This window comes from Pseudomonas sp. NPDC087804 (assembly GCF_044742965.1).
GTDB classification, from domain to species: Bacteria; Pseudomonadota; Gammaproteobacteria; order Pseudomonadales; family Pseudomonadaceae; genus Aquipseudomonas; species Aquipseudomonas rustica.
The window spans coordinates 1-55,332 of record NZ_JBIUVN010000033.1 but is presented as its reverse complement, the minus strand read 5'-3'; the positions used below and the strand labels follow the sequence as shown (position 1 = coordinate 55,332).

49 protein-coding genes, 2 tRNA genes and 1 pseudogene are annotated in these 55,332 nt (G+C 60.1%); 19 read left to right on the top strand and 33 right to left on the bottom strand.

Annotated features, from left to right (window positions below; translation table 11 throughout):
- A partial coding sequence (locus tag ACIOMO_RS25225) for a ribonuclease E (RefSeq protein WP_401244184.1) occupies positions 1–2,130 on the top strand: 2,130 nt, incomplete at its 5' end.
- Positions 2,131–2,289: 159 nt separating this feature from the next.
- On the opposite strand, the gene ACIOMO_RS25220 is transcribed toward ACIOMO_RS25225, so the two are convergent.
- From ACIOMO_RS25220 to ACIOMO_RS25165, 12 genes are all read right to left on the bottom strand, one after another.
- Positions 2,290–2,880: a nucleotidyltransferase family protein gene (locus ACIOMO_RS25220; protein WP_400650833.1), complete on the bottom strand. Its 591-nt coding sequence runs from the start codon at positions 2,878–2,880 to the stop codon at positions 2,290–2,292.
- On the bottom strand, positions 2,877–3,857 hold the full coding sequence (locus tag ACIOMO_RS25215; protein ID WP_401244182.1) for an XdhC family protein: 981 nt from the start codon (positions 3,855–3,857) through the stop codon (positions 2,877–2,879). Before ACIOMO_RS25215 ends, ACIOMO_RS25220 begins: the two co-directional genes overlap by 4 nt.
- Positions 3,857–6,178, bottom strand: a complete 2,322-nt coding sequence (locus ACIOMO_RS25210; RefSeq protein WP_401244180.1) for a molybdopterin cofactor-binding domain-containing protein — start codon at positions 6,176–6,178, stop codon at positions 3,857–3,859. The genes ACIOMO_RS25215 and ACIOMO_RS25210 overlap by 1 nt, the downstream gene beginning before the upstream one ends.
- The gene (locus ACIOMO_RS25205) at positions 6,175–6,645 is read right to left on the bottom strand and encodes a (2Fe-2S)-binding protein (RefSeq protein WP_053122632.1); all 471 of its coding nucleotides are present in this window, start codon (positions 6,643–6,645) and stop codon (positions 6,175–6,177) included. The genes ACIOMO_RS25210 and ACIOMO_RS25205 overlap by 4 nt, the downstream gene beginning before the upstream one ends.
- Before the next feature lie 312 nt (positions 6,646–6,957).
- Entirely contained in the window at positions 6,958–7,977 is a 1,020-nt protein-coding gene (murB, locus tag ACIOMO_RS25200) for a UDP-N-acetylmuramate dehydrogenase (protein WP_053122636.1), read from the bottom strand.
- Positions 7,974–8,438, bottom strand: coding sequence for a low molecular weight protein-tyrosine-phosphatase (locus tag ACIOMO_RS25195; RefSeq protein ID WP_053122639.1), 465 nt, complete (start codon positions 8,436–8,438; stop codon positions 7,974–7,976). The genes murB and ACIOMO_RS25195 overlap by 4 nt, the downstream gene beginning before the upstream one ends.
- A complete protein-coding gene (gene kdsB / locus ACIOMO_RS25190) occupies positions 8,438–9,202 on the bottom strand; it encodes a 3-deoxy-manno-octulosonate cytidylyltransferase (RefSeq protein ID WP_053122642.1) in 765 nt (254 codons plus the stop codon). The genes ACIOMO_RS25195 and kdsB overlap by 1 nt, the downstream gene beginning before the upstream one ends.
- A complete protein-coding gene (locus ACIOMO_RS25185) occupies positions 9,199–9,384 on the bottom strand; it encodes a Trm112 family protein (protein ID WP_003174668.1) in 186 nt (61 codons plus the stop codon). Before ACIOMO_RS25185 ends, kdsB begins: the two co-directional genes overlap by 4 nt.
- A 21-nt stretch (positions 9,385–9,405) precedes the next feature.
- Positions 9,406–10,416 carry a tetraacyldisaccharide 4'-kinase gene (gene lpxK, locus ACIOMO_RS25180; RefSeq protein ID WP_401244177.1) on the bottom strand — a complete coding sequence of 337 codons (1,011 nt, stop codon included), beginning with the start codon at positions 10,414–10,416 and terminating at the stop codon, positions 9,406–9,408.
- Entirely contained in the window at positions 10,416–10,844 is a 429-nt protein-coding gene (locus ACIOMO_RS25175; RefSeq protein WP_053122649.1) for a biopolymer transporter ExbD, read from the bottom strand. Before ACIOMO_RS25175 ends, lpxK begins: the two co-directional genes overlap by 1 nt.
- Complete coding sequence (locus tag ACIOMO_RS25170) at positions 10,841–11,476, bottom strand: MotA/TolQ/ExbB proton channel family protein (protein ID WP_007908216.1); 636 nt, start codon at positions 11,474–11,476, stop codon at positions 10,841–10,843. The genes ACIOMO_RS25175 and ACIOMO_RS25170 overlap by 4 nt, the downstream gene beginning before the upstream one ends.
- 101 nt (positions 11,477–11,577) lie before the next feature.
- On the bottom strand, positions 11,578–13,812 hold the full coding sequence (locus ACIOMO_RS25165) for a DNA internalization-related competence protein ComEC/Rec2 (RefSeq protein WP_401244175.1): 2,235 nt from the start codon (positions 13,810–13,812) through the stop codon (positions 11,578–11,580).
- A 136-nt stretch (positions 13,813–13,948) separates the two neighbouring features.
- Here ACIOMO_RS25165 and ACIOMO_RS25160 point away from each other — a divergent pair, with 136 nt between their 5' ends.
- Positions 13,949–14,464 carry a DUF2062 domain-containing protein gene (locus ACIOMO_RS25160; protein WP_401244173.1) on the top strand — a complete coding sequence of 172 codons (516 nt, stop codon included), beginning with the start codon at positions 13,949–13,951 and terminating at the stop codon, positions 14,462–14,464.
- Positions 14,465–14,671: 207 nt separating this feature from the next.
- A complete protein-coding gene (locus ACIOMO_RS25155; protein ID WP_401244171.1) occupies positions 14,672–15,073 on the top strand; it encodes a hypothetical protein in 402 nt (133 codons plus the stop codon).
- Positions 15,074–15,288: 215 nt separating this feature from the next.
- Here the strand turns inward: ACIOMO_RS25155 and ACIOMO_RS25150 are convergent, their stop codons facing one another.
- The 4 genes from ACIOMO_RS25150 to ACIOMO_RS25135 form a co-directional block, all read right to left on the bottom strand.
- Entirely contained in the window at positions 15,289–16,068 is a 780-nt protein-coding gene (locus tag ACIOMO_RS25150; RefSeq protein WP_053122664.1) for an ABC transporter permease, read from the bottom strand.
- Positions 16,065–16,997, bottom strand: a complete 933-nt coding sequence (locus ACIOMO_RS25145) for an ABC transporter ATP-binding protein (RefSeq protein ID WP_053122667.1) — start codon at positions 16,995–16,997, stop codon at positions 16,065–16,067. The genes ACIOMO_RS25150 and ACIOMO_RS25145 overlap by 4 nt, the downstream gene beginning before the upstream one ends.
- A gap of 123 nt (positions 16,998–17,120) precedes the next feature.
- On the bottom strand, positions 17,121–17,744 hold the full coding sequence (locus ACIOMO_RS25140; protein WP_401244168.1) for a glutathione S-transferase family protein: 624 nt from the start codon (positions 17,742–17,744) through the stop codon (positions 17,121–17,123).
- A 43-nt stretch (positions 17,745–17,787) separates the two neighbouring features.
- Positions 17,788–18,447, bottom strand: a complete 660-nt coding sequence (locus ACIOMO_RS25135) for a transglutaminase family protein (protein ID WP_401244166.1) — start codon at positions 18,445–18,447, stop codon at positions 17,788–17,790.
- Positions 18,448–18,696: 249 nt separating this feature from the next.
- Between ACIOMO_RS25135 and ACIOMO_RS25130 the strand changes: the two genes are divergently transcribed.
- Entirely contained in the window at positions 18,697–21,144 is a 2,448-nt protein-coding gene (locus tag ACIOMO_RS25130; protein WP_401244164.1) for an acyl-CoA dehydrogenase, read from the top strand.
- Between the two features lie 74 nt (positions 21,145–21,218).
- Positions 21,219–21,626 carry a PA2817 family protein gene (locus tag ACIOMO_RS25125; RefSeq protein ID WP_053122680.1) on the top strand — a complete coding sequence of 136 codons (408 nt, stop codon included), beginning with the start codon at positions 21,219–21,221 and terminating at the stop codon, positions 21,624–21,626.
- 88 nt (positions 21,627–21,714) lie between these two features.
- Here the strand turns inward: ACIOMO_RS25125 and ACIOMO_RS25120 are convergent, their stop codons facing one another.
- Positions 21,715–22,713 (bottom strand): LysR family transcriptional regulator, encoded by a 999-nt coding sequence (locus ACIOMO_RS25120; protein ID WP_053122682.1) that lies wholly within the window; start codon positions 22,711–22,713, stop codon positions 21,715–21,717.
- A gap of 88 nt (positions 22,714–22,801) precedes the next feature.
- Here ACIOMO_RS25120 and ACIOMO_RS25115 point away from each other — a divergent pair, with 88 nt between their 5' ends.
- From ACIOMO_RS25115 to ACIOMO_RS25100, 4 genes are all read left to right on the top strand, one after another.
- On the top strand, positions 22,802–23,428 hold the full coding sequence (locus tag ACIOMO_RS25115; RefSeq protein ID WP_401244162.1) for an alanyl-tRNA editing protein: 627 nt from the start codon (positions 22,802–22,804) through the stop codon (positions 23,426–23,428).
- Between the two features lie 91 nt (positions 23,429–23,519).
- Positions 23,520–24,290 carry a 2OG-Fe(II) oxygenase gene (locus ACIOMO_RS25110; RefSeq protein ID WP_401244160.1) on the top strand — a complete coding sequence of 257 codons (771 nt, stop codon included), beginning with the start codon at positions 23,520–23,522 and terminating at the stop codon, positions 24,288–24,290.
- Position 24,291: 1 nt separating this feature from the next.
- Positions 24,292–24,930 (top strand): LysE family translocator, encoded by a 639-nt coding sequence (locus tag ACIOMO_RS25105; protein ID WP_400650804.1) that lies wholly within the window; start codon positions 24,292–24,294, stop codon positions 24,928–24,930.
- Between the two features lie 184 nt (positions 24,931–25,114).
- Positions 25,115–26,854, top strand: a complete 1,740-nt coding sequence (locus tag ACIOMO_RS25100) for a dipeptidase (RefSeq protein WP_053122694.1) — start codon at positions 25,115–25,117, stop codon at positions 26,852–26,854.
- A gap of 102 nt (positions 26,855–26,956) precedes the next feature.
- Here the strand turns inward: ACIOMO_RS25100 and ACIOMO_RS25095 are convergent.
- Positions 26,957–27,032, bottom strand: a tRNA-Gly gene (locus tag ACIOMO_RS25095).
- Positions 27,033–27,034: 2 nt separating this feature from the next.
- A tRNA-Glu gene (locus ACIOMO_RS25090) sits at positions 27,035–27,110 on the bottom strand.
- 383 nt (positions 27,111–27,493) lie between these two features.
- Here ACIOMO_RS25090 and ACIOMO_RS25085 point away from each other — a divergent pair.
- A complete protein-coding gene (locus tag ACIOMO_RS25085; protein WP_053122697.1) occupies positions 27,494–28,252 on the top strand; it encodes a hypothetical protein in 759 nt (252 codons plus the stop codon).
- A gap of 726 nt (positions 28,253–28,978) precedes the next feature.
- Here the strand turns inward: ACIOMO_RS25085 and ACIOMO_RS25080 are convergent.
- From ACIOMO_RS25080 to ACIOMO_RS25065, 4 genes and pseudogenes are all read right to left on the bottom strand, one after another.
- A complete protein-coding gene (locus ACIOMO_RS25080) occupies positions 28,979–29,842 on the bottom strand; it encodes a methyl-accepting chemotaxis protein (protein WP_371925884.1) in 864 nt (287 codons plus the stop codon).
- Positions 29,840–30,064 (bottom strand): annotated as a pseudogene (locus tag ACIOMO_RS25075) (HAMP domain-containing protein); the annotation flags it as partial. The pseudogene ACIOMO_RS25075 and the gene ACIOMO_RS25080, both read right to left, overlap by 3 nt.
- Before the next feature lie 990 nt (positions 30,065–31,054).
- On the bottom strand, positions 31,055–32,431 hold the full coding sequence (locus ACIOMO_RS25070; protein WP_401244157.1) for a PLP-dependent aminotransferase family protein: 1,377 nt from the start codon (positions 32,429–32,431) through the stop codon (positions 31,055–31,057).
- A gap of 130 nt (positions 32,432–32,561) precedes the next feature.
- On the bottom strand, positions 32,562–33,323 hold the full coding sequence (locus tag ACIOMO_RS25065; protein ID WP_401244155.1) for an SDR family oxidoreductase: 762 nt from the start codon (positions 33,321–33,323) through the stop codon (positions 32,562–32,564).
- A 105-nt stretch (positions 33,324–33,428) separates the two neighbouring features.
- Between ACIOMO_RS25065 and ACIOMO_RS25060 the strand changes: the two genes are divergently transcribed.
- Both ACIOMO_RS25060 and ACIOMO_RS25055 read left to right on the top strand, forming a co-directional pair.
- On the top strand, positions 33,429–33,566 hold the full coding sequence (locus tag ACIOMO_RS25060) for a hypothetical protein (RefSeq protein WP_156316174.1): 138 nt from the start codon (positions 33,429–33,431) through the stop codon (positions 33,564–33,566).
- Positions 33,563–34,567 (top strand): NADP-dependent oxidoreductase, encoded by a 1,005-nt coding sequence (locus ACIOMO_RS25055; protein ID WP_401244153.1) that lies wholly within the window; start codon positions 33,563–33,565, stop codon positions 34,565–34,567. Before ACIOMO_RS25060 ends, ACIOMO_RS25055 begins: the two co-directional genes overlap by 4 nt.
- Positions 34,568–34,652: 85 nt before the next feature.
- On the opposite strand, the gene pyrF is transcribed toward ACIOMO_RS25055, so the two are convergent.
- Entirely contained in the window at positions 34,653–35,351 is a 699-nt protein-coding gene (pyrF, locus tag ACIOMO_RS25050) for an orotidine-5'-phosphate decarboxylase (RefSeq protein WP_172680142.1), read from the bottom strand.
- A gap of 296 nt (positions 35,352–35,647) precedes the next feature.
- Here pyrF and ACIOMO_RS25045 point away from each other — a divergent pair, with 296 nt between their 5' ends.
- From ACIOMO_RS25045 to xopAW, 3 genes are all read left to right on the top strand, one after another.
- Complete coding sequence (locus ACIOMO_RS25045) at positions 35,648–36,397, top strand: response regulator (protein WP_053122719.1); 750 nt, start codon at positions 35,648–35,650, stop codon at positions 36,395–36,397.
- Positions 36,397–37,446 carry a sensor histidine kinase gene (locus tag ACIOMO_RS25040; protein WP_401244150.1) on the top strand — a complete coding sequence of 350 codons (1,050 nt, stop codon included), beginning with the start codon at positions 36,397–36,399 and terminating at the stop codon, positions 37,444–37,446. The genes ACIOMO_RS25045 and ACIOMO_RS25040 overlap by 1 nt, the downstream gene beginning before the upstream one ends.
- Positions 37,447–37,679: 233 nt before the next feature.
- Positions 37,680–38,300: a XopAW family type III secretion system calcium-binding effector gene (gene xopAW / locus ACIOMO_RS25035; RefSeq protein ID WP_401244148.1), complete on the top strand. Its 621-nt coding sequence runs from the start codon at positions 37,680–37,682 to the stop codon at positions 38,298–38,300.
- A gap of 659 nt (positions 38,301–38,959) precedes the next feature.
- Here xopAW and ACIOMO_RS25030 read toward each other — a convergent pair.
- From ACIOMO_RS25030 to ACIOMO_RS25015, 4 genes are all read right to left on the bottom strand, one after another.
- The gene (locus ACIOMO_RS25030; protein ID WP_053122726.1) at positions 38,960–40,012 is read right to left on the bottom strand and encodes an AI-2E family transporter; all 1,053 of its coding nucleotides are present in this window, start codon (positions 40,010–40,012) and stop codon (positions 38,960–38,962) included.
- A 69-nt stretch (positions 40,013–40,081) separates the two neighbouring features.
- Positions 40,082–40,888: a DUF4892 domain-containing protein gene (locus tag ACIOMO_RS25025; RefSeq protein ID WP_159814973.1), complete on the bottom strand. Its 807-nt coding sequence runs from the start codon at positions 40,886–40,888 to the stop codon at positions 40,082–40,084.
- A 115-nt stretch (positions 40,889–41,003) separates the two neighbouring features.
- Positions 41,004–41,858 (bottom strand): alpha/beta hydrolase, encoded by an 855-nt coding sequence (locus ACIOMO_RS25020; protein ID WP_282356152.1) that lies wholly within the window; start codon positions 41,856–41,858, stop codon positions 41,004–41,006.
- Entirely contained in the window at positions 41,855–42,661 is an 807-nt protein-coding gene (locus ACIOMO_RS25015; RefSeq protein ID WP_053122732.1) for an alpha/beta fold hydrolase, read from the bottom strand. The genes ACIOMO_RS25020 and ACIOMO_RS25015 overlap by 4 nt, the downstream gene beginning before the upstream one ends.
- 210 nt (positions 42,662–42,871) lie before the next feature.
- Between ACIOMO_RS25015 and ACIOMO_RS25010 the strand changes: the two genes are divergently transcribed.
- Positions 42,872–45,880, top strand: a complete 3,009-nt coding sequence (locus ACIOMO_RS25010; protein WP_401244145.1) for an RHS repeat-associated core domain-containing protein — start codon at positions 42,872–42,874, stop codon at positions 45,878–45,880.
- A 1-nt stretch (position 45,881) separates the two neighbouring features.
- Here the strand turns inward: ACIOMO_RS25010 and ACIOMO_RS25005 are convergent, their stop codons facing one another.
- From ACIOMO_RS25005 to ACIOMO_RS24985, 5 genes are all read right to left on the bottom strand, one after another.
- Positions 45,882–46,325: a hotdog fold thioesterase gene (locus ACIOMO_RS25005; protein ID WP_053122736.1), complete on the bottom strand. Its 444-nt coding sequence runs from the start codon at positions 46,323–46,325 to the stop codon at positions 45,882–45,884.
- Positions 46,326–46,356: 31 nt separating this feature from the next.
- Complete coding sequence (locus ACIOMO_RS25000; RefSeq protein ID WP_401244143.1) at positions 46,357–48,012, bottom strand: AMP-binding protein; 1,656 nt, start codon at positions 48,010–48,012, stop codon at positions 46,357–46,359.
- Positions 48,013–48,179: 167 nt separating this feature from the next.
- Complete coding sequence (gene sixA / locus ACIOMO_RS24995) at positions 48,180–48,632, bottom strand: phosphohistidine phosphatase SixA (protein ID WP_400652011.1); 453 nt, start codon at positions 48,630–48,632, stop codon at positions 48,180–48,182.
- A complete protein-coding gene (locus ACIOMO_RS24990) occupies positions 48,629–48,976 on the bottom strand; it encodes a DUF4389 domain-containing protein (RefSeq protein WP_008087808.1) in 348 nt (115 codons plus the stop codon). The genes sixA and ACIOMO_RS24990 overlap by 4 nt, the downstream gene beginning before the upstream one ends.
- 21 nt (positions 48,977–48,997) lie before the next feature.
- Positions 48,998–50,023: an NAD(P)H-dependent glycerol-3-phosphate dehydrogenase gene (locus tag ACIOMO_RS24985; RefSeq protein ID WP_159814978.1), complete on the bottom strand. Its 1,026-nt coding sequence runs from the start codon at positions 50,021–50,023 to the stop codon at positions 48,998–49,000.
- A gap of 196 nt (positions 50,024–50,219) precedes the next feature.
- Between ACIOMO_RS24985 and ACIOMO_RS24980 the strand changes: the two genes are divergently transcribed.
- From ACIOMO_RS24980 to ACIOMO_RS24970, 3 genes are read left to right on the top strand one after another with little or no spacing between them, the layout of a single operon-like run.
- Positions 50,220–52,343: a TonB-dependent receptor plug domain-containing protein gene (locus ACIOMO_RS24980; protein WP_401244140.1), complete on the top strand. Its 2,124-nt coding sequence runs from the start codon at positions 50,220–50,222 to the stop codon at positions 52,341–52,343.
- A 1-nt stretch (position 52,344) separates the two neighbouring features.
- On the top strand, positions 52,345–53,274 hold the full coding sequence (locus ACIOMO_RS24975) for an ABC transporter substrate-binding protein (RefSeq protein WP_401244138.1): 930 nt from the start codon (positions 52,345–52,347) through the stop codon (positions 53,272–53,274).
- The gene (locus ACIOMO_RS24970) at positions 53,274–55,178 is read left to right on the top strand and encodes a response regulator (protein WP_053122748.1); all 1,905 of its coding nucleotides are present in this window, start codon (positions 53,274–53,276) and stop codon (positions 55,176–55,178) included. Before ACIOMO_RS24975 ends, ACIOMO_RS24970 begins: the two co-directional genes overlap by 1 nt.
- Positions 55,179–55,332: the final 154 nt, after the last annotated feature.

Sequence of the window (55,332 nt, the reverse complement as noted above, 5' to 3'; positions counted from 1 at the left end):
GACCGCGCTCGCGTGCAGATCGGCCGCATCTCGCGCTTCGGCCTGCTGGAAATGTCGCGTCAGCGCCTGCGTCCATCGCTGGGCGAAAGCAGCGGCATCGTCTGCCCGCGTTGCAACGGCACCGGCATCATTCGTGACGTTGAATCGCTGTCGCTGGCGATCCTGCGCCTGATCGAAGAAGAAGCCCTGAAAGACCGCACCGCCGAAGTTCGCGCACAAGTGCCGATCCCGGTGGCCGCGTTCCTGCTCAACGAAAAACGCAACTCGATCACCAAGATCGAATTGCGCACCCGTGCTCGCATCGTCATTCTGCCGAACGATCACCTCGAAACGCCGCACTTCGAAGTTCAGCGCCTGCGTGACGACAGCCCGGAAGCCGCGACCAACCAGTCCAGCTACGAAATCGCTGCCGCCGCTGCTGAAGTTGAAGAAGTTCAGCCAGCCGCCGCGACCCGCACCCTGGTTCGCCAGGAAGCCGCGGTCAAAACTGCACCGGCTCGCGCCAACGCTCCGGTGCCGACCGAAGTGGCCGCACCTGCTGCTGCTGCCGCGCCGGCTCCGGCTGCCGCGCCAGAACCAAGCCTGTTCAAAGGTCTGGTGAAGTCGCTGGTCAGCCTGTTCGCTACCAAAGAAGAGCCAGTTGCTCCAGCCGTGGTTGAAAAACCGGCTGCCGAGCGTCCAGCCCGTAACGAAGAGCGTCGCAACGGTCGTCAACAGAGCCGCAACCGTAATGGTCGCCGCGATGAAGAACGCAAACCGCGCGAAGAGCGTGCACCGCGTGAAGAACGCGCCCCACGCGAGCCGCGTGAAGAGCGTCAGCCTCGTGAAGCCCGTGAAGTTCGCGAGCCGCGTGAAGCCCGTACCGAAGCAGCGCCAGCCGCTCGTGAAGAACGCGCGCCACGTGCGCCGCGTGAAGAACGTGCACCGCGCGCTCCGCGTGAAGATCGCAAGCCACGTGGCGAGCGTGAGGAACGTGTACGTGAACTGCGCGAGCCACTCGACGCCGCTCCTGCCGTGACCACCGAGGTGGCTGCTGAAGAGCGTCCGGTTCGTCAGCCACGCGAAGAGCGCGCACCGCGTCCGCCGCGTGAAGAGCGTCAACCGCGCGCCGAACAGGCCGCCGCTGCCGTCGCTGAAGAAGAAGTGAACACCAACGAAGAGCAACTGCCGGAAGACGGTTCGGAGAGCGCCGAAGGCGATCGCCCACGTCGTCGTTCGCGCGGTCAGCGTCGTCGCAGCAACCGTCGTGAGCGTCAGCGTGATGCCAACGGCAACGTGATCGAAGGTTCGGAAGAATCCGAAGCCGGCGAAAACGCTGAAGAGCCAAGCACTGCCGATCTGGCCGCCGGCCTGGCTGTTACCGCAGCCGTTGCCAGCAGCGTGATAAGCGCTCCGGCCGAAGCTCAGGCCTTTGAGCAAGCCGAACGCGCCACCGCTGCTGTTCATGAAACCGCTCCAGTGGAAGCGCCGGTTGTTGAAGCGACCACTCCAGTAGAAGTGGTTGCTGCTCCGGAAGTCGAAGTGGCTCCGGTTCAAGAAACGCTGCCTCAGGTAGAGCCGGCTCCAGTTGTGGTTGCTGAGCCGGTGGTTGAAACCGTCGCTGAAACCGTGACCGAAACCGTGCGTGAAGTTCGCGAAGAGCAGACCGCTTTCAACTGGGTAGCCGAGCCGGTTGTCGCTGAAACACCAGCGCCAGTGGTTGAAGCGCCGGTTGTTGAGACGCCAGTGTTCGAAGCACCAGCGTACGAAGCGCCTGTTGCCGAAGCTCCAGTGGTTGAAGAGACCAAAGCTGCCGAGCCAGTGGTTGCTGCTGAGCCAGCTCCAGTCGTCGAAGCGCCGGAAGTTGTCGAAGCTCGTGCTCCGGTGGCTGAAGTGGCTCCGGTCAGCGCTCTGGCTGCTAACGGTCGCGCACCGAACGATCCTCGTGAAGTGCGTCGTCGCAAGCGTGAAGAAGAGCGCCTGCAGAAGGAAGCCGAACAGGCTGCCGCTGCTGCTCCGGTGGCTGAAGTCGTCGCTGAACAAGCGGTAGTTGAAGCGGTCATCGCTGAAGCGCCTCGCTCCGTTCAAGACGCAGCAGAGCACCACGAAGAAGCCCAGGAAAAAGAACACGAGCCTAAACCCCTCGTCTGATTCCTGAAGCTGTAAAAAAGCCCCGCCCGGTGAAAGCCTGGCGGGGCTTTTTTTATGCCATTTAAAAGATCAAGAGATCGCAGCCTTCGGCAGCTCCTACAATTTGTAATGCGTTCCCCTGTAGGAGCTGCCGAAGGCTGCGATCTTTTGATCTTGCTGTTATTTAAAAACCAAAGCCTCCGGCACATCGATATCCCACAACACCCCGGGATCATCCACCGCCACCTCAACCACCCTGCCCTGCTTGAACAAAGGCCGAGCCCCACGATCACCGCTCAACGCCAGCAACCCCGCACCAAACGACCGGCCAAACCCCACCGGATGCCCAAACTCACCGTCCTGCACCGGCACGCTCACCGCATCATCAGCCATCGCCGCAACAACCCGCTCAATACTCGACGGTAAGATAAACGGCATATCCCCCAGCACAATCAGCCAGCCATCCGCTTGCGGGCACGTCGCGATGCCCGCCGCAATGCTGTCGCCCATGCCGGTCGTGCCAATCGTCACAACTTCACAGCCATACGCCTGAGCCATACGCATCGCTTGCGGTCGTTCTTCCGTCGTGACCAGTACACGCTTGTCGAGGCTCGCCGGCAGATTCACCAGCACCTGCTCGATCACCGAGCGCACCGCGCCATCGCGACCGGTGCAATCGGCGAGCAACTTATCCTTGTCCGCACCCGCCACTTTGCGAAAGCGACTGCCCTCGCCTGCGGCCAACACAATCACGCCAATGGTTCGGCTCATGCGCCCTCCACGGGTTTCTTCTGCTTCAACTCAACGCCGTTTTTGATCGCAACAATCTCTGCGAGCAAAGACAAGGCAATCTCCGCCGGCGAATGACTGCCGATGTGCAGACCGATCGGCCCATGCAATCGAGCAATCGCCTCTACCGACAAGCCTAGCTGAGCCAGATTCTCCCGGCGCTTCAAACTATTGACCCGCGAGCCGAGTGCGCCGACATAAAACGCCGGCGAATCCAGCGCGGTCAGCAATGCCATGTCATCCAGACGCGGATCGTGGGTCAACGCGACAATCGCCGTGCGCTCATCGGTCTGAATGTTCAACACCGCCTCGTCCGGCATACCCTTAACGAAGCGACCGTGCTGCTCTTCCCAGCCATAAACGAACTCAGTGCGCGGATCGCAGATCAGCACTTCGAAATCCAGCAATCGCGCCATGTCCGCCACGTAGCGTGACAATTGCCCGGCACCGATCAACAGCAAGCGCCAGCGCGGGCCGTAAATCGCGCGCAGAAGCTTGCCGTCGAACTCCAGAGCATCGGTTTTGCTCGCCGCTGTCAAAACCACTTCACCGGTTTCGATATTCAGTTCGCGGGCGACGATTTCGTGGGCTTCACAACGCGCGAGCAGGTCGGCGACCCACTGCGGATCGCCAACCCGCTCTTCGGTCAGGCGCAGCGTACCTCCGCAGGGCAAGCCAAACCGCGCCGCCTCCTCCCGGGTCACGCCGTAGGTGATCAGTTGCACCGGCGGCCCATCACTGGCAATCCGCCCGTCGTGCAGGCGGGCGATCAAGTCATCCTCGACGCAACCGCCCGACACCGAACCGATCACCACGCCATCCTCGCGCAAGGCGAGCATCGCACCGGGCGCCCGAGGCGCGGTGCCCCAGGTTTGCACGACGCTGAACAACACCACCCGCTGCCCGGCGCGGCGCCATTCGAGCACGCTGCGCAGAACGTTGAGGTCGACACTGTCCATCAGGCGTCCGCCTTCTGCCAATCCTGCAGTTGATAACGCACGGGCAAGTTACGAATGCGCTTGCCCGTGGCAGCAAAAATCGCATTGCACAGTGCCGGCGCAATCGGCGGCACACCCGGTTCGCCGACACCGCCCAACGGCACATCGCCCGGCGGCGTCACCAGATGCACTGCGACCTCCTTCGGCGCCAGCGACATGCGCGCCACTTCGTACATATGGAAGTTGTCCTGCTGAACCTTGCCGTCCTTGAAGCTGATTTCACCCAGCACCGCGTTACCCAGGCCCATCACGCAGGCGCCTTCGAACTGCGAGCGAATCCGCTCAGGGTTGATCTGCGGCCCGCAATCCACGGCGATGTCAGCTTTGTGCACGATCAGCGTGCCATCGTCTTTAACCTCGACTTCGATCACCGCCGCCACATAGGTGACGAAGCTGTAATGCACCGCCAGCCCCAAGCCACGGCCCTTGGGTAATTTACGCCCCCAACCGGCGGCTTTGGCAGCGGTTTCCAGCACGGTGCGCATGCGCCCGGTATCGATCGGATAACGCTCGGGGGATTCGCCGTAATTCCACTCTTCGCTCAAGGTGCGCGGGTCAATCTGGCGATCAGGCCCAAGCAGTTTGATCTGGTACTTGAGTGGATCCTCACCGGCCTTGTGCGCCAGCTCATCGACGAAACTCTGGATGGCGAAACCATGAGGAATGTTCGACACCGAGCGATACCAGCCGACCCGCGTGTGCACGGTGGCCTCGGGGTTTTCCAGGCGTACGTTGGGAATGGCGTAGGCCATGTTGGTGAAACCCATGCCCAGCTCGAACGCCGCTTCGTGATTCATGCCCGGCGCGAACAGCGCGGTGATGCTCGGCGCCACGGTGCGATGCAACCAGCCGGACGGCATGCCGTCCTTGCCGACGCTTGCTTTCAAATATTCGGCGGACACGGTGTGGAAATACGAATTGTGGATGTCATCTTCACGCGTCCACTGCACCCGCACCGCTTTGCCGGGAAATTCTTTGGCGAGGATCGCCGCTTCAACGACGAAGTCCGGTTTCGACTTGCGCCCGAAACCGCCGCCAAGCAGCGTGACATTAAAGGTGACGTTGTCGAACGGCAGTCCGAGACGCTCGGCAATACGCTCGCGGGTGACCTGCGGCGCCTGACTCGGTGCCCAGGCCTCACAGACACCGTCCTTGTAACGAGCGATGGCGACCATTGGTTCCATCGGCGCCTGCGCCAGATGCGGCAAATAATACGAAGCTTCGAGGGTGCTGGCAGCGCCGCTCAATGCTTTGTCGATATCGCCGGTATTGCGTACCACTTTGCCGGGTTTCAGCGAGGCGGCTTCCAGCTCCTTGCGATAGGCGATCGAGTCGTAACTGGCGTTGGGGCCGTCATCCCATTCGATTTTGAGCGCCTCGCGGCCCTTGATTGCAGCCCAAGTATTGCTGGCCACCACCGCCACGCCACCCAGTGGTTGAAATTCCGAAGGCAGTGGACGGCCTTCAATCTGAATCACTTTAAGCACACCGGGGACTTTCAGTGCAGCGCTGTCATCCAGCGATTTGACCTTGCCGCCATACACCGCCGGACGGGCGATGGTCGCGTAAACCATGCCGTCGAAATGCACGTCGGCACCGTACACCGCGCGGCCGTTGACGATGTCGTCGCCATCGATGGCTTTGGTGCCTTCCTTGCCGATGTAGCGAAATTCCGATGGTTGCTTGAGTCGCAGGCTGTCACGCGCTGGCACGGCCAACGCACTCGCGGCGGCGGCCAGTTCGCCATAACCCAGCTCACGGCCAGACGGCTTGTGAATGACTTTGTGCAGTTGCGCGTGGCATTCGCCGACCGGTACTTTCCACTGCGTGGCCGCCGCTTGTTCAAGCATCGTCCGCGCTGCAGCACCGCAACGCCGCATCGGTTCGTACCAGTGACGCATGCTGCGCGAACCGTCGGTGTCCTGATTACCGAAGCGCACTTCATCGCCTGGCGCCTGCTGCACTTTGACCCTGGCCCAATCGGCGTCCAGTTCATCGGCAACCACCATGGTCAGACTGGTGCGCACGCCCTGCCCCATCTCCGAACGGTTGCAGACCACGGTGACCGTGCCGTCAGCGGCAATGCTCACGTAGACTTTCGGGTCATCGATCCAGCCGTTGGGCATGCCGTCAGCGCCGAATTTCTTTTCTTTCTCGTCGGCCAGCGCATCCTGCCAACCCCAACTCGCGGCCAGCACCAACGCGCCCGTCGCGCCGACGCCTTTGAGGAAACCGCGGCGACTGAGATTGCTCAGGGCGAAATCATTCGGAAGGCGACTCATGCTTTCGCCTCCTTCAAATGCGTGGAGGCTTGGCGGATCGCGGTTTTGATCCGGTTATAAGTGCCGCAGCGGCAGATGTTGCCGACCATGGCTTCTTCGATCTGCTCGTCGCTCGGGTTTGGATTGGTTTTGAGCAACGCGGTGGCCGACATGATTTGCCCGCCCTGACAGAAACCGCACTGCGCGACCGCCGTGTCGAGCCAGGCTTGCTGGACGACTTGCCCGACCGGGTCGGCATGCAGATTGTCGATGGTGGTGACGTTCTGCCCGATCACCGAGCCGATCGGCGTGATGCAACTGCGCGCCGGCAAGCCATCGATATGAATGGTGCACGCGCCACACAGGCCCATGCCGCAGCCGAACTTGGTGCCGTTGTAACCGGCAACGTCGCGGATCGCCCAAAGCAGCGGCATGTCCTCCGTGACGTCGAGAGAATGATCCTGGCCATTGAGTTTCAGGGTAATCATGGGCACGCCCGCATATTTTTGGTGGTTATGGGGTCGAGCAATCTGCCGCCGTTGCATCGGCGGTGGTTCACGCAGATCGACTCAGGCTAATGAGGCTCTCTTGTGTCGACAGGAATGTCTGCACCGGGCCTTTGGTGGAGCAAATGACGGTTATCGTTAGCTCGCTAAGTTAACCCAACATTAACGAAAAAGCCCTGCTGATACAGGGCTTTTCAGTGGCGAGCTTTTAGCTGCAAGCTGCAAGTAAGAGCAGTTGCTGGCTCACGCTCAAGATTGTAGCTTGCCGCTAGAAGCTTGAAGCTCGCAGCTGCTTCAATACCGATTGGGCTCCATTTCCAGGTCGACATTGAAACGTTCGGCAATGTCTTTCTGGATACGTTGCGCCAGATCGAGCAATTGCAGGCCGGTCGCCGCGCCGTAATTGACCAGCACCAGCGCCTGCAATTTATGCACGCCGGCATCGGCTTCACGGAAACCTTTCCAACCGGCGCGTTCGATCAGCCAACCCGCCGCCAGCTTCATCTGCCCATCCGGCTGCGCATAAGCCACCACATCCGGATGCTGCGCTTTGATCTGCGCGACGATGGCCGCCGACACCAGCGGGTTCTTGAAGAAGCTGCCGGCATTGCCGAGCACCGCCGGATCCGGCAGTTTTTCGCTGCGGATGCTGCAAATCGCGCGGCTGACGTCGGTCGGCGTCGGTTGTTCGATGCCCTGCTCGGTCAGGCGCTGACGCACCGGGCCGTATTCCAGATGCAGATGGGCGACGCGATCCAGTTTGAAACGCACCCGCAGAATCAACCAACGCCCCGGCTGCTGTTTGAACAGGCTGTCGCGGTAGGCAAAGTTGCACTCTTCGAGGCTGAAGTCGCGCAGCTCGCCGGTCTGGCGATCCAACGCGGTAAGCCCGGCGAACACATCTTTAATCTCGACGCCGTAAGCGCCAATGTTCTGCATTGGCGCAGCGCCAACGGTGCCAGGAATCAGGCTGAGGTTTTCCAGTCCGGAAAATCCTAGCGCCAGCGTGTGCTGCACGAACGGATGCCACGGTTCGCCCGCTTCCGCCTCGATCACCACACGGTTGCCGTCATCGCTGATCACACGAATCCCGCGTGTAGCCATGCGCAGCACCAGCGCCGGAATATCTGCCGTGAGCAGCAAATTGCTGCCACCGCCGATCACCAGCAGCGGCACATCATGAGCAACGGCATAGGCCAGCGCTTCACGAACATCGCCATCGCTATGGGCTTCGGCGAACAGTTGCGCGCGAACGTCGACGCCAAAACTGTTGAACGGTTTCAGGGAAACCTGCGGTTGCACCTGCAAACTCATAACCGGCCCTTCACTTCGATCAACAATTGGTCACAAGCCGCTTCAATCAGATCCAGCACCTGCTCGAACCCTTGATCGCCGTCGTAATACGGATCCGGCACCTCATCGACGAGCCCGGCATAACGGCGCAGGAACAGATCCAGTTCGGCGCGGCCGGTGGACGGTTGCAGGGCCTTGAGGTTGCGCAGGTTGCTGTTGTCCATCGCCAGAATCAGATCGTAACTGGCGAAATCGGCGCGGCTGACTTGCTGCGCGCGTTGCGCCGACAAGTCATAACCGCGCACTTTGGCAGCGGCCTGGCTACGTTTGTCCGGCGGATTGCCGACGTGCCAGTCACCGGTGCCGGCGGAGGCCACTTCAACCTGATCCGCCAGCCCTGCGGCGCGCAACTTGTGGCGTAACACGCCTTCAGCCGTGGGCGACCGGCAAATGTTGCCCAGGCACACAAACAGAACGCGCATCAGGCCCCCAGCAGGCGACGAACGCGCTCGAGGTCTTCGACGGTGTCGACGCCAGTCGGCGGCGCGATCAACGCGTCAGCAACATGAATACGCACGCCGTGCCACAGCGCACGCAGTTGCTCGAGGGATTCAGTGTTTTCCAGCCAGCACGGGCCCCAGCTCACGAAGTCCTGAAGGAACCCGGCGCGGTAGGCATAAATGCCGATATGGCGACGGTACGGCACACCTTCCGGCAGTTGCTCGCGGCTTTTGGCGAAGGCATCGCGTGCCCATGGCAAAGTCGCGCGGCTGAAGGTCAGCGCCAGACCGTTGATGTCGCTGACGACCTTGACCACGTTCGGATTGAACAGGGTTTCCACGTCTTCGATCGGCTCGGCCAGGGTGGCCATGCGCGCTTCGGTGTGTGCGGCCAGGTTGGCAGCGACCTGATCGATCACGCTCGGCGGAATCAGCGGCTCGTCGCCCTGCACGTTGACCACGATCGCGTCAGGCTCAAGGCCCAGTTTCGCCGCGACTTCAGCCAGACGATCGGTGCCGGAATTGTGATCTTCACGGGTCAGCACCACTTCGGCGCCAAAGCCTTTGCAGGCCTCGACGATGCGCGGATCGTCAGTCGCAACGACCACGCGGCTCGCGCTGCTTTTGCTCGCCTGTTCCCAGACGTGCTGGATCATCGGCTTGCCGGCAATGTCCAGCAGCGGTTTGCCGGGCAGACGGGTCGAGGCGTAACGCGACGGGATGACAACGGTGAAGGCGGTGGTCATTTATCCAGACGCTCGTCGGTGGTCAGGGTGCGGGCTTCGCTTTCGAGCATCACCGGGATGCCATCGCGGATCGGGTACGCCAGGCCGGCACCCTTGCTGATCAGTTCGGTCTTGTCGGCGCTGAGCTTGAGCGGGCCTTTGCAGATCGGGCACGCGAGGATGTCGAGCAATTTGGTGTCCATGAACTTTCCCTGATAAATGAGTTAAGGCAAAAGCCGATCGGGCAGCAGGCGCATCAGCTGTGTGTCGAACCAGGCCACGAAGGCCGGCGACGGCACGGCATCGACCGCCAGATACCACCAGTCGGCAGCAGCGAAGGCACGGCACTTCACCGCGTCCTTTTCGGTCATCACCAACGGCAATGACGGTGTGAAATTCAAGGCCTGCACGCTGTATTCAGCGTGGTCGGCAAATGCATGCGGGACTGCGCGCCAGTCTAGCGCTTCGAGGGTGTTGAAGAAACGTTGCGGATTGCCGATCCCGGCGACTGCGTGGACGCTCTGCCCCGGCGCAAAATGCTCGAGCGACTTGCGCTCGCCACTGCGCAGATTAACCAGCGCGGTCGGTTGCAGATGGAAAGCGAAACCGTCGTCGCGATCTTCGGTGGCACCGTTGAACAATACGCCGTCGACGCTTTGCAGACGTTCGATCGGCTCACGCAACGGCCCCGCCGGCAGGCAGCGTTTATTGCCGAGACCGCGAGCGGCATCAATCAACACCAGCTCCAGGTCTCGCGCCAGACGGTAATGCTGCATGCCGTCGTCGGAGAGAATCAGATCCAGCGGTTCACTCGCGAGCAAGGCTTTGACGGCGGCGCTGCGATCGGGATCGATCATCAATGGCACGCCGGTGCGCTGGACGATCAGCAGTGGCTCGTCGCCCGCGATGTCAGCGGTTTGATCCGCGTCAACGCGCCATGGCAATTGCGGCGGTTTGGCGCCGTAACCACGGCTGACCACGCCGACGCGCAAACCACTGCGCCGACAGTGTTCGATCAACCAGAGGATCATCGGCGTTTTGCCGGTGCCGCCCACGGTGATGTTGCCGACCACGATCAACGGCACCGGCGGCTGATAAATTTCGCCTTGGCCATCGAGAAAACGCTGACGCTTGTTGACCACCACGCGGCGATACAACATTTCCAGCGGCCGCAGCAGCGTCAGGGCCGGGTGCCCCTGATACCACGCGGCGAGCAAGCGATCGGACAGGCTCATCAGGATTTGGGCGCCGCCTCGACCGTGGTCATGCGCAGATGACTGAAACCGAGCTTGCCGGCCGCGTCCATGGCGGTGATCACGGATTGATGCTGAGTCTTGCCGTCAGCACTGATCGACAACGGCATATTGGTGTCACCGTTGGATTCTTTCTGCATCGCGTCCATCAATGTCGCCAGATCGTTTTTCGGCAGAATCTTGTTGTTCACCGAAAACACGCCTTCAGCGCTGATGGCCACGTCGATCTGCTTGAGCTGCTGATCTTCGGCGGGCGAGCCGCTGACGGCTTCCGGCAGATCAACGCGCAACTGGGTTTCGCGGGTAAACGTGGTGGTCACGACGAAAAACAGCAGCAGGATAAACACCACGTCGATCAGCGACGCGAGGTTGATGTCGATCGTTTCCCGTGGTTTGCGACGGAATTTCACGCGCGGCCCTCGGCCAGATCGACGTCACGGTCGCCCTGCACCACTTCAACCAGTTTGATCGCTTCCTGCTCCATGCCGACCACCAACTCGTCGATACGGCGTTGCAGGAACCGATGGAAGAACACCGCCGGAATACCGACCATCAGGCCAGCCGCCGTGGTGATCAACGCTTTCGAGATACCACCGGCCAATACCGAGGCGTTGGTGGTCATGCCGGAACCGGTGAAGGCACTGAAAATGTCGATCATGCCCAGCACCGTACCCAACAGGCCGAGCAACGGCGACATCGCAGCGATGGTGCCCAGCGCGTTGACGTAGCGTTCGAGCTCGTGGATGACGCGGGCGGCGGCCTCTTCGATGCACTCTTTCATGATCTCGCGACCATGCTTGGAGTTGGCCAGACCGGCGGCGAGGATTTCCCCCAGCGGCGAGTTGGCACGCAGTTCCTTGAGTTTTTCTTTGTTGAGCTGTTTGTCCTTGATCCAGACCCAGACCTGGCCCAACAAATGCTCGGGGGTGACGCGACTGGCGCGCAGGGTCCACAGGCGCTCGGCGACAATCGCCATGGCCGCGATGGAACTCAGAATGATCGGCAACATCATCCAGCCGCCGGATTTGACCAATTCCCACACAGTGACAGTCCCCTCGAAAAAGTGCGCCACTTTACCATACCGATCCGCGATTAAGACCCGCCGCTCCGACGACCGTGATGTGCCATCCATGCTGGCACCGATCAACGGGCGAGCGCAGGCGGATCGCGCCAGAAACGCCGCTGTTGACGCATCGTCCACGGCGCTTGAAAGCGGCCCAGTTGCAGATGAATGGCGCCCTGCTCGGCGCTGTCGTAGATGCGCAGGCCTTGCTTGCGATAGCGCGCCAGCACGGTCGGGTGCGGATGGCCGAAGGCGTTGCCGTGGCCTCGGGAGATCAGCACGGCGTCGGGCTTCAGCGCGTTGAGCAGGGCCATGGATGACGAGCTACGACTGCCATGGTGCGGGGATTGCAGCCATTGCGTTGGCACCGCCAACGGACTGTCGAGCAGAACGCGCTCAGCATGGACATCGATATCGCCGGTCAGCAGCAAACGCTCGCCGTTGGCTTCGATCTGCAATACACAGGAGCGCTGGTTGCTGTCGCGGGCGTCCGACCACATCCACAGTTGAAAACGCACACCGTCCCACTGCCATTGCTCGCCACTTTCGCAGGCTTCAGCGCTCAATTCGGCAGGCAGGCCCGGCGGATCGCCGCTCAATACACGGAGGACTTTCATGCCCCGCGCAATCGCCAGCGCACCGCCGGCATGATCGGCGTCGGCGTGACTGAGCAGCATCACATCGAGATTGTCCACGCTGAGCTTGCGCAGGGCTGGCAGCACCACGCGTTCACCGAGATCGAAATCGCCGAAGCGCGGGCCGGCGTCGTAGAGCAGCGTGTGATGGCGGGTTCGGATCAGGATCGCCAGGCCTTGGCCGACATCGAGCTGCCAGACATCGGCCAATCCCTCGTCCAGTCGCTCGCGCGGCGGCACCAGCAGAATCAGCAGCAACGGCCAGCCCAGCGGTCGCAGCGGCACCCCGCGTGGCAATAGCAACAGCACGGCACCGAGACTGCCGAGAATCCACACCCAGAACGGTAACGACGGCGCAATCCACGCAGGCCATTGCCCGGCAATCAGTGCCAGTGCGCGAAACAGCCAATCGATCAAGCCACCGGCCAGCCACAGCAGCCCTTCGCCGACATAAGGAACCGGCAACAACACAGTGCCGAGCAGCGCCGGCGGCAACACCACCAGACTGATCCACGGCACCGCGAGCAAATTCGCCAGCGGCCCGCTCAGACTGATCGGCAGATTCAGCGCCAGCAGCACCGGGCATAAACCGATGGCAATCAACCATTGCGCCCGCGTCCACGTTTGCCACCAACGCCACGCGCCCAAGCGGCCGCCAAAGGTGAAAATCAACACCGCCACCGCCGCGAACGACAGCCACAAACCCGGACGCAAACTGGCAAGCGGTTCCAGCAACAGCACGCCGTTGAACGCCAGCAGCAGCGGCCACCATGCGCCCAGATGACGAAAGCGCAGGCGCCACAACAACACCAATCCGACCATCACGCAGGCGCGCTGCACCGGCACGTCGAAACCAGCGAGCAAGGCGTAACCCAGCGCCGCTGCGAACGCCAATCCGCAGGCCCACGGCAACCATGGCCAGCGCAATGGCCACAGTCCAAAACGCGCGAGCCCGGCGACCAGCAGGTACATCACCGCCGCCAGCAAACCGATGTGCTGCCCGGAAATCACCAGCAAATGCACAGTGCCAGTGTCCTGCAAAATCTGCCAATCCTCACGGCTGAGCCCCGAACCGTCGCCCAGCACCAGCGCTGCCAATGCTCCGGCGCGACCTTGCGCGTCCACTGCCAACAAGCGCTGACGAATGCTGTCGCGCCAGGCCCAGCGTGCTTCACTCAGGCGCTGGCCATCCTTGATTGTGCCGGTCGCGCCGACACGTTGCGCGAGCAGCCACGCCTCGTGATCGAACGCATCCGGATTGAGCAAACCAACGGGACGCTTGAGTTTGACCGCCAATCGCCAACGCTCGCCGCTGTTGACCGGCGGCCCGGCGTACCAGGCCAGACGCAACAGCGACGGCAGTTTTTCGTGACGCGAGTGCGCATCGGCCAGTTCGAAACGCACCACGCCGTCCGCATTTTGCGGCAAGCCGACCACCTGCCCTTCGAGCCAACGGGTTTCACCGTCGAGATGCGCGGGCAGTCGATCATTCAGCGCCCATTGCGCGCTGACACAAGCCCAGGTGAAGCCAAACAATAAAAATGCCAAGGGATAGCTGCGAAACGGCAGCAGCATCAAACCCACCACCGGCAACACCAGCATCAACCCGACCGGCGGTAATGCCGGTAAAAACATCGGGGCCAGCAGACCGACTGCCAGCGCCATCATCCCTGTGCGCATAAGCCCGTCCTTGAGAGTCCCGTTCTTAGGCATAGCGGGTGTTGCGCACTTGCGCCGTCAACAATTGTCACAAAGTCTGAATGGGCGGTTCATCGAATCCAGACATACTTGCCGCCTTAACCGACCGAGAAGCCTTATGCCCCGGCGCTTATTCAAACGTTACATGCCCGACCCGACGAGCATCAGGGAACACAAATCCTTACGCTTTCTCGGTAAGTTGCTGCATGACCCGAACCTCTGGCACCTCAATCGCCACTCGGTCGCGCGGGCGATGGCGGTCGGATTGTTTGCCGCTTTCCTGCCGATTCCGGCGCAGATGCTGGTGGCAGCTGCGCTTGCCGTCATGGTGCGCGGCAATATGCCGATTGCGGTGAGCCTGGTCTGGCTGACCAATCCGATCACTATGCCGGCGGTGTTTTTCTGCACCTATCAGGCCGGGGCGTGGCTGATGGATGTGCCCGCGCGGCATCTGCCCGATGAGCTGACCTGGGAATGGATCAGCGGTGAGTTGTCGACGTTGTGGCAGCCGTTTTTGCTGGGGTCGGTGGTGGTGGGACTGGTGCTCGGTGCCCTCGCTTATTTTATGGTGATGATGTATTGGCGTTGGTGGGTGGCGCGGCAGTGGGCACGGAGAAAAAGAAAGCGAATGTAAAACGCGGAAGCGGCATCTGAGGATGCCGTTTTTTTTGTCTCGCGAATTATCCCGAATAACAACCGCACGTCGGAATCAGGCTCAACCTGTAATTTCTGACAGTAGCCATATGTTCTCAATCCGCCCGAAAGTATCTCTCCCAAATGCACAGCTTCACCCTTCGAGAAAGCGAAGTTCGCAATCTCAAATAAGACAAAGGGATTGAATATGCACGAGCAGATACCGACAGATACCAACGTAATAAAAGACAGCAAATTTTCCAACGGTGGAGAACACTGGATTCATCACGGCGTCGATTTCACAACGCGGGGAGCGACGCTGACAAATAATGAGGCAACACTCTCACAACGAATAACAGATCTTGATTTAAAAAAAGGCGATGTCATTAGCCTGGAAGTTTGGGCAATGACATATGGCGAACATGGCTCGACTGTGAAAATTGACGAAACCTCCTTCAGCTACAGTTTCACCACCGACAGCGAGATTGGCAACGCATTCAGGTTCGACGTTCATATCAAGGAAGACTTACAACAACTGACCGTCGCGTTTACAACAAAACACAAGGTTTTAATAAGTCACGTGTACTTGGTTATCCCAAATACGGCCTAAACCCGATCTGGAGAAAAGCGCGCACAACCGAGATATAGCACCGGGTTGGCCAACGACACATCCTCAATGCAAAACGGCCTCCGCGATGGCAGGCCGTTTTTTGTTTTGTGTTGTCTGCATTCGCGAGCAGGCTCGCTCCCACATTGGATCTACGTTGCGCTGAAGATCTCTTGTGGGAGCGAGCCTGCTCGCGAAGTAGCCGACGCGGTTCTGGATCAGGTACGCATCCCGCGCCCACTCACCAGCAACCGCGCACAACCGAGGTACAGCACCACCGTCGCCACCAGCATGAAGGTGATGGCGATGCCGATCTTTATGTCGGACACACCGAGAATGCCGTACCGGAAGGCGTTGACCATGTGCAGCACCGGGTTGGCCAGTGATACGGTCTGCCAGAACGGCGGCAGCAAGGTGATCGAATAGAACACGCCGCCCAGATAAGTCAGCGGCGTCAGCACGAACGTCGGAATGATCGAAATATCATCGAAGTTGCGCGCGAATACGGCGTTGATAAAGCCCAGCAGCGAGAAGATCGTCGCCGTCAGTACCACCACCAAAATCGTCACGCCGAGGTGATGCACCTGCAAATCGGTGAAGAACATCGACAGAATCGTCACGATCACGCCGACCATCAAACCGCGCAGCACGCCGCCGCAGGTATAGCCGATCAGGATCGTGTGCGGCGACACCGGCGAGACCATCAATTCCTCGATGGAACGCTGGAACTTGCTGCCGAAGAAACTCGACACCACGTTGCCGTAGGAGTTGGTGATCACCGACATCATGATCAGCCCCGGCACGATGTACTGCATGTAGGTGAAGCCACCCATGTCGCCGATCTGTCGACCGATCAGGTTACCGAAGATCACAAAGTACAAAACCATGGTGATCGCCGGCGGCAGCAGGGTCTGCGGCCAGATCCGCGTGAAGCGTCGGACCTCGCGATAAACGATGGTGTTGAGGGCGACGAGGTTGGGACGTAGCTCGGAACTCATACCGCCACCTTCGACAGATTTTTCTCCACCAGAGACACGAACAGCTCCTCAAGGCGATTGGTTTTGTTGCGCAGGCTCAGCACTTCGATGTTCTGCTGCGCCAATTGAGTGAACAACGCCGTAATGCCCATTGATTTATCGACCTGGACTTCCAGGGTGTGGCTGTCGATCAACCGCGCGGGGTAGCCGAGCAATTGCGGCGTGACGCTCAAGTCGTTTTTCAGATCGAGCAAGAAGGTTTCCACGTGCAACTGGCCCAGCAACTGTTTCATGCTGGTGTTCTCGACGATGGTGCCGTGGTCGATAATGCCGATGTTGCGGCACAGCTGCTCAGCCTCCTCCAGATAATGCGTGGTGAGGATGATGGTGATGCCTTTCTGGTTCAGCTCGGTGAGGAACGTCCACATCGAACGGCGCAGCTCGATGTCGACGCCTGCGGTCGGTTCATCGAGGATCAGCAGACGCGGTTCGTGCACCAGCGCGCGGGCGATCATCAAACGGCGTTTCATGCCGCCGGACAGCGAACGCGACGGCACATCACGCTTGTCCCACAAGCCCAGTTGCGTCAGGTACTGCTCGGCGCGTTCCTTGGCGATCTTCGCCGGAATGCCGTAGTAACCGGCCTGAGTGACGACGATGTCGAAGGTCTTCTCAAACTGATTGAAGTTGAATTCCTGCGGCACCACGCCGATCGAGCGCTTGAGCTGCGCAGGATTCTTGTCGAGGTCATGACCGAAGATATTCACGCTGCCGCTGGTCTTGTTGACCAGGGTCGAGAGAATGCCGATGGTCGTGGATTTGCCGGCACCGTTGGGGCCGAGCAAGGCGAAAAAGTCACCTTCGGCGACGTCCAGATCGATACCACTCAAGGCCTGGAACCCGTTGCCGTAGGTTTTGGTTAGCTGCCGGATGGACAGAGCGGAACTCATATCTGATTTACGCACCATGGAAGGGAAAAAGGAGACGGCGGCGATGGATCCAACCGCAGCGCAAGTGCGCAATGGTGCTTGCCGCCGCCGTACAAGTACAGTCAAGTGTGTCGATAGTAAGTATTAAGTCAACGCGGTCATAACGGCTTTCTGGTAGGCCGGACGCTGCTTCAGGCGCTCGTACCAGGCCTGCAGATGCGGTTGCGGGGCGCGTTCGATGGGCATTTCGAACCAGGCATAAATGAAACTGCCCAGCGGGATATCGCCCATGCCAATGTCTTGGCCGGAAAGATACGGTTGGCTGGCCAACGCCTCGTCGGCCATGCTCAGCAACTCGCTGCATTCCTTGATCGCGGCGTTGATCGCGGGCCAGTCCTGCTTGTCCGCCGGAGTGCGCAAGACGCCCCAGAACACCGTGCGGAACGGCCCGGCAAAACTCGAGGTCGTCCAGTCCATCCACTTGTCTGCGATGGCGCGGGCTTGCGGATCGGCCGAATACCAAGTGCTGTTCGGCGCATGTTTACCCAGCAGATAACGCACGATGGCGTTGGATTCCCACAGCACAAAACCGTCGTCTTCGATCACCGGCACGCGACCGTTCGGGTTCATCGCCCGGTACTCCGGCGTGTCGACCACACCGAACGCCCCCCCGGCATCAATCGCCTCGTAAGCCAGACCGAGTTCCTCGGCAGCCCACAATGGCTTCCTGACATTCGATGAGTTTTTCCGTCCCCAGATCTTCAGCATGACCGCCTCTTTTCAAATGAGTGGGCGGCCAGCATACGCCGGATCAGACGCGGCTTACATCGCTGTGCATGTCGCCCAACAGTTGTGGCTGCTGATCGCCGAACAGGTGCGGATAGCATTTTTCCAGGTGTTCGAAGAAGAAGGTTTCCGGCACATCGGTGAACTGGCCGTGATCGACCAGGTACTCCATCAACTGCGCGCCATCACGATTGAACGGGTGGAAAACACTGTCATTGATGCCGTCGAACTCCAGCGGCGCGACGTTGAACAGTTCGCAGAGTTTCTGGTTGAACGCCGGTGTGGCCTTTACCCAACGATCGTTGAGGAAAAACTCGGTGTAGCCGTGCATGGCGAACATGTCGCTTTTCAGCAATTCGAGCAGACGTGGCGTCGATAAATGATTCTTCACGTCGGCCAGACCGATCCGCGCCGGGATCCCGCAATGCCGCGCGCAACCCGCGAGCAGCGTGGCTTTGGGCACGCAATAACTCTCCCCCGCCGCCAATGCATAGCTGCCACGCAGGGTTTGCGGATCACGGCTGAAGGTGTAAGGGTTGTAGCGCACCGCTTCGCGCACGGCGTAATAAAGATTGATCGCCTGCTCGACCGGGTCGCGGCTGGCACCCCGATGTCGTTCAGCGAACTCCACCACCGCAGGGTGGTCACTATCGGTGAAGCGGCCGGTACTCAGATATTCGTGCATGACGACAATCTCCTTGATGAAACTGGAGTCTAGCGACAGCTCAAGCACAGAGATAACGACGTTTCGGCCAAACTTGGACGCAAAGACGCGGGATCACCGAACGATTTCCCACACGTGTTGCCCATCGAACCTACGAACACCATCCGGGGTTTCCCACGATTTCAATCACCTTGGTCTGACCACCCGGTTTTGCAGATGCGGTCTAAGCTCTGGAGGGTCGATTTGCCTTGGTTCACGGAGGACTGAAATATGCTGTTGTTGTGGATACTGGTTTTGATTGTCGGCGTGGCGTATATCGCCCACCGGCGTATCGCCCCGCTGCCCGCGTTGGGCATCGTTGCCGTCTACTTATTGGCAATGGGCATTTTCAGTCACGCACCGGGCTGGCTGCTGCTGGTGTTCTGGGTGCTGCTGGCGGTGGTCGCCGCGCCGTTGCTGCTGCCTGACCTGCGCCGCAAACATTTCACCGCGCCGCTGTTCAACTGGTTCCAGAAAACCCTGCCGCCGATGTCGCAGACCGAGCGCGACGCGATCGATGCCGGCACCGTGTGGTGGGATGGTGAGCTGTTCAGCGGCCGTCCGGACTGGGACAAACTGCTGGCCTATCCCAAGGTGCAACTGACCGAAGAAGAACAAGCCTTCATCGATGGCCCGACCGAAGAGCTGTGCGCGATGGTCACTGACTGGCAGATCGGCCAGTCGATGGACTTGCCGCCGGAAGCCTGGACGCACATCAAGGAACACGGCTTTTTTGCCCTGATCATTCCGAAAGAATTTGGCGGTAAAGGCTTCTCGGCTTACGCCCACTCGCAAGTGGCGATGAAACTCGCGACCCGTAGCGGCGACCTCGCCTCCACCGTGATGGTGCCCAACTCCCTCGGCCCGGCCGAACTGTTGCTGCATTACGGCACCGACGAACAACGCAATCACTACCTGCCACGCCTGGCCCGTGGCGACGACATTCCGTGCTTCGCCCTCACCGGCCCGCTCGCCGGTTCCGATGCCGGCGCAATGCCCGACACCGGGATTATCTGCAAAGGTCAGTGGGAAGGTCAGGAAGTCATTGGTCTGCGCCTGAACTGGGAAAAACGCTACATCACCCTCGGGCCGGTGGCGACACTGCTCGGCCTCGCGTTCAAAGCCTATGACCCGGAGCATCTGCTTGGCGACAAGGAAGACCTCGGCATCAGCCTCGCGCTGATCCCGACCGACACCGATGGCGTCGAAATCGGCCGTCGTCACCTGCCACTGGGCGCGGCGTTCATGAACGGCCCGAACTCCGGCAAAGACGTGTTCATCCCGCTGGACTTCCTTATCGGCGGTCAAGAGATGCTCGGCAAAGGCTGGATGATGCTGATGAACTGTCTGTCGGTTGGCCGTTCAATCTCGCTCCCAGCAGTGGGTACCGGCGCGGCGAAATTCACCAGTCTGGTCACCGGCCAGTACGCGCAGATTCGTGAGCAGTTCAACGTGCCGCTGTCGGCCTTCGAAGGTATTCAGGAAGCGATGGCGCGCATCGGCGGCAACGCGTGGATGATGGACGCGGCGCGGATGCTCACGGCCAACGCGGTGGATTTGGGTGAGAAACCGTCGGTGCTGTCGGCGATCCTCAAGTACCACCTCACCGAACGCGGCCGCGAATGCATCAGCCACGCCATGGATGTCCACGGTGGCAAGGCGATCATCATGGGCCCGAACAATTACCTGGGGCGCAGCTGGAACGGCGCGCCAATCTTCATCACCGTGGAAGGCGCGAACATCCTCTCGCGCAACCTGATGATCTTCGGTCAGGGCGCGATTCGCTGCCATCCGTTCGTGCTCAAGGAAATGGCCCTGGCCGGTCGTGAGGACAAGGATCAGGCGCTGAAAGAGTTCGACGGTCTGCTGCTCAAGCACATCGGTTTTGCCGTGAGCAACGCCGCCAGCACGCTGGTGCTGAACCTTGGTTTCGGCCACTTCGAACATGCGCCGGGCGATAAGATCAGCCAAGGCTACTTCCGCGCGCTTAACCGTCAGGCAGCGGCTTTCGCGATGCTTGCCGACTTCAGCATGATGCTGCTCGGTGGTGAGCTGAAACGCCGCGAGCGTCTGTCGGCGCGACTGGGCGATGTGTTGAGCAACTTATATCTGGCGTCGGCGGCGCTCAAGCGTTATCACGATCTGGATTCGCCGGCGTACATGGAGCCGCTGTTCCGCTGGGCGATGGAAGAAAGCCTCGGCCAGGCGGAGCGGGCCATGGACGAGTTGCTGCGCAACTTCCCGAACAAAGTCTTCGGTTGCCTGCTGCGCGTCATCGTCTTCCCGTTTGGCCGTCGTCACAAAGGCCCGTCGGACAAACTCGGGGCCGAAGTGGCTGGCGTGATTGGTCGGGCGAAAGGTGATCCGGCGCTGGAAGAACTGCTCGCCGGTTGCTATCGCCCACAATCGCCGGACGATGCGGTGGGTGCGCTGCAACACGCCAGCGATCTGCTGACGACTGCGCAACCGCTGCATAAAAAGCTGCATGCGTCGCTGAAAAGCGGCCAGGTCAAACCGGTCGCCGGCGAACACGCGATCGACGCGGCACTGGAGGCCGGCGTACTGCAAGCGGTGGAAGCGCAGAGCCTGCGTGATGCCGAAGCGGCGCGGCGCAAGGTGATTGATGTCGATGATTTCGACAAAGAGGAGCTGAAACAGGCAGAGGGCAAAGTCCGCTGATCCTGAGACCCATGTCCAAGCGGGCGCAGGAGCTTTATACTCCCGCGCCCGTTTTGCTCTTGAGGACTTATCTCGTGTCCAACGTCGTTGCCGATCATCTTGTGTTGCTCGACCACCTGCGCAGTATCCTGGTCGCCGTAGGTGAGGCCGAACAGGTTCCCGAAGAAAGCCATGCCTTGTTTCTGGAGCGTTTCGACGAACTGCTCGCTTCGTTGCCGATCGATCCGATCGAAAGCCAATACCTGGGCCAGGACATCCTGACTCAAGTGATTAGCCGTTATCCGCAAATTGCCCACCTGATCCCGCGGGATCTGCTGTGGTTCTTCGCCGGTGATTGCCTGCATTACCTGGCCGATGAAGAAATCGACTTGTATCAGGCGCTGGAAGAACGTCGTTTCGAAGCTGAACAGAACGACGAACCGTTCGATTGGAATCAGGAAAAGCAGTTGCTGGCGATGTCTGCTCAGGACAGCAAGCACTGATCAAATAGATTGGTTGAAGATCAAAAGATCGCAGCCTTCGGCAGCTCCTACAGGGAACTGCTGAAGGCTGCGATCTTTTGCTTTTGCGCTACAACAACCCTTCGCTTTCAGGCAGTTCATACGCCATCGCGGCGTTACTCGCATTGCCTACCTTCCCCGGCTTGCTCAGGGTCGGTTCCTTCTCCAGACACTCCACCAGAAAATCGATAAGCACCCGCAGCTTCGGCGGCAGATACCGCGTCGGCGAATGCAGTAACCACAGCCCACCGTGATACGAAGCCAGGAACGTCCAGTCCGGCAACACCTGCACCACCAACTTCTGCTCCAACGCATAACGCGCAGTGAAGTACGGCAGGCTGCCAATGCCGATGTGCTGCAACACCGCGCCCAGTCGCACGCCAGTGTGATTGGCGGCATAGCGACCACGCACGCCGACCGTCACTGCTTTGCTGCCCTTCTTGAATTTCCAGCGCGCATCGCTCGGGGTTTCGCCCAGATAAATACAGCTGTGATTGAGCAGGTCATGCGGATGTGTGGGTGTGCCGTGTTCGGCGAGGTATTGCGGCGTGGCGCAGAGCATATGGTCGATGGTCAGTAATTGACGTCCGACCAACCCCGCCGGCGGCCGATCGGTGATGCGGATGGCCAGATCAACATGATCATCGATCAGATCGACCTGCCGATCCTCCAGCAATAACTCGACATCGACTTTGGGATAGCGCCGCAGAAACTCCGGCATGTGCGGATGAATCACAAAACGCCCCACCGCTTTCGGCACGCTGACGCGCACCAACCCTTCCGCTTCGTGGGTGAACTGGCCGCTGATTTCCATCACCGACTTGGCCGCGCTGACCATCTCCTGACAGCGCTTGAACACCTCTTCGCCGCCATCGCTCAAGCGCAGTTTGCGCGTGGTGCGCTGCAACAAGCGCGTGGCCAGGGCTTTCTCCAACCGCGAGATGCTGCGACTGACCGCCGACGGCGAAGAGCCCAGTTGGCGAGCCGCTTCAGAGAAGCTGCCGGTCTCCACGACCTTGACGAAAATCGCCATTTCACCGAGCAGCGGTAGCGGCAGATTGATGCTCACAGCGCACAAGTCCTTTGATGTTTGGATGGATTATCACGTTATTGCACGATTCATATAATAAAAACAGAACTTTAATAAGGCCTGAAACATGACGCTTCGCCTGTTTTTCCACAGTGATGACCTCAAGGCCAACGTGGAAGTCCTCGACTGCACACCCCAGGAAAACGAATATGCCGTGGTGCTCCGTGCCACCCTGTTTCACCCGCAGGGCGGTGGTCAGCCTTGCGATACCGGCTTGATCGGCGAAAGCCAGGTGCTGCGCGTGGTGCAGGAGCCAGAGCGCATCGTGCATTTCGTTGATCGCCCGGTACCGCTAGGCATGACCTGTATCCGCGTCGACGAAGATCGCCGTCGCTTCAACACACGCATGCATTCGGCCGGTCACCTGATCGGCCATTTCGTTCAGGCCATGGGCTGGACACCGATCAAGGCGCATCACTGGCCGGACGAAGGCCGAGTGCAATTCAAGCCGAGCGATGTCGCTCAGGAAGTCGATGCCGAGACCGTTCAATACGGCGTCGGCCAGTGGATCGAACACGATCTGCCACGCCTCACCTCGCTGCGCGAAGGCGCGCGGGAAATCAGTTTCGGTGAGCTGCCAGCCTACGGCTGCGGCGGCACCCATGTACGTAGCCTGAAGGATCTGGGCACAGTCACGATCGCGTCCCTCTCGCAGAAGAAGGGCACGCTGTCCGTCCACTACAGCGTGGATTGAGCATTTCGGGCGCTGCCGCCGAGCAGCGCCCGACGCCGTGGAACCGCACTCGCCGGTTCCGTTGACTATCGATAGATGGACCTAAAATAAAATGATGCTAGACGTCGAGCGTCTCGATGAGACGTGCATAAAAAAACTGGCCAACGAAGAAGTCCTCGCCATCCGCGTCAAAGGCTTTTTGCCCAGGCCGCTGGCGATCGAAATTGGCGACAAGATTCTTGCCCCAGGTTATGAGGGCTACATCAACGCGCCGAGTATCGGCCGTATCGGCATGGCGTTTTACGAGGCAGAAAATCAGCCGATGCTGATCGAGGACTACTTCGAACTCGCCACTCGCAACATCGCCGAGTTGCGCCATCGCTGCGCGCCCTACTCCTCGCCGGTCGACACGCTGCGCTGCATGCTCGACGAATCCTGGCCGGCCGGTGCGCATCTGGAAAACCTCTACGGACGCAAAATGTACGTCGGCCTGTCGCGCGTGGTGAAGCCCGGCGTGTGCTTTCTCGCCCACCACGACATTTTCGCCAAGGACGCCCCGGACAGTTTTCAGGCGCGCAGCCTCGATGCGCAATTCGCCTGCAACGTGTACCTGAACATGCCCACCGAGGGTGGCGCTTTGCAGATGTGGGACGACGACATCACGCCGGATCAGTTCGACGAAATGCGCGGCGACAGCTACGGCATCGACCCGACGCTGCTGGGCCGCCCGGCCCTTGAGGTACGCCCCGAACCCGGCGATTTCATCATGTTCAATTCGCGCTGCATGCACTCGGTGACCCCGGGCGTGGCCGATCCGCGTTTGAGCCTTTCCTTCTTTGTCGGCTATCGCGGCAATGCTTCACCCCTGACTTTCTGGAGCTGAGATGTATTCGAATTACCTGGGCGAGTTTCTGGCGCTGGCCACCATTCACTTCCTTGCCGTGGTCGCTCCCGGCCCTGATTTCGCGGTGACCATCCGCCAGAGCGTGCGCTTCGGGCGACTGGTGGGAATCTGCACAGCGCTGGGCATCGGTGCGGGGATTTCTGTGCACGTTTTGTACACGTTGCTTGGGGTCGGCGCGCTGATGCACACCACGCCATGGTTGCTGACCGTGGCCAAAGTGGTTGGCGGTGCTTACATTTTGTACCTCGGTGTCAGCCTGATTCGCAGCAAACCGAAGACAGCGCTGGAAGGGGAAAAAGCGGCCGACGAACCGCTGGTGGAACAGTCTTTGTTCAAAGCGTTCAGCACCGGTTTTCTGACCAATGCGACCAATCCCAAAGCAACCCTGTTTTTCCTGGCGATCTTCACCACGATCATCAGCGCCAGCACGCCCCTGCAAATCCAGGCGCTTTACGGTTTGTGGATGTGTTTTGTAAACGCGCTGTGGTTTGTCATCGTCGCGCTGTTCTTCTCCAGCAACAAAGTACGCGTGCTGTTTATGCGCATGGGCCACTGGTTCGAACGCAGCATGGGGGTGATTTTGATTCTGTTCGCCGGGCGCTTGATGCTCTCCATGTAATGCAAAAAAAGTCCCGGCGATGCCTGCCGGGACTTTTTCATTTGTGCGCCTCTTTTGCAGTTCTGTGCGACACATCCCGTTTAGAGCCTCCCACGGCAGGTGCTTGCAGTGTTAGTTTGCGAAATGTTTCTGACACACCCGTCGGCAACATCTCATTAACCGCCTGCAAAGGAATGCCTCCGTAATGGACTTTTCCCTCAAGCAACTGGCCGCCGCTACCCTGATGCTGGCCAGCCTCGCCTCGTTCACCACCGCCGCTCAAGCCAACATCACCCCAGAGCAGAGCGCGGTCATCCTGAAATCCTTCGACGCCAAAACCGTCACGGATTTTCGCGAGTTTCTGGGCAGTCTGGCCAAAAGCGACATCGCTAAAACCGACAACCTCGGCCCGGCCATCAGCGCTTTCCTCGACAACAAAACCCTGAACGCTGAGCAGCAGAACGAGATTCATCGTCTGTTAGGCATTTACACCCGCGTGAAGTACGGCAAAGCCGCGCTGGAAACCCTGCGCGAACTGGTCGAGATTCCGACCTTCCAGAAGGAAGGTGTGGCACAGCACGACAACCCTGAGTTCATCAAGATCGCTGCCAAGATCAAAAGCCTGGCCGAGTCTTTCAACCTGAATTTCCGCAACGTCGATAACCGCGTTTACGAGATTTCGCTGGAAGGCCAGGGCGATGAAGTCGTCGGCATTCACGCGCACGCCGACGTGGTGCCGGTTACCCCGGAAAACTGGGTGCTCAAGGACGGCACCAAACTCGATCCGTTCAAGGTCACGCTGATTGGCGATCGCATGTACGGTCGCGGCACCGAGGATGACAAGAACGGCATCGTCGTCGCCATGTACGCGATGAAAGTCATCAAAGAAGAAAAGCTGCCACTGGCACGCAACTTCAAGCTGCTGGTCGACACCACCGAAGAGACCACCGGCGACGCGATCCCTTACTACTTCGAACACAACCCGACGCCAGCCTACAACATGGCGCTGGACGGTGGTTACCCGGTGGTGATTGCCGAGAAAGGTTACGGCACCGTGATGGCCAACTTCGCCAAGCGCAAAGCTGAAGGCAAAGGTGCGGAAATCACTTCGATGACCGGCGGCTTGGCGACCAACCAGATTCCATCGGCCTCCGTCGTGACGTTGGTGACGGACAAACCTGCCGAACTGGCGGCGAGTCTGCAAAAGGCCGGCAATGAGTTCGCCAAAAACAACGGCGGCAACTTCGAAGTGGCGGCCAAGGTTGATGGCAAAGACGTCAAACTGACGGTGACCGGTGTTTCTGCGCACTCCTCCGAGCCGGAATCGGGCGTGAACCCGGTGGCGCGCATGCTGGTGTTCATCAATAGCCTGAACGGCAAAGTCGCCCTCAAGCACAACCAGTTCACCGACGCCGCGCGTTATGCCGCTGACAACTGGGGCCTGGATTACCTCGGCAACACCTTGAAGGTCGGTTTCGCCGACAGTTTCATGGGCCCGCTGACCACTTCTTTGACCTACGTTGGTGAGAACGACAAAGCCTTCAAACTGGCGGTCAATCTGCGCGTGCCGAAGGGCAAATCGCCAGAAAAACTCAAGGCTGAAATCGCTGACAAGCTGAGCGCGTGGACGAAGAAAACCCACGTCGCCGTGACGTTCGATTACTCGATCGCCGAACCGATGTACCGCAATCCGGAAGGCGAATGGGTCAAGGCATTGCTGGCAGTGTCGACGGAAAACCTTGGCATGAAGCACGAGTTCGGCACCTCTGCCGGCGCGACGTCGGTGCATGAATTGCCGAATGGCGTGCAGTTCGGTCTGGCGCGTCCCGAGGTGAAATACACCGGGCACACCGATGGCGAGTTCAAGACAGTTGACCAATTCTTGCTGGATCTGCAGATCGTCACCGAAATGATGGGGCGCATCGGGCAATTGCCGAAGCTCTGACGGAAACAAAAAAAGGACCGTAAAGGTCCTTTTTTTTGGGCCGCGACAAATCGCGCACAAACAAAAACGCCGATCATCACTGATCGGCGTTTTTGTTGAATATGGAGCGGGAAACGAGACTCGAACTCGCGACCCCGACCTTGGCAAGGTCGTGCTCTACCAACTGAGCTATTCCCGCAATGGCGTCCCCTAGGGGACTCGAACCCCTGTTACCGCCGTGAAAGGGCGGTGTCCTAGGCCACTAGACGAAGGGGACACGCTACAACTTCACTCCCTACCGCGTTTCGCTGTGTGCTTTACGCTGTAAGTGGCGCGCATTCTATGGATGGATTAAGGGGTCGTCAACCCCTTGATATAAATTTATTTAAATCAATGACTTCGACCTGCTTTACCAAGTCAATCAGGCTTTTCCGTCGCCCGACGATTGACGCCTATATTCCGCCACTCGCCAAGGCGTTATAGTCCACCGCACAGTGATGGCCATATGCGCTTACCGCGCCAGCATTCATCTAAGCAGTGCGTGGCCGATATAGACAGAAGCTACCGATCCAACGTGTCGAGCAGCGGCAGCCAGCTGAATGCCGAGCCACTGAACTCGCAAGTGAACCCTATAAAGAGGTCTTACCGGTGACACCACTCATGATCACCCTGCTAGTTGTAGCCGGGATCGCAATTCTGATCGCCATTGGCTACATGAACCATGTGGTGGAAAACAACAAACTGGAGAAGGCCCGCACCAAGGTCGAACTCAACGACCGCCTGCGCCGCTGCGGCGAACTGACCGAGACCTTTCCCGGCCAGTTCATGACCCCTGCGCTGAAACTGTTGCTGACCCGACTGGAACTCAACGTCTGCCAGCGCTTGCTCAACCTGGAAAAAACCAGCGCCACCACCAAAGCGCGCATCAGCGAACTCAGCGCCCTCGTCGCCCAGGGCGAATCGATCCCGGTCAACAACCCGCCGGCACCGATCCTGACCGAAGCCAAAGCCAAAGACGTGCGCTTCCTGCTCGAAGCCCTGCACGGCCAAATCACCCGCGCCGCCCACGACGGCTTCCTGCCACCGAACGAAGCCAAACAGTGGATCCGCGAAGTCCGCCACATCCTCGTACTGCTGCACATCGAATTCTTCAACAACCTCGGCCAACAATCCCTGCAACAAAACCAACCCGGCCAAGCCCGCCTCGCCTTCGAACGCGGCGTGCAATACCTGCGCAAACAACAAGACCCGCAGGCCTACGCCGAACAACTGCAATACCTGGAAAAACTGCTCGCCCGCGCCAACGCCCAGGTCATGGACAAAATTGCACCCGTGGAAGGTGAAGAGAACCAACTGACCACAGGTTTGAAGGATGTAGAGGCGGATGCGGACTGGAAGAAGAAAGTGATTTACGACTGATTGAAGAAGTAGCGAGAGAAGCCACCGGGAGGTGGCTTTTTTGTGGGTGATGGATGGGGACTGAGGGGAATTTCAGGCCGCTTTCGCCAGCAGGCTAGCTCCCACAATTAGATTCGGTGCGTACAGTCAGATAATTGTTGGTTGTGAGGGCGTCATCGCTAGCAGGCTAGCTCCTACAGTTGGATTGGGTGCGGACAGTCAGATAATTGTTGGTTGTGAGGCCGTCATCGCTGGCAAGCCTGCTCCCACAGGGATTGAGTACAACCGTAGAAATGGGTCGGCTGTCAGGCCGCCTTCGCGAGCAAGCTCTGCTCCTACAAAATTAAAATCAAAAGATCGCAACCTTCGGCAGCTCCTACACAGGATGAGCGCAAGCTCGGCTGCAGCTTTTGATCTTGCCGTGCTGGCCCCTTCGGAAGGCTGAGTGGAGGGATTTATCCGGGGGTAGGAGCGCAGCGACGTTTGGCGCAGCCAAACACATCGAGAGGAGGTGCAGCGAAGCAAACCGGAGGCGATGCCCCCGGATGAATCCCGTAACGAAGGAACCCCGAGCCCCAGCGAGCGGGCCGAACGCCGGGGCCCAGACCTTTGCTTCCTTTGGGGCGTCTGCCAAAGGGAGTCGCTGTAAGAGCGAAACCGCCAGCCGCAACCCCCGAAGAACCGGATATACACCCAAAACCCCAAGAACATGGTCGGCCCAAAGGCCGCCAAGCCACACCAAAAGCGTCAAAGCCGAAAATGCCCAACCATCCCCCGCAACCCAACCCCCAACTGCGCCAGCTCCACACTAGAAGCCGCATTGCCCCGCATAGCCAACGAAGACTGATCCGCACTCGCACGAATACTCGTCACACTGCGATTAATCTCCTCCGCCACCGAACTCTGCTCCTCCGCCGCCGCCGCAATCTGCTGATTCATCTGCTGAATCAACGACACAGCCGCCGCAATACTCCCCAGCGCACTCTCCGTCTGCAGCGCATCACTCACCGCCAGCTTCACCAACTCACCACTGCTCTGAATCTGCTGCACCGACGAATGCGCCGCCGCCCGCAACGCACTGACCAATCGCTCAATCTCCTCGGTCGACTGCTGCGTACGCCGCGCCAACGCACGCACCTCATCCGCCACCACCGCAAAACCCCTGCCCTGCTCCCCGGCGCGCGCCGCCTCAATCGCCGCGTTCAACGCCAACAGATTGGTCTGCTCGGCCACGCTCTTGATCACCCCCAGCACCGTGCCGATATTCTGAATCTCGGCACTCAGGCTCTCGATGCTGGAACTCGCCGATGTTGCCGAATCCGCCAACTGCTCGATCCGCGCCATGCTCTGCCGCACCACCCGCTGACCACTTTCGACCTTGCTGTCCGCCGTCTGCGCCGCCAACGCCGCCTCTTCGGCATTACGCGCAACATCATGCACAGTCGCCGTCATCTGATTCATCGCGGTGGCAACCTGCTCGGTTTCCTCCTTCTGACTGCTGACCTCAAGATTGGTCTGCTCAGTCACCGCCGACAGCGATTGCGCCGAACTCGCCAACTGTTCGATACCCGCCTGCAACCCGCTGACAATCGTGCTCAACCCCGCGCCCATCTGCTGCATCGCCAGCATCAACTGGCCAATTTCATCACGACGCGTCACCGGCACTGTCGCACTCAAATCCCCCGCCGCAATCTGCTGCGCCACCTGAATCACACTGCGCAACGGCGCAACGATCAATCGCGTAATCACCCACGCCGCAATCAACCCGACCAAAAGCGCCAACGCCGACGAAGCAATAATCAGCAGCGAATTCTTCTTCAGCTCAGCCTGCATCGCGCCGTCTTCAGCGACGTACGCCTGATTGACCCGCTCCACCACTTGCGCGGCCCGCTGATGCAATTGGTCGTAGACGGTTTTTTCCTGCGCCAACAACCCGGTGTACTCCGCCAGCTTCTCGTTGAAACCGGCAATGTGCCCCGACACTTCATTGAGCACCGTCAGATAACCCTCGTCCTTGACCGTCGACTTCAGCGCCTCGGCCTGTGCCTGAGCCTGCGCGGCCTGCTCGATATTGCCTTTGTCGGCACCGTCGGCATCGCCCTTGCGACTTTGATCCAGACGAACCCGTGCCTCGTTCATCGCCTGCAACATCAGCCGCGACACCTGACTGACCTGACTGGCTTGCTCGATGAATTGCGCACCGTCCTTGCCCTCGGACTCTTTCAAGGTATAGGCGCCGTCGTCCGCCAACCCGGCCTGCAACACATCGAGGTTATTGGCGACGCTGGACACCGACCAACTGGCCATCTCCAGCGCCAGATCCTTGGTCTGGGTCAGCGAAACAAATTCATCGAAAGCCTTGCGATAGGCCTCCAGCGATTGCACGACATCGTTCATCACCGGCACGTTGGCCGCTGATTGCGCCTTGAGCGCGTTGGCTTGAGCAATCAGCCCATCGACGCCTTCACGCAAGGCATCGGCGGTTTTCGGATTGCCGCGCAACGCATATTCCTGCTCCAGCAGCCGCACATCGAGCAGACCGCTATTGAGCGATGACATCTGTTTGAGCCCATCAAAACGCTGACTGATGGTTTGCAGAGACCAGACGCCAATCGCCGCGACCAACGCGGTCAACAGCAGCACCAGTGCAAATCCGATACCCAGTTTTTTTGCCATACCGAGGTTGGCAAAACGTCCTTGCACGGCCGAAATCATTGCGCTTAATCCCCTGCCAAAGTCTGTGAACGCAGAGTCGCAACGGCCAACAGGCAGCACAAGTCTCTGGCGTCGGAATAATGGCAAAAAGCTACGTCCGCGTCGTTTTCAGAACACTCGAGGTCGATCCGCACAAGTGTTGCGAAAAAACTGCCGCGCGCGCGGATCACAGGCATGCGCCACATTGATCCGCTGCCAGTCGCTGCTTTCGCCACTCGGACTGAACACACTGGACGCCGACAGCAACACACCACTGCGCTGAGCCTGGCGGCACAACCGAACATCATCGGTCTGCGGGGCCCGCGCCCAAATGAACAATCCGCCCGTAGGCTTGCCGAACACTTCCCAATCGGCATCTTCCAGCAACTGCAATGCGGCGGTGCGATCGGTATTCAGGCGCTGGCGCTGGCGCTGCACCAGTTTTCGATAAGCGCCGCTGGCCATGAGGCTTGCCACAACCGCCTCACTGAAGCTCGAGGCGCCCATGCTGCTGATCATCTTCACTTGCGCCAGACGGGCAATCACCTCAGGTTCGGCGAGGACGAAACCGACCCGTAATGAACTGCTCAGGGTTTTCGAAAAACTGCCGACGTAAATCACCCGTTCATCCAGCGCCGCCAGCCGGGTACCGTTACCACTGTGCAGATCGGCGTAGACATCGTCTTCGATCAGGCGGACATCATGCAGCCTGCACAAGTACAAAACCTGCTGAGCCGCGGCCGCTGTCAGGCTGGTACCCGTGGGATTGTGGTGATGACTGTTGATGAACATCGCCACCGGGCGAAATTCACCCAGCAATCTTTCAAGCGCGTCGAGATCAGGCCCGGTCGGCGTGCGGCGCACCTCGATCATGTTCACTCCGTTCAAGCGCAGCAGATTGAACAGTGGCGCGTATCCGGGTGTTTCCACGACCACGCAATCTCCCGCTTGCAACAGGGTGCGCACGATCAAATCCAGTGCATGGCTGGCACCCGCCGTGGTGAGCAATTGCTCTGCAGGCGCATCGATATTGAATATTTTCAGGCGTTTGACGATCTGCTCGCGTAGCGCCGGAAGGCCTGCCGCGCTGCTGTAGTTGAACAGGCTGGCCATGTCCGTGCGGGCAACCTCGCGGATCGCATAGCTCAAGTCATCGGACTCGCGCCAACTCTCGGGCAAGCCGCCGCTGCCCAGCTTCAATCCGCCAGCAGCGCCGTAGAAGCCGCTGCAACCAGCCTCGCCCTCGCCCTGTCCGCACAGCGTTTTGGGTGACGCGGCCACCATGAACCCCGTGCCCTGGCATGAAGCCAGAATCCCCTGCGCGACCAGCCGCTCGCAGGCCTCGGTCACACAGGACTGGCTGAGCAAGTTGCCCCGGGCAATTTGCCGAACCGAGGGCAAACGAGTGGCGGGCGCGACGCCACTCTGCGCGACCCACTCCGTCATTCCATCAACGATTTGCTGCACCACTGGCACCAATGCCTGTCGGTCGATTCTCAATTCCATGAGCGCACAAACTCCTGTCCGTTTTGCTGGCCGCAGTAAATCACAGCCGCCGTCAGGAGGCTGTGCGACAAAGCCGACAAAAGCGCTCGATCTAACTATTTGATACACATTGCTGGGTGAGGGAGCAGGTTCAGAACGCTGTCACACCGCCATCTACTGCCAGCGAATGACCGGTGGTGAACGCCGCGCCGTCACTGCACAGGTACAACACGGCGCTGGCGATTTCCTCGACCTTGCCGATGCGGCCGACCGGGTGCATGGCGTTGGCAAACTCGCCTTTCTTCGGGTCGGCCTCGTAGGCGCGACGGAACATGTCGGTGTCGATCACCGCCGGGCACACGGCGTTGACGCGAATTTTCTTTTTCGCGTATTCGATGGCCGCCGACTTGGTCAGGCCGATCACTGCGTGTTTCGACGCCGCATAAATGCTCATCTTCGGCGCTGCGCCAAGACCGGCGACCGAAGCGGTGTTGACGATCGCCCCGCCGCCCTGCGCCAGCAGCAATGGCAACTGGTACTTCATGCACAGCCAGACGCCTTTGACATTGACGCCGATGATCGCGTCGAACTCGTCCATCGAGCCCTCAGCCAGCTTGCCCTTCTCGATTTCGATCCCGGCATTGTTGAAGGCATAGTCGAGACGGCCGTAGGTATTGATCACCTCGTCCATCAGATTTTTCACTTCGCTCTCGACGGTCACGTTACAGCGGACGAAGGTCGCTTCGCCGCCGGCTGTACGAATCAGCGCCACGGTGCCCTCGCCCCCTGCGGTATCCAGATCGGCGACCACTACTTTCAAGCCTTCGGCGGCGAATGCCTGGGCGGTCGCACGGCCGATGCCGTTGGCCGCGCCTGTGACTACGACAACCTGACCGGAAAACGTCATTCTCATTGTTATGTCCTCGAACGCATAGATGCAGGGGGAATGCTTAGCGTTGCAGCATAGCCACAGCGGTTGGCCGGGCGTCAGCACTATCCAGTGGCTGTTTAGGCACCCATGCGTTGCAGTGATAAAACCGGCCCGGTGATCATCACTGCACTGGATCGACGTGCATTCGCCGCATCAGCCAACCTTGCGGCATCGGCCATGAAGGTCTATCAACAAGGCTTCATTCCGTTCGAGTGCCTGCCATGACCAACCAGACCAATCGCCAGTTCCTGCTCGCCAAACGCCCGGTGGGCGCTGCCACCCGCGAGACCTTCACCTATCAGGAAGTACCGGTCGACGAGCCGGCGGCGGGCCAGATTCTGGTCAAGAACGAATACCTCTCCCTCGACCCGGCCATGCGTGGCTGGATGAACGAGGGCAAGTCCTACATCCCGCCGGTCGGCATCGGTGAGGTTATGCGCGCACTGGGCGTGGGAAAAGTCGTCGCCTCGAATAATCCGGGATTTGCCGTTGGCGACTACGTTAACGGTGCCATTGGCGTGCAGGATTATTTCCTCGGCGAGCCACGAGGTTTCTACAAAGTCGATCCGAAACTGACCCCGCTGCCGGTGTATCTGTCAGCGCTGGGCATGACCGGCATGACCGCTTACTTCGCTTTGCTGGATGTCGGCGCGCCGAAAGCGGGCGACACCGTGGTGTTGTCCGGTGCAGCCGGCGCGGTGGGCAGCATTGCCGGGCAGATCGCCAAGATCAAAGGTTGCCGCGTGGTGGGCATTGCCGGTGGCGCCGACAAGTGCAAATTCCTCATTGATGAGCTGGGTTTCGACGGCGCCATCGATTACAAAAACGAAGACGTGATCGCCGGGCTCAAACGCGAATGCCCGAAAGGCGTGGACGTGTATTTTGATAACGTTGGCGGTGACATTCTCGACGCGGTACTGAGCCGTTTGAATCTGAAAGCGCGAGTGGTGATTTGCGGCGCGATCAGCCAGTACAACAATAAAGAGGCGGTCAAAGGCCCGGCCAATTACCTGTCGCTGCTGGTCAACCGCGCGCGGATGGAAGGTTTTGTGGTGATGGACTACGCGGCGCAGTACGCCAGCGCGGCGCAAGAAATGGCCGGCTGGATGGCCAAGGGGCAGCTCAAGAGCAAGGAAGATATCGTCGAAGGCCTGGAGACCTTTCCGGAGACGCTGATGAAATTGTTCAGCGGCGAGAACTTTGGCAAGTTGGTATTGAAGGTTTAAAGCAGAAGATCAAAAGATCGCAGCGTGCCGCAGCTCCTACAGGTGTTCACATAGCCCTGTAGGAGCTGCCGAAGGCTGCGATCTTTCAGGCGATTTCGGCTACAACCGAAGCCAGCGCCTGAGCCGGATCTGCCGCCTGGCTGATCGGACGGCCAATCACCAGATAGTCGGAACCGGCATCCAGCGCCTGACGCGGGGTCAGAATGCGGCGCTGATCGTCTTGCGCGCTGCCCGCCGGGCGAATCCCCGGGGTCACCAGTTGCAGCGACGGATGCGCAGTTTTCAGTGCGGTGGCTTCCAGCGCCGAGCACACCAGACCGTCCATGCCGGCCTTCTCGGCCAGAGCAGCCAGACGCAGCACTTGCTCTTGCGGCTCGATGTCCAGACCGATACCGGCCAAATCTTCTCGCTCCATCGAAGTCAGCACGGTCACGCCGATCAGCAACGGTTGCGGGCCCGTGCGCTTGTCGAGCACTTCACGGCAAGCAGCCATCATGCGCATACCGCCGGAGCAGTGAACGTTGACCATCCACACGCCCATCTCGGCAGCGGCTTTCACGGCCATCGCGGTGGTGTTGGGAATGTCGTGGAATTTCAGGTCGAGGAATACCTCAAAACCCTTGTCACGCAGGGTGCCGACGATTTCTGCGGCGCAACTGGTGAACAATTCCTTGCCCACTTTGACCCGGCACAGTTTCGGGTCCAACTGGTCGGCCAGCTTCAGTGCGGCGTCACGGGTGGGAAAATCCAGGGCGACGATGATAGGAGTCTGGCAGGCGGACATGAATGGGCTCTCAGGCAGGACGAAATCGGCGCGCATTGTAGCGGAACCGGCGGCGGCGCGGCACCCGATGATCGGTAAATCGTCGCGCCAACCGTGATCAGCATAGCGCTCGCTGCTATTGTGTCGACTCCGATACACAGCCGACACGCCAGCAACAAGCACCCGCGCTAGCCTCGCCAGCCGCAACACGTCCTTACATCAGCACTTCCCGCCTCACGGCCGGACGCCTATGCTGAAACCACTACCTCGCAGCCCATCTTTGTGGTTGGCGGCCTACCTGGCAGACGAACAGCCTCATGCACAACACCCAAATGACCGCGACTGATGAGCCCAAAGACGACAAACGCTGGAGCATTCGCGCGCTGATCGTCGACGACGATGTGCCGATCCGCGAGCTGATGATCGACTACCTTGCGCGTTTCAACATCCACGCCAGCGGTGTGACCGATGGCGCGGCGATGCGTTTGGCGATGCAGGCCGAACATTTCGACGTGGTGGTGCTCGACCTGATGCTGCCCGGCGAAGACGGTTTGTCGCTGTGCCGCTGGCTGCGCAGCGAATCAGACATCCCGATCCTGATGCTCACCGCCCGTTGCGAGCCGACCGACCGCATCATCGGCCTCGAACTCGGCGCTGATGACTACATGGCCAAGCCGTTCGAACCGCGCGAACTGGTGGCACGCATTCAGACGATTCTGCGTCGCGTGCGCGACGACCGTACCGAACAGCGTGCGAATATTCGCTTCGACAACTGGCGCCTGAACAGCGTCCTGCGCCAGTTGATCGCCGATGACGGCCTCGTGGTGCCGCTGTCCAACGCCGAATTCCGTTTGCTCTGGGTGTTTATCGAACGCCCGCGCAGAGTGCTCAGCCGCGAACAACTGCTCGATGCCGCGCGCGGTCGCTCGATCGAAGCGTTCGACCGCAGCATCGATTTGCTGGTGTCGCGCTTGCGACAAAAACTCGGCGACGATCCGAAAGCCCCGCAGTTGATCAAAACCGTGCGCGGTGAAGGTTACCTGTTCGACGCGCGGGACATCGGCTGATGCGAGCGCGCTTCGACACGCTGTTCGGCCGCCTGTTTGGCATGCTGTTCGTGGCGATTGTCCTGGCGCACTTGCTGGCGTTTGCCTGGTTCCACCACTACGGCCCGCCTCCACCGCCGCCACCGCCGGAATTTTCCGAGGGCGTCGACGGCCAGCGTCCGCCGATGGATCCGCGCTTCGAACCGCGTCCACCGCGCCCATGGTTTGGCGGGCCGTTGGTGCCACTGACGTTTCAGTTCATCTCGCTGATGATCGCCGCATGGTACGGCGCCAAACTGCTGACCCGACCGATCCAGCGCCTGAGCGACGCCGCCGAACGCCTCAGCGAAAATCTCGACAGCCCGCCGCTCGACGAATCAGGCCCGAAAGAAGCCCGGCAAGCGGCGCACACCTTCAACCTGATGCAACAGCGCATCCGCGAACAGGTGCAGCAACGCGCGCGCATGCTCGGCGCCGTTTCCCACGACCTGCGCACGCCGCTGTCACGCCTGAAACTGCGCCTGGAAAACATCAGCGATGAAAATCTGCAAGGCCAGATGCGTCAGGATCTCGACGACATGATCGGCATGCTCGACGCCACCCTCACCTACCTGCACGAACAGCGCACCAGCGAAGCCTTGCAGTTGATGGACGTGCAGGCGCTGGTCGAATCGTTGTGCGAAAACGCCGAGGATCAGGGCGCCGACGTGCAGGTCAACGGTCATTGCGCACCGCTGCCGGTGCAACCGATGGCGCTGCGCTCGTGCCTCAACAACCTGATGGACAACGCGTTGCGCTATGCCGGGCAGGCGCGGATCGAACTGGAGGATCAGCGTGAACAACTGCTGATTCACGTGATCGACCACGGCCCGGGCATCGCCGCCGACAAACGTGAAGCGGTGTTTGAACCGTTCTACCGACTGGAAGGTTCACGCAACCGCAACTCCGGCGGCGTCGGCCTCGGCATGACCATCGCTCGCGAAGCCGCGCAGCGTCTGGGCGGACAGCTGAATCTGGAAGAAACCCCGGGCGGCGGCCTCACCGCCATCATCCGCCTGCCCCGCCCCTGAAACCACCATCATCCCCTTGTAGGAGTGAGCCTGCTCGCGAAAGCGTCTTTTGATCCAACCTCTTTTTTGAATGTACCGGCCTCTTCGCGAGCAGGCTCGCTCCCACAGGGTTTTGTCGTGTTCTTTTGATCTGTGTACCACCCGGTACAAATCGCACATACCCCCGACAACTTGCGCCCCGACGCTGCATAAGCCGGTACACCCACCGGTTTTCATTCCAGGGAGTGAGTCCAATGATCGGTAGCGTCAGCAACTACACGAGCTATACCAGCACCAGCAACACCACACGGAACGCCCGCAGTCAGGAACTGCAAAAAGAACTGTTCGCCAAACTCGACAGCAACGGCGACGGCACCATCAACAGCGACGAACTGAGCAGCGGCCTGACCAGCGCCGGCAGCACCGCCGACAGCAGCGAAATCTTCTCCGCCCTGGACAAAAACAAGGACGGCACCGTCAGCCAGGACGAACTCACCGCCAGCCTGACGCCCCCCCCGCCACCGCCACAAATGAACAGCGACGAACTGTTCAGCCAACTCGATGCCGATGGCGACGGCAGCGTCACCGCCACCGAACTGAGCAGCGCGTTGCAAACCAGCGACAGCACCTCAACGAGCAACACCGACACCAGCGCCGCCCTGCTCCAAGTGCTCGATAGCGACAGCAGTGGCGGCGTAAGCAGTGATGAACTGAAAGCCGCTTTACAGGCTGGACGCGAACGCCCGGATGAAGAACAGACGGCTTCGACTCAAAGCACGACAGAAGCACTGAATCGCATGATTGCCAATTTGAGCAAGCAGTACTCGCTCGATAACGCGGCGCCGGTGGGCAAGTATTTGAACGTGGCGACTTGAGCCTGCGACGCAATCTACAGCGGAAAATCAAAAGCCCCTCACCCTAGCCCTCTCCCAGAGGGAGAGGGGACTGACCGCGTGGATTCGGAGAGATACGCCGACGAGGGATACCGAGTTGAACTCGAGTTTGAAGAGCTGAATCAAGAGCCCCTCACCCTAGCCCTCTCCCGGAGGGAGAGGGGACTGATCGAGTGGTTTGGTAGAAGTACGCCGACGTGGGATACCGAGTCGAACACAAATTTTGAAAAGCCTAAAAATCGGCCCCTCTCCCTCGGGAGAGGGCCGGGGTGAGGGGCGAATCCAACGAAGATCAAAAGATCGCAGCCTTCGGCAGCTCCTACACAGGATGAGCGCAAGCTCGACAAGCTTTTGATTTTGATCTCGGAGCCCGTCGGTAGGCTGAGTGGAGGGATTGATCCGGGGTGGGAGCGCAGCGACCGTTTGGCGCAGCCAAACACATCGAGAGGAGGTGCAGCGAAGCAAACCGTAGGCGATGAACCCCGGATCAATCCCGGAGCGAAGGAACCCGAGCCCCAGCGAGGGCCGAACGTCAGGGCAAAGCCTTTTCGGTTACCTTTTCGGCGTTTGGAAAAGGTGACTCGCCGTAAGGGCGAAACCATAATCAGCCACACCCGCAGCAACGGATATGCCCAAACAACTCAGCGCCGATCCTCAACCCTACCCTGACTCTTACTCCAATCCGTCAACAAACTATAAGCCACCGCCAACAACGTAGGCCCAATAAACAACCCGATAAACCCAAACGCAATCAACCCGCCAAACACCCCAAGCAACACAATCACCAACGGCAAATTCCCCCCGCGGCTGATCAAATACGGCTTGAGCACGTTATCCACGCCACTGATGACAAACGTCCCCCAAATCCCGAGGAACACCGCCATCCCATACTCACCCTTCCACGCCAGCCAGGCCGTCGCCGGCACCCACACCAACGGCGGCCCCATCGGAATCAGACTGAGCAGGAACGTCACAATCCCCAGCACCAGCGCCCCCGGTACCCCGGCAATCAAAAACCCGATCAACGCCAGAACCGCCTGCGCCGCTGCCGTGCCGATCACACCGTTGACCACCCGCTGCACCGTACCGGCCACCAGCTCGATGTAATACCCGGCGCGATCACCAATCAACCGCTCCAGCAAACCATGAACAAACGCCGCCAGCCGCGGCCCGTCACGGTAGAAAAAGAACACAAACACAATACTCAGCGTCAGCTCGAGAATGCCGCCACCGATCTGCGCACTGCGCGCCAGCAACCAGTTACCGACCTGCCCCAGATAAGGCTTGATCGACACCATCAGCGCCGCGCCCTGCTGATCGATACTGTCCCAGATGCCGACCAGACGCTCGCCCACCAACGGCACAGTCCCCAGCCACACCGGCGCTTCCGGCAAACCGTCGACCTGCACGTCCTTGATGAAACCCGTGGCATCGCGCACGTGATCCGCCAGGTTGAACCCCAGCCAAACCAGCGGCGCCGCCACCAGCAACATCCAGCCCAGCGTCAAAATGGCCGCCGCCAGCGATTCCCGGCCATTGAGCCAGCGGGTCAGCAGGCGCATCAGCGGCCAACTGGCGAATGCCAGCACCGCGCCCCAGAACAGCGCCGACCAGAATGGCGCCATCACCCACAGGCTGGCGCCAAATAACACCAGCAGGAGGATCTGCACCAGCAGGCGATCGTTATTGAGCATGTAAGATTCCGAAAAAGTCAGTCAGGCCAAGAGTAGGCGAACACGCCGCGCGCGCTCGCCCGATACAGCTTATCGCAACAGATCGATGCGCAGGCCAACACCATCGACGCTGCCGGTCTCCATACGCGCCGCACGTACGCCCTGATTGATCAAGGCCTGACGCCACGCCTCGGCCTTGGGTCCGGACACCGTCACGCGCAACGTCGTGTCAAGATTCAAGCCACGGGAAATCAACCGCAGCCAAGCGTCATCCGGAGCATCCACGCGGTTCGGGAAATCCAGCTCACCGGTGCTTTTCAATTGACGCAACAAGGTCGCCGAGGTTGGCAACAACTCTCCCAGCGGCGCGACTGCTTCGAACTGTTCAACGTGCAGATAGGCTTTGCGATTGCCGCGAGTGATGCTGTAAAGCGCCACCAGCGTGTTGTCGCGCGGAGCTGCCAGCCTCAACAGCAAGTACGCCTGTTGTTCGTCAGCGCCGTACAGTTTGGAGTTGCCGAACACCTCGTTGGCCCACAGGCTGCTCTCGCCACAATCACGCGCCTGACACCAGAACAGCAACTCGGCGTCCTGCTTTTGCAGGGCTTCGCGGGCAGCGGTGAAGGCTTCGGTGGCGGAATGTTCGGGTGGCAACTCGTAGGTCACCGCCGTGGTTTGGCCTCGGGCGGTGACTTGGCCGTCAAAGCGCAACTGGCCGCTGATCTTGCGGATCGAGCCCATCGGGTAGATGCGCTCCAGCTCCACCGGAGGGCGATAGTCGACAATCTGCGCATCGGCCAGACGCGGCACGATCTGCAGATCCTGACTGCCGGGCACATCGGCGGCGAATGAAAAGGTACTGAAACAGCACAGCGCCAACAGACTGAGTGACCGCATAGTCAGGCTCATCGGATCGGCATGACTGTGTGATTCGAGGTCGCAGCGGTATAGAAATCCATCGTGGTTGTCTCCCATTTCAACCCGCCCAGCCTCGACAGTTGCCCGCAGCAAGTCAAGGAATGGCGAAGAACCGATTGAAACAGTCTGCGACAAGGTCGGCACCGGCCTCATCGTTCAGGTGCAAATGGTGGCCACCCGGCAGCTGTTCCCGGCTAAAGGGTAGACGTTCCAGCAGCTCCGGATGTTTCGCCAGCATGCCGTCGGCCGCGACGACCAGTTGCGCCGGGCAACTGATGCGCGCGACGAAAGCCATCGCCTGTTCCTGGGTCAGACGCAACGGCGACGGCAAGGTCAGGCGATTATCGGTGCGCCAAGTGTAACCGCCCGGCACCGGCATCAAACCACGCTGAGCCAAGAGTTCGGCCGCCTCACGACTGACCGCCACCAACCCTTTCATCCGTGCCTCGATCGCACGGTCGAGGGTGTTGTAGACCGGTTTGCGCTTCTCACGCAGATCCAGTTGCGCTTGCAGGGCCATGCCCATGCGCTCGGCGGCATTTTCGCCTTTGTCTGTAGGAGGAATCACGCCATCGATCAGCGCCAGATGGGTGATGCGCTCCGGCAACGAACCCGCCAGCACCAGCGAAACAATCGCGCCCATCGAATGCCCGAGCAGACCGAAACGCTTCCAGCCCAGTTGCTCGGCGACTTGCAGCACGTCATGGGCGTAGTCCCACAGGGCGTAACCGGCGCCGTTCGGACGATGCCCGGAATGGCCGTGCCCGGCCATGTCCAGTGCAATGATGCGCAAGCCTTTGAGCTTCGGTGCCAGCCGCGCGAAGCTATTGGCGTTGTCGAGCCAGCCATGCAGGGCGATCACCGGCAGACCGTCCTCGGGGCCGAACAAATGCGCCGCCAGTTCGATATGCGGCAGGCTCAGGCGCACTTCTTCGAAAGTCGGGCTCATGCGCAATCCTTGTCCTGACGGTTTTCCCAGCGCGTGAACAGAGTCTTCAGCAGCCGCGCGGTGTCCTGCGGGCGCTCAAGGGGAAACATGTGGCCGCCGGGCATGCTCAGCGCTTCGCCCTGCGCCAGTCGCGAAACGAACCGCGTGTGATGACGCATGACCACGCGACTTTTGTGCCCGCGCACCACCGCCAGCGGCACCTGCAATTGCCCGGTGCGGCCAGGGCTGGTGTGCGGCACACCGCGATAGATGCTGATTTCAGTGGCGGGGTCGAAGCGCAAGCGCAGCTTGTCGCCGACCTTGTGCAAGCCGTGTTGCAGGTAAGCGTCGAAGCATTCCGGATCAAACCCGCGAAACAGGCTTTTGCCGGCGAAATAACTGCGCGCACTGTCGAGATCGGCGAACTCTTCGCGGCGGCCCAAGGTACGACCGGCGGGGGTCAGTTTGTCGATGAAGCCAAAACGCTTGGCCGCACGAATCACCCATTGATCGGTGCGCGTGAGCACCGGCGAATCGAGCATCACCACGCCGCGATACAACTCCGGGCAACGCAGCGCCGCGTGCAGATGCAGCACGCCGCCAAACGAATGGCCAACGCCCCACACCGGTTGATCCTGCTGCTGCAAATGATGGATCAGCTCATCAACCAGGTTGTACCAGTTGTCATCCGCCGGAAAACGCGGGTCATGGGCATGTTGCTCGAGATGCGCGACCCGGTATTCGGGCGCCAGCGCCGCGAACAACTTGCCATAGGTGCCCGAAGGGAAGCCGTTGGCGTGGGCGAAAAAGATGGGTTGCGACATACCGGTACATCCATGAGCGGGAAACGTGGCGTTGATTGTCCGCAAGACGGCGCGCGACAGCAATGACCGTAACTGCCAGGAATGATGACAGTCGCGCCACGGCTATGGCGCGCGCCGTTGTGGCACTTGTCAACTGTCAGTTCTGTCAGTTGACAGGCGCCCTGCTCAGGCCGATAAAAACCTATCCCCTTTGTCTGGTGCTGGCTGCTCATGACTCACGCGAACACGCCGGCCATTCAATCGCGCGATCCGAGGGGGCTGCCCGTGCGCAGCGTGGCCTATCATCACCGCGACGCGAGTGCGGCAATTGAAAGCTACGTCACTCAACAGATTTACGATGCATCAGGACGCGCGCTCCAGAGCCGCGATCCGAGACTGTTCCTCCGACATCAGCTCGATCCTTCGGCCCCGGCGAATCAGAGCAACGTGTTCAGCCTCTCGGGATCGCCGCTGTTAAGTGAAAACACTGACGCCGGCTGGCGCTTGAGCCTGATCGCAGCGGACGGTTTCAGCCTTGAAGGCTGGGATCAGAAACGCAACCACCGACGCACGGGCCTCGATTCGCTGCGCCGCCCGAGCGCGATATTCGAGCACGCAGAGAGCGAGCCTGAACACTGCACGGAGCGTTTCACCTATGGCGATGAATCGACGGAAATCGTCCATAACCGTCGCGGCCGATTGATTCGGCACGACGATACGGCAGGCACTCTGCTTTTTGCGCAATTCAGTCTGACTGGCCTGCCATTGCAATGCGGTCGTGCCTTCTGCGCTGACCCCGTCTGGGCGGTGAACTGGCCGCAAACGCGCGCCGAGCGCGATCACTTTCTGGAAGGAGACCCCGCAACGACGTTCTGCATCTACAACGCCATGGGGGAGTTGATCAGCCAGACCGATGCGCTGGGCAATCGGCAAACACTGTTGCAGGATCGCGTCGGTCAGTTACGCGAAATCCATCTGGCGCTGGCAGCCAACCCGCAGAGCCAGACGATAGCCAGCGATATTCAGTACAACGCCGAAGGCCATCTGGAACATCAACGTGCAGGGAACGGCGTGGTGTCTCGAGCACGGTTCGGCGCTGATGACGGTCGCCTGCAGCATCTGCTCAGTCAGACAAATGATGGCCAGACGGTGCAGGATCTGACGTACGAATATGACGCGAGCGGTAACATCACCCGCATCGCCGATCACGCAGCGCCCGCTCACTTTCACCGCAACCAGCGCACCGAAGCGATCTGTCGCTATCGCTACGACAGTCTCTCGCGCTTGATTGAGGCCAGTGGCCGGCAGATCCGTAACGCCACTGGCGGCCCACAGTTACCGGAGTTTTCCTCGCCTGCCGATCCGGCACAACTGGAAAACTACACGCGTACCTACACCTACGATTGCGCCGGTAATTTACTGCGCATGGAACACCGCGCCGCCAGCGGCAACCGCACCGAACGCACCGCCGTCGCCCACTCCAGCAATCGTAGCCTGGCGGAAAAACCTGACGGCCAGTTGCCGGATGAAGGCGAAATTGCTGCGAGGTACGACGCCAGCGGCAATCGCCTGCTTTTGCAGCATGGACACGATCTGCAATGGGATCGGCGTAATGAATTACGGCAGGTTAGCCAGATCGTCCGTGCCGATGAGCCAGATGACATCGAGTTCTATGTGTATGACGGTGGTGGCCAGCGTCAGCGCAAAATCAGTCAGCGTTTCACCGGCACGCTGACGCGCGATAGTGAAACCCGTTACTTGCCCGGTCTGGAGATTCGCACTGAGCCAGACCAGATTGTCCACGTCATCTCGATCAAGGCCGCACGCGCCACCCTCCAGGTGTTGCATTGGGCGAAAGGCCTGCCGGCGGGCATGGTGCAGGATCAGCAACGCTACAGCTTCAGCGATCACCTGAATTCCAGCACAGTGGAGCTGGACGCACAGGCACAACTGATTTCGCGGGAGGACTATTACCCCTACGGAGAAACCTGTTGGTGGGCCGGGCGCAGTCAGGTCCAAGCCAGTTACAAAACCCTGCGCTATTCGGGCAAAGAGCGTGACGCCACGGGTTTGTATTACTACGGTTTTCGTTACTACGCGCCATGGCTGCAGCGCTGGCTCAATGCTGATCCGCTGGGCACTGCGGACGGCCTGAATCTGTTTGCCATGGTGCATGGCAATCCGGTCGGCAATGTCGATTTTCAGGGGCTAGTCACGGTGAAAGAAGTCACCAGCGCGGCGCTCGCCACGTTTGCCCGAGATGGCGCGAGCGCACTGGCCGGCGGTTCGGTGAAATATTTTGCCGCCGCAGGATTGGAGCAATGGGCCTCTGGCGATACGGACTCGCCCCCGGATGCCGGTGTCAATCTGGGATTGACCATCGCAGGCGCGATTGTCGGTGCCGCTGCCGGAGGATCGATGGGATTGGGAGCTGGTAGCCGGATTGCCAGCGGCCGTAATTACAGTCGCACGACACAAAAAATCATGGCTGGCGTGTTGGGTCTGACGGGCGCCGCACTGGGAGCCGCCGCCCCCGTTTATGCCTATCTCGCCAACCGTGAAGCGTTGAATGTCACGGCCATCAGTCTGCTAGCCAGCGCACCCGGGAATCTGACAAGGGAAGCCGGGCAGCGGATACTGGCCGATGTTGGCCCCAGCGTCACGGTTGCACCTTCCGCCATCACCACGGCGGTGCGCACCGTTGCTTATGGCGGCCTGCTGTTTAGCTCTGGCCTCGTCCGAACAGAGTTATCCGCCGGCGTGGGCGTGGTTGCCGGGGCTGTCGTCGAAGGTCTCGATGGCGTGTCCATCACCACGATTAACGCCTTTCGAGGTGGCGCGTATCAAAGTCCGGAAAATAACCAGCTCTCCATACCGAAGTTCGGGGAGATGTTATACGGCGTCACGACACGCACGGCCGGGTCTACTTTGACCGCCTCGCTCGCATTGGGCACGGCCTCCGCTACAGCAGCCATCGACGATATCAACCTGAGAAACGCCGCGGTCACCAGCCTGGCAACGCCCAGCGAAGCCCGCACCTACCTTGGGCAACATGTAGAGCTGGGCGCTTACGAGTTACTCCAAATAGCCGGGGACGCGGACTTCGTTCTGGATCGATTCACGCGTCCCAACAGAGAGTGGAGAAATGCCACACCTGATAGTTATCATCCGGAGACACCGCATGCGGTTGACCTGCCCATGCGATCCTTTGGCTCTCGGCGAAGCCAATCCAGCCATTGACTCACTGCGCAGGCGGCGTCTGCCCCAACGGCACCACCGCCATGGTCAGCCGCGACACGCAACTGGCTTTACCCTCATCGCTGGTCAACCGAATGTCCCAGACATGCGTGGTGCGGCCGATATGAATCGGCTTGGCCACCGCCGTCACCCGACCGCTGCGCAAACCACGCAAATGGTTGGCGTTGATCTCAAGCCCCACGCAATAAAACTTGCTGGCATCGATGCACAGGTAACTGGCCATCGAACCGACGCTTTCCGCCAGCACCACCGATGCGCCGCCGTGCAGCAGACCGTACGGTTGATGGGTGCGATGGTCGATGACCATGCTCGCCGTCAGCGACTCTTCGTCGAAAGACTCGAAGCGAATGTCCAGCACTTCGCCGATGGTGTTTTTCTGGATCGCGTTCAACTGCTCGATGTTCGGAGTGGTACGCCACAAGCTCATCGCAGACTTCCTTTGTTGTTTTAGTCGTCGCTCAATCCTGCCACAGCACCGCCTCGCTACGCTCGCTCCATTCTTCAAAGCGCGCACCGTAAGTGTCTTCGATGACGTTGCGTTTGATCTTCAAGGTCGGCGTGAGAAAACCGTTTTCCACCGCCCAACTGTCCTTGACCACTACCAGACGGCGCAGGCGTTCGTGCTTGTCGAGCACGGCGTTGACCTCTTCGAGGAGTTTTTCCAGGCTGGAATGCAGACTCGCCCGCCCCTCCTCCTGATTGACCGTCGACAGCACGCACAAGCCCAGCGGCGCACTCAAACCATCGCCGACCACACAGACCTGTTCGATCCGCGAATGCACTGCCAGGCGATTTTCGATCGGCGCCGGGGCGACGTATTTGCCCTTGCTGGTTTTGAAGATTTCCTTCAGCCGCCCGGTCAGGCGCAAGCGCCCTTCGGCATCCTGTTCGCCCTTGTCGCCGGTGCGCAGGAAGCCATCCTCGGTGAGCGTTTCAGCGGTTTTCTGGGGATCCTTGAAATAGCCGAGCATGGTCGCCTGACTGCGTACCAGCACTTCGCCGGTTTCATCGATGCGCACCTCGACATCCGGGCACGGTTTGCCGATCCAGCCCTGTTTGTATTGCCCCGGCAGGCAGATGTGCGAATAACCGCAACTCTCGGTCATGCCATAAACCTCGAGTACATCGAGGCCGAGTTTCTGATACCAGGTGAGCAAGGTCTGCGGCACCGGCGCCGCGCCGGACAACGCCACGCGCAAGGCATCCAGCCCCAGCCCCGCGAGCACTTTGTGGCCGAGGCGTTTGCCAATGAACGGCAGGCCGAGGAGGAAATCCAGACGCTTCGCCGGGATCTTGCTGTACACGCCCATCTGGAACTTCGTCCAGATACGCGGCACGCCGAACATCGCGGTGGGCCGCGCACGCTGCAAATCCGTAATAAAGGTGTCGAGGCTTTCGGCGAAGAACACGGTTTGGCCGGTGTAGATCGACGCCAACTCCACAAACATCCGTTCCGCGACGTGACACAGCGGCAGGTACGACAACAGCCGGTCATTCTCGTTGAGCCCGAACAGCTGCGTGCCGCGCGTCGTGGCGAAACCGAGATTGGCAAAACTGTGCATCACGCCTTTGGGCAGGCCGGTGGTGCCGGAGGTGTAGATGATTGTCGCCAGTTGCTCGGCGGCGGGACGCGGATCGTCCTGAATCGGTGAACTGCACTGCAGGTCAGCCCAGCTGAAATCGAAGTCGCCCGGTGGATGCAGCGGCAGGCTGATGGTCGGCAAATCATCCGGCACGCCTTTGGACATGCTCGGCCAGTCATCGAGCTTGCCGATAAACGCCAGCACGCTTTCCGAGTGATTGAGCACCTGCGCGACGGAATCGGCGGTGAGATTGGGATAGAGCGGCACCGAAACATGCCCGGCCATCCAGATCGCGAGGTCGGCGATGATCCAGTGCGCGCAGTTTTTCGAGATCAGGGCGATGTGGCTGCCTTGCGGCAATTCGCGAGCGCGCAGCCAATGCGCAGCGCAACGCGCCTGATGGCCGACGTCGGCCCAGCTCAGGGTCTCGACTTGCCCGCCACCGATGGGCTGCACGAGAAAGCGCTGGCGCGGGTGCCGGGCTTCTCGTTCGTAGAACACGTCCAGCGGCAAACGGAAGGCGGCAGACATGCGACTCGCTCCTGTTTTTTAGGTCTGGAGCAAGCGTAGTCAACCAAGCAAGTGCTTGGTTGGATTTTTTACCAAAAGAAACAAGATCAAAAGATCGCAGCCTTCGGCAGCTCCTACAGGGAAATGCATTCCAATGTAGGAGCTGCCGAAGGCTGCGATCTTTGCTTTTAAGGATGTTTGAGGCTGTTAAGGGTCATAGAGCCAATCAGCAACTCAGGGCTTTCCAGCTCAGCCAGGCCAGCGGTGCTGACCTTCTCCGGCGGATAACCGGCGCCATGCTGCAAATAGCTGAGCAGATTGCCCACCAACGGATTGTGGCTGACCAGCAGCACATTGCTCACCGACACCAATTGATCGGTGACCTTGTCCGGATCAACCTCCGGCGTCAGCCATTCAACCGTACGAATCTCCGGTTCGAAACCCAGCGCCTCGCGCACAATCTGCGCGGTCTGCTGCGCACGCAAATACGGGCTGGCGTAGATCGCTGTAAGCGGCTGGCCGATCAAATGGGCGGCGCTGTTCAAGGCTTCTTTGCGACCGTGGTCGGTCAGCTCCCGTTCGGAGTCGGGGCACGAGCCGTAAGGCACCGCTTCACCGTGACGCAATACCCAGAGTTTCATAGTTTGGGTTCCTCATCTCGAACCGGATGCGGTGCCGGCGCGACGGCGTGCGGCGCTTCACCTTCCGGGGTACGCGGCGTTGGCCAGTCGGCGAACGGCCACGGTTTCTGGTCGCTGTGGAAACTGCCGAAACGGCCGATCTGCGCCAGAAACTGGCTCAGGCTGTCGCCGAAATTCATCAGGCTGGCGCTCGGCGCGCCATAAATCAAACGATAGATCAGTTGCACCAGCACCACCGCGCCAAGGATGAACTGCGCCACTTGCCAGACCAGTACGTAAACGATCATCCACAGCACACGCAGGAGGATGGATTCGTACTTGGCTTCGGTTTTCGGATCGTTCATGGCTTGCTACTCCCGGCTCACTCAGTTGAAACCGCTGGTGGAAATAAAGTCGACGTCGGTTTTCGGCTCGGCGCGCATCAGTAGACCGATGACCTGCTCCAGCGTGCGTCCTTCGAACAGGATCGCGTGCAGCCCGGCGACCAGCGGCATGTACACGCCGACTTCCTGCGACTTGGCCTTGAGCACTTTCAGCGTATTTACGCCTTCGGCGACTTCACCGAGGCGCGACACCGCTTCGTCAAGGCTCAAACCCTGACCGAGGGCGAAACCGACCTGATAGTTGCGGCTCTTCGGCGACGAACAGGTGACGATCAAATCGCCGACACCGGCCAGGCCGAGGAAGGTCATCGGATTCGCGCCCTGATTCACCGCAAACCGGGTCATCTCCGCGAGGGCACGGGTGATCAGCATGCTTTTGGTGTTCTCACCCATCTCCAGCGCCACCGCCATGCCGGCGATGATTGCGTAGACGTTTTTCAACGCCCCGCCCAACTCGACACCAAAACGGTCGGCGCTCGCATAAACGCGGAAGGTGCGGCCGTGCAGCGCGGCTTGCACGGCTTTGCACAGATCTTCGTCTTCACTGGCGACCACCGTGGCGGTCAGCGCGTGCTCGGCGATTTCGCGCGCCAGGTTCGGCCCGGACAGCACGCCGATGCGCGCTTGCGGGGCGATCTCTTCGAGAATCTGGCTCATCAGTTTGAAAGTCTGCGCTTCGATGCCTTTGGTCAGGCTGACCAGCATCTTGCCGCTGAGGCGCTCGGCGTGGGCAGCGAGCACCGTGCGCAGCGCGCTGGACGGCAGCGCGACAAAGCACAAATCACAGGCGTCGAGCGTGGCTTGCAGGTCGGTGACCGCAGTCACGCCCGGCAGAATCTTGATGCCTTTGAGGTAACGCGGGTTTTCGCGATTGACCCGGATGGCTTCAGCTTGTTCGGGGTCACGCATCCACTGCAGGACTTGATGGCCGTTCTCGGCCAGTAAATTGGCCACGGCGGTACCAAAACTTCCGCCTCCCAGGACCGCAATCGGGCGCTGTTCAGTCATATGCAATCCGTTAATCCATACCAGTGGCGATGGCGGCATTATACGGGGCGACCCGGTCGCGGCCAGCCCCCGCAACAATTACCGACACTTGTAGGAAGAAGACCAATAAAACCTAGGAAAATGCCCGCAACGTGACTGGAAAAGTCGCTGTCCTCGGTTAACATGCGCGCCAATTCTTTGCTTTCAAGGCTGTGTCGTGTCCGTCGGTTCCCCTCCTCCGCGTTCGTCACTGTTGCTGGCGCTGTTATTCAGCCCGGTGGTGCTGGCTGACGACCTGTTTATCGACAGCGAAGCGCTGCCACAGGTGCTGACCGCCACGCGTTTGAAGCAGACGCCGGCGGAAGTGCCGGGAAGCATGACCGTACTCGACAGTGAATTGATCAACGCCAGCGGCGCCCGCGACATCAGCGAACTGCTGCGGCTGGTGCCGGGAATGATGGTCGGCAACATCAGCGGCAATCAGGCGGCGGTCAATTACCACGGCACCAACGCCACCGAAGCGCGGCGCATGCAAGTGCTGATCGACGGCCGTTCGGTGTACCGCGCCGGTTTGGCCACGGTGGACTGGAGCGATATTCCGGTGGCCATGGAAGACATCGAGCGAATCGAAGTCTTTCGCGGCCCGAACACCGTCAGCTACGGCGCCAACGCGCTGATGGCGGTGGTCAACATCATCACCCGTCACCCGGCGGACAGTCACGGCACGCGACTGAAAATCACCCGTGGCCAGCGCGGCATAAATGATTTCTATGCCAGTCAGGGCACCGGTTGGAATGGCGGCGATCTGCGCCTGTCGCTGTCCGGTCAGGAAGATGACGGTTTCGACAGCGACCGCCGTGGCGACGACTATCGCGACAGCCGCCGCTTGAACCGCTTCAGCCTCGCGGTCAGCCACACCCTCAGCGATAACCAGAGCCTCGACTGGCAGGTCAACGCCAAGGACGGCACGAACCAGCGGCCCTACACCTACCACCCGGTGTTCTCGGGGATTACCGCCGCCGGGAACAATTCCGACGTGGTGGCGAAGGATTACGCTGGTTCGGTGCGCTGGAATCTCGACATCAATCCCGAGCACAGCCTCTATGTACAAGCTTCGGCGCAACACTGGGATCGTCAGCAAACGTGGCGCGCCTGTGATGCCGAAGTGTCGTTCAGCCCTGAGTTGACGCAACTGTGGCAGCTCAACCCGAATTACACCGAACGCCTGGCGCGCAACATCACCCAGTTCACCGGCCCCGGTGCCGCGCCCGGTACGCCGCAGGAAATGGCCCTGGCCAACCAAGTGCTCGATCAATGGCGCAACGGTGCCAGCCGAACCCTGTGCGGTGACATCGACCAGAGCGCCCGCGAATCGCGCTACGACCTCGAATTGCAGGACACCCTCAGCCTGTCCGACAGCCTGCGTCTGGTCAGCGGCATGAACTATCGTTACGACCGCGCCGACTCCGAAACCTATTTCAACGGCACACTGGACGACACCACCTGGCGCGCGTTCGGCCAACTGGAATGGCGCGCGACAGAACACTGGTTGTTGCAGGGCGGCGCGATGTTCGAGGACACGCAACTGATCGGCAGTTCGCTGACCCCGCGCTTTGCGATCAACTACCTGATCAATCCGCGCCACAGCCTGCGCGCGGTGTACTCGGAAGCGATCCGCTCGCCGGACATGTTCGAAAACAACGTCAACTGGAGCTATCAGGTGAGCAACCTGCGGCCCTCGGCCTACGGCCAGTCTTCGGCGCGCTATTTCGTCAAGACCCGTGGCCCGGGCGATCTCGATCAGGAACACATGCGCTCGCGCGAGTTGGGCTACAACGGCTATTTCGCCGAGCTCGGCCTGGCCCTCGACGTGAAACTGTTCTACGACGAAATCACCGGGATGATCAGCGAGCCGTTGCGCAACAATCAGTACATTGCCAGCAACGCCAACAGCTCACGTTTTCGCGGCACCGAAACCCAGCTCGACTGGCGCGTGAGCCGGGCCGACCGTTTGCGCTTCACGTATGCCTTCGTCGATGCCGAGGCGAGCAATCCACTGGATCAGCAATTCACTTCGCGCAACAGTGGTTCCGCCGGCTGGCTGCGCGACTGGGGCCACGGCTGGAACAGTGCCCTCTTCTATTACGGCGACAACGCCCTCAACGGCTACCGCTTCGAACGGGTCGACACGCGCATCGCCAAACGCATCGCGCTGGGCAAGGCGCAGTTGCAACTGGCCGGCGTGCTGCAACAGCGCCTCGACCATGAGCCGACCACTTTCGTTGACAACAACTACGACGAGCGCCGAGTCATGTACTTCAGCGCCGAGTTGGAGTTCTAGGATGCGATTGGGCACGTCACGGAAGACGCCAACCCTGGGCCAATGGCTGGCCGGGCTCTGCCTGTTTTTGACCGCGTGGCTGCACGGCGTCGGGGTGCAGGCCGCCGACATTCTGTTGACCGGCACCGAAGAAAGTCCCGGTGTGCAGGCGTTCGTCGAAGCGCTGAGCGAATTGCGCCCGACCGATAACGTGCGTTTTCAGCCACTGGTAAGCCTGCCGGCGCCGGGTAAATTACCGTCCAGCCTGCGGCTTATCCTGCTTGACCTGCCCGCGCTGGACTGGCGCCTGCAAGATGCCCAAGGCCCGGCAACGCTGGTGCTGCGCATCAGCCGTCTGCAAGCACGGCAACGGTTTGGCACAGCGCAACCACCGCACCTGAGCCTGTTGTGGAGCGATCCGCCGCTGGCTCGCCAGTTGCAATTGATCCGACGGATTCTGCCGCAGGCCAAGCGGGTCGGCGTGCTGTTCGATGAGCACAGCGAATTCCTCCTCAAGGAATTGAACATGGTTGCCGAGCCGCTGAATTTGCAGATCTTCAGCCAGCGCTGGGACAACACCAACGACAGTCGCCCCTTGCAAATCGTCCTGAAAAACAGCGACGTGCTGCTCGGCCTCGACGACCCCGACCTGTACAACCCGAAAACCGCGAAGAATCTGCTGCTCAGCAGCTATGCGCGACACGTTGCACTAATCGGCCCCAATGCTGCCTTCGTGCGCGCCGGCAGCCTCGCCAGCAGCTACAGCGACCAGAGCGACTGGCTGGCGATTCTGGATGATTTGCTCGACCAGCCCACCACGCGCTGGCCACGAACGCTCTATCCCGAACGTTTTAATGTCTCAAGTAATGCGCAGGTGGCGCGTTCCTTAGGGATCGAACCGTTGAATGAAGCGTCTGTCGCCAGAACGCTGGCTGAAGGAGAACGCCACTGATGAGTTTCCGTCGCCGTTGGGACATCAACACCCGCACTCAGCTGATCAGCCTGGGCCCGGCACTGTTGCTGACCTTGTTGTTGATCAGCTTCTTCACCTTTGTGCGCATTCAGGATTTGCGGCAGGAGCTGACTCACACCGGTCAGTTGATCGCCAACCAACTGGCGCCCGCCACCGAATACGGGGTGATTTCCGGCAACAATGAAGTGCTGGAAAGTCTGCTCAGGGCCACGCTGGCCACGCCGAATGTGCGATTCCTTGAGGTACAGGACAGCGCCAACCGGATTCTGGTGTACGTCGAGCAACCGGCGGCGTCCCACAGCCAACCGCATCAGGTCGAGGTGTTTCAGGCGCCGGTGCGATTGCAACGCATCGCTCTGCACAATGATTTTTTCCAGGACACCAAAGCCAATAACGCGGCGGCCGGCGAGGATTATCTGGGGCGAGTGATCGTCGGTCTGTCCAACGATGCCTTTAATCAGCGTCAGCAGGAAATTCTGCTCAAGGCCGGAATTCTCGCGCTGTTTGCCCTGCTCTTCACCTTCGTATTGGCGCGGCGACTGGCCGGCAGTCTGTCGCAGCCAATCCGCGACATCGGCAATGCGGTCAAGGCGATTCAGGAGGGCGAGTACAAAACTCCGCTGCCGATTGTCGATGACACCGAACTCGGCGCGCTGTCACAGCACATCAATAACCTTGCCCAAGCACTGGAACAGGCCAGCCGCGAACAGCATCAGGCGATGGCGCAATTGATCCAGACCCGCGAAGAAGCGGAAAAGGCCAACAACGCCAAATCCGACTTTCTGGCGATGATGAGCCATGAACTGCGCACGCCCATGAACGGCGTACTCGGCATGCTGCAACTGCTGGAAACCACTGAGATGACCGAGGAGCAGGTCGAGTACGCCGCCCTCGCCTCCGAGTCCACCGAACACTTGCTGAAAGTCATTAACGATATTCTCGATTTCTCGCGAATCGAACGCTCAGAGCTGGAGCTGGAACACATTCCGTTCAACCTTGCCGAGCTGATCAGTGCCTGCGCGCAGTCGTTCCAGCACAGCGCGGTACAACGGGGTCTGGCGCTGAATCTGCGGGTTCCCGAGGACATGCGCGGCTTGCAGGTACAGGGCGATCCGACGCGGATCCGGCAGATTCTGGTCAACCTGGTCGGCAATGCGCTGAAGTTCACCGAACAGGGCCGGGTCAGCATCGAGGCGCAGTGGCAGTCGCTGGATCACGAACTGCTGTGGTTCACCTGCTCGGTGCGCGACAGCGGCATCGGTATTTCGTCGGAGAGTCTGGAGCTGATGTTCAACGCGTTCCAGCAGGCGGACAGTTCGATTTCACGGCGTTACGGCGGTACCGGCCTCGGTTTGCCGATTGCCCGAACGCTGGCCGAGCGCATGGGCGGCACATTGCGCGCGCAAAGCGAGGAAGGTCGCGGCTCGGTGTTTACCCTGGAGATTCCGCTGGCGCTGTCGAAGCAGGCGTTGCCGCAATTGACCGCGCCGCGCACGCTGAATGGCGACGGCCACGGTGAAGGGCGCAATGTGCTGCTGGTCGAGGACAACCCGGTCAATCAAACGGTGATTGAAGCGATGCTGCGCAGTCTGGGCTTTACTGTCAGCGTGGCCACCGATGGCGCGCAAGCGGTGCGCAGTGCCGAAGAAAATGATTTCGAAGTGATTCTGATGGATTGCCGCTTGCCGATTATCGACGGCTACGAGGCGACTCGGCAGATTCGCTGTCTGCCCGGGCGCACCGACGTGCCGATCATCGCGCTGACTGCCAACGCTTTGCAGGGCGACCGCGAAACCTGCCTGCAGGCGGGTATGAACGATTATCTGGCGAAGCCGTTCAAACGTAATGATCTGCAGCAGATTCTGCAGCGCTGGGTGTCGTAGAGTGGGCCTTTCGACCATCTGCGACTGGCGTGAAAAGCGAAAGTGCGGCAGTCTTAGGCACCCGAACGAGCCTCAAAAGGGGCTTGATTAAAAATTTCAGTGCACAAGTGTACATTCATGTCCTTGGTGCTGTGACTTTCACCACAACGCAATA

What these genes read in the sequence shown, in the direction of transcription:
- ACIOMO_RS25100 (WP_053122694.1), top strand. Translation starts at nt 25,115, where the DNA reads ATGGACTTTTCCCTCAAGCAACTGGCCGCCGCTACCCTGATGCTGGCC.
- pyrF (WP_172680142.1), bottom strand. Translation starts at nt 35,351, where the DNA reads ATGTCCGCCTGCCAGACTCCTATCATCGTCGCCCTGGATTTTCCCACC.
- ACIOMO_RS25105 (WP_400650804.1), top strand. Translation starts at nt 24,292, where the DNA reads ATGTATTCGAATTACCTGGGCGAGTTTCTGGCGCTGGCCACCATTCAC.
- ACIOMO_RS24990 (WP_008087808.1), bottom strand. Translation starts at nt 48,976, where the DNA reads ATGAACGATCCGAAAACCGAAGCCAAGTACGAATCCATCCTCCTGCGT.
- ACIOMO_RS25000 (WP_401244143.1), bottom strand. Translation starts at nt 48,012, where the DNA reads ATGTCTGCCGCCTTCCGTTTGCCGCTGGACGTGTTCTACGAACGAGAA.
- ACIOMO_RS25045 (WP_053122719.1), top strand. Translation starts at nt 35,648, where the DNA reads ATGCACAACACCCAAATGACCGCGACTGATGAGCCCAAAGACGACAAA.
- ACIOMO_RS25110 (WP_401244160.1), top strand. Translation starts at nt 23,520, where the DNA reads ATGATGCTAGACGTCGAGCGTCTCGATGAGACGTGCATAAAAAAACTG.
- sixA (WP_400652011.1), bottom strand. Translation starts at nt 48,632, where the DNA reads ATGAAACTCTGGGTATTGCGTCACGGTGAAGCGGTGCCTTACGGCTCG.
- ACIOMO_RS25070 (WP_401244157.1), bottom strand. Translation starts at nt 32,431, where the DNA reads ATGGAATTGAGAATCGACCGACAGGCATTGGTGCCAGTGGTGCAGCAA.
- lpxK (WP_401244177.1), bottom strand. Translation starts at nt 10,416, where the DNA reads ATGAGCCTGTCCGATCGCTTGCTCGCCGCGTGGTATCAGGGGCACCCG.
- ACIOMO_RS25005 (WP_053122736.1), bottom strand. Translation starts at nt 46,325, where the DNA reads ATGAGCTTGTGGCGTACCACTCCGAACATCGAGCAGTTGAACGCGATC.
- ACIOMO_RS25145 (WP_053122667.1), bottom strand. Translation starts at nt 16,997, where the DNA reads ATGAGTTCCGCTCTGTCCATCCGGCAGCTAACCAAAACCTACGGCAAC.
- ACIOMO_RS25195 (WP_053122639.1), bottom strand. Translation starts at nt 8,438, where the DNA reads ATGCGCGTTCTGTTTGTGTGCCTGGGCAACATTTGCCGGTCGCCCACG.
- ACIOMO_RS25010 (WP_401244145.1), top strand. Translation starts at nt 42,872, where the DNA reads ATGACTCACGCGAACACGCCGGCCATTCAATCGCGCGATCCGAGGGGG.
- ACIOMO_RS25155 (WP_401244171.1), top strand. Translation starts at nt 14,672, where the DNA reads ATGCACGAGCAGATACCGACAGATACCAACGTAATAAAAGACAGCAAA.
- ACIOMO_RS25030 (WP_053122726.1), bottom strand. Translation starts at nt 40,012, where the DNA reads ATGCTCAATAACGATCGCCTGCTGGTGCAGATCCTCCTGCTGGTGTTA.
- ACIOMO_RS25140 (WP_401244168.1), bottom strand. Translation starts at nt 17,744, where the DNA reads ATGCTGAAGATCTGGGGACGGAAAAACTCATCGAATGTCAGGAAGCCA.
- ACIOMO_RS24970 (WP_053122748.1), top strand. Translation starts at nt 53,274, where the DNA reads ATGAGTTTCCGTCGCCGTTGGGACATCAACACCCGCACTCAGCTGATC.
- ACIOMO_RS25015 (WP_053122732.1), bottom strand. Translation starts at nt 42,661, where the DNA reads ATGTCGCAACCCATCTTTTTCGCCCACGCCAACGGCTTCCCTTCGGGC.
- kdsB (WP_053122642.1), bottom strand. Translation starts at nt 9,202, where the DNA reads ATGACCACCGCCTTCACCGTTGTCATCCCGTCGCGTTACGCCTCGACC.
- xopAW (WP_401244148.1), top strand. Translation starts at nt 37,680, where the DNA reads ATGATCGGTAGCGTCAGCAACTACACGAGCTATACCAGCACCAGCAAC.
- ACIOMO_RS24985 (WP_159814978.1), bottom strand. Translation starts at nt 50,023, where the DNA reads ATGACTGAACAGCGCCCGATTGCGGTCCTGGGAGGCGGAAGTTTTGGT.
- ACIOMO_RS25210 (WP_401244180.1), bottom strand. Translation starts at nt 6,178, where the DNA reads ATGAGTCGCCTTCCGAATGATTTCGCCCTGAGCAATCTCAGTCGCCGC.
- ACIOMO_RS25115 (WP_401244162.1), top strand. Translation starts at nt 22,802, where the DNA reads ATGACGCTTCGCCTGTTTTTCCACAGTGATGACCTCAAGGCCAACGTG.
- ACIOMO_RS25130 (WP_401244164.1), top strand. Translation starts at nt 18,697, where the DNA reads ATGCTGTTGTTGTGGATACTGGTTTTGATTGTCGGCGTGGCGTATATC.
- ACIOMO_RS25055 (WP_401244153.1), top strand. Translation starts at nt 33,563, where the DNA reads ATGACCAACCAGACCAATCGCCAGTTCCTGCTCGCCAAACGCCCGGTG.
- ACIOMO_RS25220 (WP_400650833.1), bottom strand. Translation starts at nt 2,880, where the DNA reads ATGAGCCGAACCATTGGCGTGATTGTGTTGGCCGCAGGCGAGGGCAGT.
- ACIOMO_RS25065 (WP_401244155.1), bottom strand. Translation starts at nt 33,323, where the DNA reads ATGAGAATGACGTTTTCCGGTCAGGTTGTCGTAGTCACAGGCGCGGCC.
- ACIOMO_RS25025 (WP_159814973.1), bottom strand. Translation starts at nt 40,888, where the DNA reads ATGCGGTCACTCAGTCTGTTGGCGCTGTGCTGTTTCAGTACCTTTTCA.
- ACIOMO_RS25185 (WP_003174668.1), bottom strand. Translation starts at nt 9,384, where the DNA reads ATGGACACCAAATTGCTCGACATCCTCGCGTGCCCGATCTGCAAAGGC.
- murB (WP_053122636.1), bottom strand. Translation starts at nt 7,977, where the DNA reads ATGAGTTTGCAGGTGCAACCGCAGGTTTCCCTGAAACCGTTCAACAGT.
- ACIOMO_RS25215 (WP_401244182.1), bottom strand. Translation starts at nt 3,857, where the DNA reads ATGGACAGTGTCGACCTCAACGTTCTGCGCAGCGTGCTCGAATGGCGC.
- ACIOMO_RS25080 (WP_371925884.1), bottom strand. Translation starts at nt 29,842, where the DNA reads ATGGGCGCGGGGTTGAGCACGATTGTCAGCGGGTTGCAGGCGGGTATC.
- ACIOMO_RS25085 (WP_053122697.1), top strand. Translation starts at nt 27,494, where the DNA reads ATGATCACCCTGCTAGTTGTAGCCGGGATCGCAATTCTGATCGCCATT.
- ACIOMO_RS25150 (WP_053122664.1), bottom strand. Translation starts at nt 16,068, where the DNA reads ATGAGTTCCGAGCTACGTCCCAACCTCGTCGCCCTCAACACCATCGTT.
- ACIOMO_RS25135 (WP_401244166.1), bottom strand. Translation starts at nt 18,447, where the DNA reads ATGCACGAATATCTGAGTACCGGCCGCTTCACCGATAGTGACCACCCT.
- ACIOMO_RS25060 (WP_156316174.1), top strand. Translation starts at nt 33,429, where the DNA reads ATGCGTTGCAGTGATAAAACCGGCCCGGTGATCATCACTGCACTGGAT.
- ACIOMO_RS24975 (WP_401244138.1), top strand. Translation starts at nt 52,345, where the DNA reads ATGCGATTGGGCACGTCACGGAAGACGCCAACCCTGGGCCAATGGCTG.
- ACIOMO_RS25160 (WP_401244173.1), top strand. Translation starts at nt 13,949, where the DNA reads ATGCCCCGGCGCTTATTCAAACGTTACATGCCCGACCCGACGAGCATC.
- ACIOMO_RS25205 (WP_053122632.1), bottom strand. Translation starts at nt 6,645, where the DNA reads ATGATTACCCTGAAACTCAATGGCCAGGATCATTCTCTCGACGTCACG.
- ACIOMO_RS25040 (WP_401244150.1), top strand. Translation starts at nt 36,397, where the DNA reads ATGCGAGCGCGCTTCGACACGCTGTTCGGCCGCCTGTTTGGCATGCTG.
- ACIOMO_RS25020 (WP_282356152.1), bottom strand. Translation starts at nt 41,858, where the DNA reads ATGAGCCCGACTTTCGAAGAAGTGCGCCTGAGCCTGCCGCATATCGAA.
- ACIOMO_RS25165 (WP_401244175.1), bottom strand. Translation starts at nt 13,812, where the DNA reads ATGCGCACAGGGATGATGGCGCTGGCAGTCGGTCTGCTGGCCCCGATG.